This is a genomic window from Pseudomonas sp. NPDC086278 (assembly GCF_050280905.1).
Taxonomy (GTDB): domain Bacteria; phylum Pseudomonadota; class Gammaproteobacteria; order Pseudomonadales; family Pseudomonadaceae; genus Aquipseudomonas.
Genome location: NZ_JBNNWE010000040.1, coordinates 1 through 51,885 on the forward strand (window position 1 = coordinate 1; position 51,885 = coordinate 51,885).

The window sequence follows — 51,885 nt, forward strand, 5'->3', positions numbered from 1 at the left end:
TGTCGGACGGCTCTATAACGTATGTAGGAGCTTTCCGCATTTCAAAATATCGCTGCAACCACTACAAAGCGATCACAGGGGGTGATTGATTAGCCCTGGCTTGAGAAAACACCGGACAGCAAAACGCCCGACCTGCGCAAGTCACAGAGGCCGGGCGTTTGCGTTGAAGCGGGCGGTGTTACTCGGTCGGCGCCTCGCCAACGATTTTGCTCATCACGAAGCTGACAAACTCTTCCACGGTCATTTTCTGGCCATTGAATTCCACCTGATTGTTGGCGTAGTGCAGCTTGGTGACGATGTTGTTGCCGTCAGCCTTGGCGAACTGGGTGCCCACTGCCATTGCGCCGAACATGTCCGCTGTTGCCGTCGCCTGGTCGGCAATGAGTTTGGCATCGGTCTGACCGTCGATCTGCGATTGCACGGTGAACACGTCCACCAACATCGGCTTGGACACTTTCAGATTGAAATCCAGCAGCGCGATCAGTTGCTTGACCAGTTGATCGGGCGGCAGGTCCATGTTTTGCGGTTTGGTCAGGTCGAGCACCAGGTTAGCGGTACTTTCACCGTTGGCAGTGTTGAGCGAGAGGTTCTCCAGCGCCACTTGCGGGCCGGCGGCCAGGAGTTTTTCCAGGCCGGTCTTGACCTGGGCTTCTTCGGCCGGGGTCAGCACCAGCTCCGGTGCAGGCTGACCGGCAGCCGTCGCTTCGGCGGCGGCTTTCTCGTAGGGCTGCAGTTTGGTCTGGTAAATCTGCATCAGCGACATGGTCGCCGGAATGTCGAGGTTCTTCAGGCTCATGGCCAGCTGCGCGGCGCCGATGGTCTTGCCGTTAAAGGACAGCTCGCCGACCTTGTAATCGGCACGCCCGGAGGCGCTGGTGCCGGTTTCTTCGGTCTGGTTCTTCATTTCGAATTTGTTGACGCCCAGCACCGATTGCTTGGCGCCGAAGGTGGTTTTGCTGCTGGTCAGCTCAAGGGTGTTGTCGCCGGTGTAGTAGCCATAGGTGCTTTTGACCAGGTTGCTGGCCATGGTCAGGCCATTTAGCTCGACCTTCACCGGTGTCTGGTCTTCAGCCACCGTGGTTAACACCAGACTGTCCATATAGCCGTCGGCTTTGACTTTCTGCGCCTGGGCGCTGGCGGCAACATCGAGGTTCAGGCCGGAAAATTTCAGGTTGGACTTGTCGTCCAGCGCCACGTCCAGCGGCAGCAATTCGAGCGTGCCGTTGGTGGAGTTGTCGTAGCCGATGTTGACCACGCCGGTCAGCGGCGATTTGTCTTTGGCGGCGGCGAACCACTTCTCGGTGAGAGGCGTTCTTTCCAGTTCGTAGTGACTGGTGGCCATGACTGGCAGCAATTTCAGCGACATCAGGCGCGAGAACGGCAGCGGGCCGTGTTCGATGTGGTCGACGAACAGCAATTCGACCGGGGTTTCGCCAAACATTTCGCCTTCGCCCTTGAGGCGATAGTGCGCGGTGCTGCTGAACACATGACGTTCCAGCGACACCAGTTCCAGCGACGCGGTGCCGTTGGAGCCGACCAGCGCGGCTTGCAGTTCTTTGTTGGCGTCGGCGATCGAGGTGTTCAACACGCCTTCGATTTTGGTGCCGGTGTACCAGGCACCACCGGCGCTGATTGCACCGATGGCAACGACGATTCCAAGAAGCACGCCTGCTGATTTATTCATGAATGACCCGATCAATGTCCGTTGTTTGAGTGTGTCTTCCCTGACCCATGACGGGTTACGGGCACGACTTCGCTGAAAGTGCGATGGAGATTAGCACCGGGCGCACCGGGCGGCCCAATGATTAAAGGTTAAAGAGTGTCTATGGACCGCTGGCGGGGGTTGAGAGTTTCGGCGTTCACGAAAATCGCCATCGCCAGCAGGCTCGCGCGCACCGGGTCTTGTGATCGACACATAACCCATGTGGGAGCGAGCTCGCTCGCGATGGCGACAGTCCTGCAAACGCAGATCAGGAATACTGCACGTCCATCTCATCCAGTTGATGATCGAAACTTTTCAGCCGCGCTGTCCACGTGTACACCAGCACCTCGAAATCGCGATTGATCACCGCCCCGCCCGTCACCTCCGCACGCGGATCGCAGAAGTCCAGTTGATAGCGTTCGCGCGCCATGGCGCACGCGACGTCGGAGAGTTCACGGGCATTGTTGAGCCAGTGCCAGTCCTCATCGGAGACCTGTTTGTCCAGCTCCAGGCATTGTTTTTTAAGGGTCTCGAGGCTTTTTTCCAGCGGGGTGCCGGTGAGTTCGCCCATGACTTCCTGGAACGTGCGCCCCGGTTGCCAGTAGCTGCCCCAGAAATACCGGTCGAACACGGTTTCGACCCGGCGCAGCGCGACCTTGGTGTCCCAGATCAGTACGCGGGTCTTACCTTGTTCGAATTGTCTTTTTTTGATGCGCTGGCCCTGAACGGAAGCCCAGGCCACCACCACGATTGCCATGACGGCAATCAGCGCGGACGCGCTGTCGAGGAACACCAGCGCCTTGTCGATTTGATGCGCCAGCATGATGCCGTAGAAATAAGTGGCCGACAGCAACACCAATGCCGAGATGGCGCACCAGAAGCCGGGAGCATAAGGGTTTTTCATTATTTTTAATCCCCATGACCAACGCGAGCCTTGATCAGTGGACTGGCGTGGCTCGTGGCGCGTCAGCCCAACAGATCAAAGCATAGCAACGGCCTCAGGGTTTGCTGGCGTTCTTGGCTTGCGTTCGTCCGCTTTCCCAGCCGCCGCCCAGTGCGAGGAACAAATCGATCTGGCTCATCGCAACCTGGGTGTTGGCAGAGGCCAGTTGCGCCCGTACGTCGGTGTAGGTGCGGGTGGCTTGCAGGTCGGCGAGAAACGAGGCGCGACCGGCGGTGAAGAAGCGGTGTGTCTGGTCGGCCGCCAGTTGCGCCGATTGTTCGGCGTCGGCCAATGCATCGCGGCGTTGCAGCAGCGCGGAGTATTGGGCGAGGCCGGTCTGGGTCTCGCGGATGGCGTTGAGCACCACGCCATCGAAATGCGCCAGCGCGCCCTGGGTCGTCGCCTCGGCTTCGCGGATGCGGGCGCGAGAGCCGTTGGACGGCACGGTCCAGCTCAGCAACGGGCCGAAGCCCCAGCGATTGGTCGCCGGTTGCCCGAGGTTTTCCAGCAGGCCGACGGTGCCGACGGTCGCGCCAATGCTGATGTCGGGGTACAACTCGCCGGTGGCGATGCCGATGCCAGCGGTGGCGGCGGCTAACCGGCGCTCGGCCTGACGCACGTCCGGCCGGCGTTTGAGCAGCGTCGCACCGTCACCGACCGGCAACAATTGCGCGATCTTCGGCAGCTCGGCGCAGGTCGCGGTGCCGGCAGGCAACTGTTCGACCGGTCTGGCCAGCAGCATCGACAAGCGGAACAACCCGGCCTGACGCGCCGCTTCATAGCGCGGCATGTCGGCGCGCAACGATTTGAATTGGGTTTGCGAACGGGTGACCTGGGTTTCATCGCCACGCCCGGCGTCGCGCAAGCGCTGGATCAGCGTGGTGCCTTGGGCTTGCAGGTCGAGGGAGTGCTGGGCGATTTCCCGCTCTTCGTTGGCCGCGCAGACTTGGGTGTAAGCCCGGACCACATCGGCCACCAGGGTAATGCGCGCGGTGTCGGCGGCGGCTTGAGTGGCGTCGGCATTGGCTTTTGCCGCTTCGATGCCGCGTTGCAAGGTGCCAAACAGGTCGAATTGATAGGAGGTGGTAATGCCGACGTCGCCGACGTTGGCCACCGGCACTTTCTCCGTCAGCAAGAACGCTTCGCCGGATTCCTGCAAACGTTGGGCGCCGAGCTTCACGCCGCCACTCCAGCCGCCAGCGGCTTGCGCCTCATCGACCTGCGCGCGAGCACGGGACAGGCTCGCCGCCGCCACGCGCAAATCGGTGTTGGAAGCCATGGCTTGCTGCACCAACTGGTCCAGACGCGGGTCTTGATACAGTCGCCACCAATCGCCGGGCACCGGCGCCGAGACGACGTCTTTGTCGTTCGCCGCCAGGTTGCCCTGAAAATCGTCACGGTGAACGGCGGCCTCTTCGGGCAAGTGATAATCCGGCCCGACCACCTGACACGCCGACAGCAGCAGGCCTAACCCGGCCACCGCCAAAGCCGAGGCTTTGCTCATTTCGCCGGCTCCTCGGTGGTGTCTTTGTCGTCGATGATCGAGACCGTGGCGGTGCGCCCGGCAATCATGCGGAAATCTTCCGGCACGTCGTCGAAGGCGATCCGCACTGGAATCCGCTGCGCCAGCCGCACCCAGCTGAACGCTGGATTGACGTTAGGCAACAGGTTGCTGCCGCTGCTGCGGTCGCGGTCTTCGATGCCGGCGACGATGCTTTCGACATGGCCACGCAGGCGCGCACGGTCGCCGATCACGCGGATATCGACCGACTGACCGATGTGAATGCCGTCCAGTTTGGTCTCTTCGAAATAGCCATCGATGTGGAAGGAATTGCTGTCCACCACCGCCAACACCGGGCGCCCAGCGGTGACGAACTCCTGCGCGCGCGGCGCCCGGTCGTTGATGTAGCCATCGACCGGGCTGCGGATGGTCGAGCGGTCGAGGTTGAGCTGCGCGCTGTCCACCGCCACTTGTGCTTCCATCAACGCCACTTCGGCGCGGGCCACTTTGGATTGGCTCTCCTCCAGTTGCTCGCCCGGCACCAGATTGCCCAGGCCACGGTTGCGCTTGGCCTCACGTTGGGCCTGCGCCAGGGTTTCCTGACGATCCGCGACCGCCGCCTTGGCTTGGCGCAGGGCCAGTTTGAAACGGTCCTGATCGATGCTGAACAGCACCTGGCCGCGTTTTACCAGTTGGTTGTCGCGCACGTCCACTTGCTGGATCAGCCCGGACACGTCCGGCGCGATCTGCACGATGTCGGCACGGATGTGCCCGTCACGGGTCCAGGGCGCGAACATGTAATACATCACCATGCGCCAGACCACGACCACGGCGAAGGTCACGATCAGCAGCGTCAGGACCACGCGACCGAGGGTCAAAAAAGGTTTTTTCATGTCATCAGGTATCGACTGAGTGAGTCCACGGCGCCGAGCAGCAAGGCGTAGAGAGCCACGTTAAACAATGCCCGGTGCCAGACCAGACGGTAAAAGTGCAGGCGCGTCAGCACCCCGTGCACCAACAGGTAAATCCCATAGGTAATGCCCATCAGCACCAGCAGCGTGGGCAGGAACACCCCGCTGACGTCCAGATCACCGATCATAAAGGCGCTCCATTGGGCAACGGTTCTTCGAGGTCAGCGGTGCCGACAAATTCAACGCCGGGCAGCAAGGCCAGGCGCAGACCGCTCAAGGCGTGCAGCAAATGTAGACGCGCGCCGTCGTCGCACTCGCGGTTCAGCGCGCGGCGCGCGCGGTCCATGGTCATCAACAGCGGGCTCGGCGCCGGCAGACGTTCACCGGCCTTGAGGCAGGCCTTGAAATACTCGCCAACCTCGGCCACCACTTGATGCAGCAACGTTCGCGGCAAACCGACGACGCGCGGCGTGTAAGCGAGCAGGTCGAGCAGATTCAGCGCGACCCGCACTTCGCGCAAGGCGATGCCGGTGTCTTGCCCGGTGATGGCCAGACGCGGCAAATGCTGCATCAGGCGATCAAGCATCTGCACGCCCAACTGCCGGTGCTCGGCCAGCGTTGCCGGTTCGGTGAGGCTGACGATGTCGCGCCAGCTGAAACGGGTCAGGCGCTTGGCCGCCAGTTCCGCACCGAACGGGCGGGCGATCAGGGTCCAGACGAAGGCAAACAACAAGCCGATCGGTCCTGCCAGGTTGGAGTTGGCGAAGCTGAGGAAATCGGCGTCGTAGGCGCCCTGAATGCTGATAAACGACGAGGTGTTCACCAGCGTCAGCAGCATCCCGAGGTAAAACTGCGGCTTGACCGTCAGCGTGCCGATGCAAATAAACGGCACGGCAAACGCCAGCACCAGCATCGGAAAGTCATGCAGGTTGGGCAGCACCAGAAACAGATACAGACTGGCGAACAGCACCGACATCGCCGTCCAGAAAAAGAACCGGAAAATCTGCGGCGCCGGGTCATCCATCGAGGCGAAGAAGCTGCACGCCACCGCCGCCAGAATCACCGCCCCGCCGCCATCGGTCCAGCCGAGCAAAATCCACAGCACCGAGGCGACAATGATCGCGAGGACGGTGGACGCCGCCGAATAGAGCATCAGCCCACGGTCGAGAAACGGTGTCAGCCGACCGAGGCGCCAGTGCCGATACACCGCGCGCCAGTTGTCCTGGCTTTCGCACTGAATCGCGGCTTGCAGGCTGCGACAGTCTTGCCACAAATCGATCCACTCGCCGAGGCGATACAGGGCGTTGGAAAACAGCAACTGCCTGCGATCATCCAGCGCTTCGGCACTTGGCTGCAGGGCTTCGAGCTGAGCTTTCAACGTTTGCCAGCGCTCAAGATCAGCCTCTTTATGCGCCAGCCATTCGGTGGTCGCGGCCAGCAGTGGCGCGAACTTATCCACAAGCTCGGGGGTGCGGCGTTCGAGGGCATACAGCGCGTCGTCGAGGGCATCGATCACCGGCAGCAAGTGGATCATCCGCCCGCGCAATTCCTTGGTGTTGCGCACCGTTTGCGGCCGCGAGCCTTCGTGGGGCAACTGGCCGATCATCAGTTCCAGGCCATTGAACGTCGCGACCATCGTCGACCGCAGGGTGCTGACTTCTTCCGGCTGCACGTTGCGCGTGAGAAAGCGCAGGCTGTAGGTCGAGGCGTCGGCGAACCATTTATTCACCGCATCGTTGAATACCGGCGCCAGCCGCCGAGGCCAGAACATGGCGCCAACCACCGCCGCCACGGCGATGCCGAGGAAGATTTCCTCCGTGCGCGCTTCCGCGATGTCCCACACCGCCAACGGGTTATCCAACACTGGCAAAGCAATCAACGGCAGGGTGTAACCGGCCAGCATCAAGGCGTAACTGTTGGCGGTGCGCAGGTGCAAGGACAGGAACAGCAACGTCCCGGTCCATAACGCGACGATCACCACCAGCACATACGGGCTCTGCACAAACATCGGCACGAAAAAAACCGCCGCCGCCGCACCGAGAAACGTGCCTACCGCGCGGTACAACGCCTTGGAACTGGTGGGGCCGACAAACGGGCTGGAGACGATGTACACCGTGGCCATCGCCCAATAAGGTCGAGGCATTTGCATGAGCATGGCGATGTACAACGCGATCATCGACGCCGCAAACGTGCGCACCCCGTAGAACCAGTCCCGAGCAGGGGGAACACCCGCGAAAAATCCGCTCAAGGGTTCACCACCGAAGGGGCGTTGGCCGCTTCAAACGCTCTGAGAACACGCAGCGTGGCTTCCAGATCACTCCGGTCGATCCCTTCAAGCACTTCATTGCGCAGGCGCACCAACTCGATCTCGACCGCTTGCACCAACTCGCGACCGGTGTCGGTCAGGCTCAGGCATTTGGCGCGGCGGTCATGGGGATCTTCAGTCCGGCGAACGTAGCCGGAATGACAGAGCTGATCGAGCAGACGCACCAACGACGGGCTCTCCATCCCCGCCGCCTGCGCCACCGTCACCTGCCGCACACCCTCGCCCAGGCGCCCGATCATCAACAACGGCACGGCGCAGGCTTCGGAAATCCCATAATTGACCAGCGTCGTCTGGCAGATCTTCCGCCAATGCCGGGCGGCCACCACCATGGCGCTGCTGATGTTCATCTGGAGAAGATCGAGGTTTTTAGGCACGAAGGACAGACACACTGTTAGTTTGCTAACTATCAATATGGCATTCGAGGGGAAAGTTGGTCAAGTTTTGAAACAATTCGATTCGGGCAGCATCGAGTTACGATTTAAGGCAACGCTGGCTCACGCTTGTCAGGATTCAAGCCTATAGGTCCGGTGATGCGTGCCTGCGTGAGCGAGCACCGCGCGTCGCGTCGACATCTGTCGAGTCAATAGTTTGTACTGACGACGTATATACTTCTTCATCACGTCAGCCGAGGATGAAGACCATGTCAAAACAAGCTGTCTTTACGATGAAACTTGAACCGGAATTGCGCGAGCAGTTCATGGCCGAAGCCGAAGCGTCTCATCGCCCTGCTTCCCAAATAGTTCGGGACATGATGCGTCAATTCGTTCAAAAGCAGAGGGAAGCGCGAGAGTACGAAGCGTTCTTACAACGCAAAGTCGACCACGCACGTATTTCTGTGGGCGCTGGCGATGGACTATCAAATGATGAAGTCGAAGCACAATTTGCTGCCAGGCGTGCGCAGGTAATTCAGCAAGGATGAAAATAATCTGGACGCCCGCAGCAGCACAGGATCGTGCAGACATCTGGGATTACCTGCATACCGTCAACCCGAAAGCCGCCCTGGACATGGACAACAGATTCAGCGAAGCGATATCCCGCATTTCCCAATTCCCTGAAATCGGTCCTATCGGTATCACTGCAGGTACTCGCGAACTGATTCCTCATCAAAGTTATCGTCTGGTTTATCAGCTGGAAAGAGATGCGATCTGGGTACTCGCGCTGGTTCACACGTCACGACAATGGCCTCTGGAAAGCTGACTTCTTTACACCCCCCGCCCCTTCCTCAGCAGCACATTCAACTGATCCACCACCTCCGCCCAATCCGCGTCATCCAGAATCTCGTCACGCAAAAATGCCGCCTGGCTCTCGGACCAGAAAAACGCGTCCGCCAAGTGCAGCTCAGGCTTGAGCGGTGAGTGAGTGGCGATGAATTGGTCGATGCTGACCGGGTCGTGATCAAGGCCCAGTTGTTTGAACAGCGACGGCAGGCTGTGGGTTGGGGATTCCATGGTGGCTCCTGGTTGGCTGAAAGATTATTCGCGAGCAAGTCGAGTAGTCGCAGAACTAATGACTCAACTCACACACCTCGGCATGCGGCACCATTTTCAGAAACTCGGGCATGCTCATGTGCAGCAGATTGTGGTGGTTGCCGGCCTCCAGGTAGATGTCTTTCTGCCGGGTCAGCAACGGGTCGATGACCATGTCCAGCCCATAGGATTCGCCCAATGCCGGCACCGCGCCGCGTTCGCAATCATTGAACAGCTGCGCCAGGGTGCTTTCCCGGGTGATTTGCCATTCGCCGCTGCCGCGCACTTTGCTCAGGTCCAGGTGACGGCTCGCCGGCAGCACGGCCATCAGGTAATGACCGTGGTGGTCGTCGAGGATCACCGATTTGGCCACCCGTTCGGCAGGAATGCCCGCGACCCGCGCCGTTTCAAGGCTGCTGGCCGAGTGAGGGTGGGTGACGATGTCATATTCGCAGTGCGCCTTGTCCAGGCTGCTCTGCACGGTTCTCGCCATACGCATGATGCACCTCGGTGTCCGCGCTGACGTGCGGCGGACGTGGTTAAACCTCTTCGCTCCCTTGAAAGTCTAGGCCCGCTGGCGCATTGCGCGCGGGAAATCTGCCCGCCGGAACCGCAGCGCCAATTGATCAAAATTCATACACCCGCAAGCTCAACTAGACTGTACACAGCGCCATCAAGGACGCTTGCGGAGGATCACGTGAACACCCGTTGTTGTGCCGTTGCGCTGCTGTTGCTCATGAGCGGATCAGTTTTCGCAGTGGACTCCGTTGTCCTGCCCGGCCCCAATCCCGCCGGGATCTGGCTGATCACGTTCGGCATCGCGTTCTTGATCGCCGAGGCGGCACTGCCCAATTACGGCGTGATCGGGCTCGGCGGGATTGTGATGTTCGTGATCGGCGCGGTGATTTTGACCAACACTGAGGTGCCGGTGCCGTTGATGATCGGCCTCGGAACGATCAGCGCGCTGTTGCTGATTTTCCTGGTGATCCGCGCCCTGAAAACCCGTCCACGACACACCGTCAGTGGCGATGCCGGGTTGCTAGGCAGCGTGACGCCGGTGATGTCGCTGCTGCCTGGCAATGCCTGCAACGGCTGGGTGCACCTGCAAGGGGAGCGCTGGCAGGTTGTGAGCACGACACCGCTGCACCCCGGCCAACACGTGCGTGTGGTGGCGCGCAAAGGTTTACTGCTGCAAGTAGCCGCGGCTGACGCGGCGCCGGTTGGAGAATAACCATGGGCCTGCAACTGGGTTTTGCCGCACTGCTGCTGTTGGTGATTGCGCTGGCGGGATCGACCTTTCGCATCCTGCGCGAATACGAACGCGGGGTGGTGTTCCAGCTCGGGCGCTTCTGGCAGGTCAAAGGCCCCGGCCTGATCTTGCTGATTCCGGTGGTCCAGCAAATGGTCCGCGTCGATCTGCGCACCATCGTCCTCGACGTGCCGCCACAAGACGTGATCACCCGCGACAACGTCTCGGTCAAGGTCAACGCGGTGTTGTATTTCCGCGTGCTCGACCCGCAGAAGGCAATCATTCAAGTCGAAGATTTCCTCATGGCCACCAGCCAATTGGCGCAAACCACCTTGCGCGCGGTGCTCGGCAAACATGAACTCGATGAACTGCTGGCCGAACGCGAACGGCTGAACATCGACATCCAGCAAGTGCTCGACGCACAGACCGATGCCTGGGGCATCAAAGTCGCCAACGTCGAAATCAAGCACGTCGACCTCAACGAGTCGATGGTTCGCGCCATCGCCAAACAGGCCGAAGCCGAGCGTGAACGTCGGGCCAAGGTGATTCACGCCGAAGGTGAGTTGCAGGCCTCGGAAAAACTCATGCAAGCCGCCGAGATGCTCGGGCGTCAACCGGGCGCCATGCAGTTGCGCTACATGCAGACGCTCAGTTCGATTGCCGGGGATAAAAGTTCGACGATCGTCTTTCCGCTGCCGATCGAATTGCTCAAGGGGATGGCGGATCTGTCGGCGAAGCCGTGAGCACCAGACGCGCTTTGACATTGCCGGCGGTTTTTTCCGCGACCGCCCGCCACGCCTGCGGGAGCGGTGCGAATTCATCGGGCTGGTCCGCCGTGTCGATCAGCCAGAAGCGCCCGGTGCCCGGCGGTAAATCCGTCAGGTGGTCGACGTAAATGTCCGGCGTCACCAACGTGCCGAAACCATAGGCATTGGGCCGGCTGCTGCTACCGTCAGGTCGCGGCGGCGTGTACAGCAACGGCGGCGATCCGGTGCGGTTGTAATAGACGTAACTCAAGTACCAGAGCAAGTCGCTGGTGATGATCCGGTCACCCGCCACGAAATGCTGGTTCACGTAATCGACGGTCACGCTGATCTGGTCGTTGGCATCCACCGTGGCGTTGATTTTCAGGCCGACCACCTCGACTCCGGCGAACAGCAGCAACACGCTCAAGGCCAACGCCCTGGAAGTGTCATAGAGGCGGTCGACGGCCAGCGCCACCACCAGCGGCAGGCCCAAGGCGTACGCGGTGAGATAGCGCTCGATGAACACCGGGGAAATGAACGACACCGCAAACAACAACACCAGCGGCACCACGGTGTAGATCGACAGCAACGCCGCGCCACGACACGCGCTGCGGTCGCGCAGCAACGCCACGATCATCAGCGCCAGCAAGCCCAGCGGCAACGCCACGAACAACGGCCCAGGCACTGTGCCGCCGTCGTCCTGCACCATGAAATTCCAGGTCATCTCCGGCACTGAGCCGAGCGTCACGGCGGGCTCCCAGCCCACATCGCCATTGGCTTTCAATTGATCCATGTGTTGAATCAGCCCGAGCAGGCTGGGCAACCAGGGCAGAAACAACACCACGATGCCGGCATTGGCCAACCACCAGGCGCGATGGTTGATCTGGCGCATTGACGAGCCGGGTTGCAGGCGCAGCAGCAACAGGTACAGCCAATGGCACAGCACGCATAACGCGGTGAAATAGTGGGTATAGAACGCCGCGCTCATCAACAGCGCGTACACCGCCAGATAACGCAGCCGTTGCGGTTGCCGGACCCAATAGACCAGCGCGATCGTCGCGCCCAGCAACCACAGGCCCAGCAGCGAATACATCCGTACTTCCTGGCTGTAGCGCACGGCGGTCGGCAGCAGCGCCAGCAACACGCCGGCTATCCAGGCAGCACGCTGATTGGCCAGCAAACGCACCAGCCACATGCCGAGCCCGACGGCAGCGATGCCGGGTAATGCACTGAGCAGGCGAATAGACAGCAGACCGTCGCCGAACCACTCGATCCAGCCGTGCAGCAGCATGAAGTACAGCGGCGGGTGCACATCGCGGCCGGCATGCAGCCAGATGTCGGCGAGGGAGTACTGGCTCAACAGCAGACTGGAGCCTTCGTCGCCCCAGATCGAGGAAGCGGTCAGGTCATAAAACCGGGTCAGAGCGGCCAGCCCCAGTATCAACAGCCAGCCGTATTTGCCGATCCAGCGCTGTGCCTTTATCACCAACCTCTTCACCTGCGGGATTTGAGTAGTGTGCTAACTGTAGGCCAACGGGTGCCGCGACGTCGACGGCTCAGTCAGCGCTGCGCCGCCAGCGGATACACCGACTCCCATCCGCCGCCGAGCGCCTTGTACAAACCAACCATCGCCAAGGACACCCCGGTCGAACTCTCGACCAGTTGCTCCTGCGTCGCCAACAAAGCGCCTTGCACAGTCAGCACGTTGACGAAGTCCACCACGCCTTCCACGTATTGCTGCTGCGCGGTGCGCAAGGCGATCTGGTTCTGGCGTACGGCTTCGGCGAGGCTGTCGCGGCGCAATTGACTGGCGTTGTAGGCCGTCAGTTGATCGTCGATTTCATGCCAGGCGCGCAACACGGTCTGCTGATAACCGATGGCGGCTTCCTGCTGCTGCGCTTCGCGCAAATTCAACACACCGCGAAGGCGACCACCGTCGAATAGCGGCAAGCTGAATTGCGGGCCGATGCCGAACGAACGCGAGCCCCACGAGCCGAAATCGCTCAGTTGCATGGCTTGCGAGCCGAGGTTGCCCGACAGCGTAATGCGCGGATAGAAATCACCTTTGGCCACGCCGATGTTGGCGGTAGCGGCGTGCAGACGGGCTTCGGCCTGACGGATGTCCGGGCGGCGCTCAGCCAGTTGCGACGGCAGGCCGATGGCGACCTGACGCGGGGTTTGGGGTACCGGCGCGTCGGTGGATAACTCGGCGAACAGCGCTTGCGGCGGTTCGCCCATCAACAGGCTCAAGGCGTTGATCAGTTGCGATTGACGCTGCTCCAGCGCCGGCAGGCGCGACTCGATTGCGGCGACCTGAGCGGCAGCTTCCGCCACGTCCAGGTCGGTGGCGACCCCGTCAGCCAGGCGCAACTGCGACAGCTTCAGGCTGTGGCGCGCGACGTCGAGGTTTTGCTCGGTGACCGCCCGAGTGCTTTGCACGCCGCGCAGTTGAATGTAGTCCTGCGCGGTTTCGGCCTGCACTGAAACCAGCACGCCGCGACGGTCGTTTTCGGCGACTTCAAGGGTCGCGTCGGCGGCTTCGGTTTCGCGGCGCACGCGGCCCCAGAAATCCAGCTCCCAGGAGGCGGAGAAACCGGCATCCCACAGGTTGAACGCGGAGTCGCCGTTTTTCCCGGACGGATCGCTCAGGCCTGCGCCGCTGTTGCGTTCACGCCCATAGCTGCCGGTGGCGGCGGTGTGAGGATAACGGTCGGCGGTAATGACCTGGCGCGAGGCGCGGCTTTGTTGCAGGCGGCTGCTGGCGAGCTTGAGGTCGAGGTTGTCGGTAAGGGCGCGCTGGGTCAGGGCCGAGAGCTTCGGGTCGTTGAACACTTCCCACCAGCGCTCGTTCATTTCGGCGGTGATCGCTTGGCTGGCGGCGGGTTTTACCGGTTTCGACCATTCGGCGACTTGTTCGGCCTGGGGTTTCTGGAAGTCCGGGCCGACGGTGCAGGCGGTGAGGCTCAACACCAGCAATGAACAAAAGGTGAGTTGAGGCCAGCGGCCTCTTCGCGAGCAAGCCCGCTCCCACAGGGGAACACCATGTGGATAAAAACTCTGTTCATCACACCCAGCCACTGTGGGAGCGGGCTTGCTCGCGAAGGCGCCAGCCCGGTCGACAAAACTTTTCATCGCTGAGCCACCTCATGCTTGTCGCCACCAGTGGTATCGATACTCGCCTCCACCGACATCCCCACACGCAACCGCTCGGCCAATGCCTGACCCGGCTCCAGCACGATCTTCACCGGAATCCGCTGCACCACCTTGGTGAAGTTGCCAGTGGCGTTGTCCGGTTTCACCGAGGCAAACGTCACACCGGTGGCTGGCGCGATGCTCTCGACGCGGCCGTACAACGCCTGGCCGCCGAGGCTGTCGACGCGTACTTGCACGCGCTGCCCCGGTTGCACGTCGGTCAGTTGGGTTTCCTGAAAATTGGCGACCACGTAAGCGTTGGCCAGCGGCACCACCGCGAGTATCTTGCTGCCCGGTGTCACGTAAGCGCCGACGCGAACCGCGCGCTCGCCAACCATCCCGTCCTGCGGCGCGACAATGCGCGTGTACGACAACTCGTAGCTGGCGATTTCCAGCGCCGCTTGTGCTCGCTTCAATCCACCTTCAGCCGCGTCACGCTGGGCGGTGAGAATGTCCACTTGCTTGCGCTCCGCCGCCAATACCGCCGTGGCGTTCGCCAGTTTTGCGGTGGCCTGATCGATGCGCGTGCGTGCTTGCTGCGCGTTTTGCACGGTGCCGGCGCCGACCCCGGCGAGATGGTCGTAGCGGTTCAGCTCATGTTCGGCGAACGCCGTTTCAGCCTTGGCCGACACCACCGTGGCTTGCGCCTGAGCGATCACCGACGTCTGACGCTCCAGGGTCGCCCGGGCGTTTTGCAACTGGGCCTTGGCCACCAGGGTTTCGGCGTCGGCCGCCTGAGCGGCGGCGCGCAGGTCACGGTCGTCAATCAACGCCAGCAGTTGCCCGGCCTTGACCTGCTGGTTGTCTTCCACCAGGACGTCCTTGATGAACCCCGCGACACGCGGCACCACCAGGGTGAAGTCCGCCGAGACAAAAGCATCGTTGGTTTTCTGCTGCGTGCGCTTGCCGAAAAGGCCGGGCACCAGCAAGACAATCAGCACGCCGACCGCTACCACCACGGCGACACCGACAGCCACTTTTTGCTTAATTTGAGTCGTCATAAAAAACCTTCAGTTTCAGTCAAGCGTTCAAGTAGGCGCGCGCGGTGGAAACATCCGCGTCGGCAGCCAGAAAATAAGCAGGATCAGCGTCAGGGCGATGCCGGCCATGCACAGATAAAGATCCGAGGCAGTCAGCACCACCGCCTGCTCATGCAGGCGATGGGCGAGACCCGCGCTGTCGCTGTCGGCCAGCGGCGAGTTACCCAGGCTGTCCACCAGCATCGTCGAGTGGAAATGCAGGCGCGCCGTGGTCAACGCCTCGATCACCCCGGTGGCGATCACCGCTGACAGGCCTTTCACCGTGTTGAACCAGGCCGAGGCGAACGGGCCTTCCATCGGCGAAATGCTGCCGGTCGCCAGCATCAACAGCGGCAACACCGCCATCGGTTGCCCGAAGATTTGCAGCAGTTGAAAGCCGTAGAAATCGTCGCGAATCCACGCCGAGGTCAGTTGCGAACCGCCGAGGCAGGACAGCGCCAACAGGCCCAGGCCAATGCCCAGCACCCAGCGGCAATCGACCCAACGCAAGTTGCACAACGCGGCCACCAACGGCAGCGCGATCAACTGCGGCAACGCCGCGAGCAACGTGATCGGCGCGGTTTGCACGGGACGATAGCCCTGCACCTGCGCCAGATAACTCGATGGAATGATGATCACCGCCAGCAAGATCACCAGCACCCCGGCGAGAGTCAGCAACGCGAACGATAGATTGCGGATGCCGAGCATCTGCATCTTGAAAAACGGAATCGGCTGCGACCATTCGTTGATCAAAAACAGCACCAGCAACAGCAGCCCGCCGCCGAGCAATCCGCAGATCAGGTCGGACTCGAACCAGTCCAGCCGATTGCCCTGCAGGATGCCGATCACCAACATGCAGATCGCCGGGAACCCCAGCAGCAGCCCGCGCCAATTGAATTGCTTGAAGCGCTCCAGGCGCACCGGGTCCTGGGGCAAACCGTAGGCCACGGCCACCAGGGCAATCAGGCACGGGCCGATGATTTGCCAGAAGGTCCACTGCCAGCCGACGTACTCCGTCCACAACCCGGCCAATGGCGTGCCAAGCCCCGGGCCGAACGTGGCGGTCAGCGCGTAACCGGCCAGGCCGTAGAGTTTGACGTTGGCGGGCAGGAAACGCAGGGCGACGGTCATCAGCATCGGCGGCAACGCGCCGCCGGCGAGGCCTTGCAGCGTACGCATCACCAGCAAGCTTTCGTAAGTCGGGGCGAACGGGCACAGCACGCCGAGCAGGGTGAACAGGCTGATGGCGTACAGCGTGAAGCGCCGCAGGGAAAACGTCACCGAGCACCACGGCGCGAACGCCGCGGCCGCCACCGACGTCGCGGCGTAACTGGCGACCAGCCAGGTGCCTTCGTCGTAGCCGATGGCGAACGCGCCGCGAATGTCGGCGAGCGCGACTTTGGTCACCATCTCGTTGAGGCCCGACACCAGCACGGCGAGCAACACGCCCACCAGACCGATGATGATCCGTGGGCCGAAGACCGGTGGCGTGACGGCGGCTGGGCTGAGCACGGCGAGCGGCGCCGTGACCGTGAGGGAAGTCATTACTGCTTGCTCCGGGGTTTAGATTCCGAAGCAGTTTAAGAAGGATGATGGCTGACGAAAATCAACTTATTGGCAGCTTATAAGTGCGCCAGACGCAGCAATGCAAACCATTTGGACACGCACCACCTTGTGGGAGCGGGCTTGCTGGCGAAGGCGGTGTGTCAGGCAACGCATGTGGTGAATGTCAGTCCGCCTTCGCGAGCAAGCCCGCTCCCACAGGGGGTTGGGGGGGGCGGCGGGGTCAGGTGGGTTGTGCGGCCTGCCAGGTTTCGTCGCAACACGCCTTGAGCGTTTCACGCAGCCAGCGGTGGGCCGGGTCGTTGTCGTAACGCGGGTGCCAGGCTTGCGTCAGCATCAGCGTCGGCAACGGGATCGGCAGCGTAAACGAGCGCAGCTTCAGCCCCAGGCGTCGCACGCTCAGCAGCGTTTCCTTGGGCACCGGCAAAATCAGGTTGGAATCGGGCAGCGCAAACATCGCGGCGTGGAAACTCGGCGCAATCACCGCGACGCGACGCTCCAGACCTAGCGCATTGAGCGCCGTGTCGATGGGGCCGCGCGCGATACCCCGACGGGACATGCTGATATGGGAAAAACCGGCGTAACGTTCAGCGGTAATCTCCTGCTCGAACAGCGGATGATCCTCGCGGACCAGACCGACGAAATGCGTGGAGAACAGGTTCTGCACCTTCACTTCAGGCATTGAAGGTCGATTGTTGCTGACGCTTAAATCGATGCGCCCTTCACGCAGCGCTTCGTCATCGCCATCACCCTCCGGCACAAAGCGCAACTCACAGTGCGGGGCCTGGCGCTCCATCGAGTCGAACAGCTTGCCGCCGTAAACGCCGACAAAAAAGTCATTGGCGCGGATGCTGAAGCGGCGGCGCAGCGAACCGAGGTCTACCGCGTCGGCCGAGCGAAACAGCAACGCCGCCTGCTCCACCACATCGCGCACCTGTTCGCGCAGCGCCAGTGCCTTAGGGGTCGGGACCAGTCCACGGCCCGCGCGAACCAAGATCGGATCGCCGATGGCCTCGCGAATCCGCGTCAACGTCCGGCTCATCGCCGCCGGGCTCAGATGCATCCGCCGCGCGGCACCGACCACACTGCCCTCGTCGAGCAAGGCGTCGAGGGCGACCAACAGGTTCATGTCCGGGAGCTGCATAGTGTGCACTCGTGTCTGATGGGGGTTGAGTCAGACGCAATGCTAGCAAACATTTCCTCAGGTGATGGGGTGGCTGTTGCGGCCCCTTCGCGAGCAAGCCCGCTCCCACAGGGGATCTTCAGTGAATGAAGATTTGTGCACCACCCGAAACCCTGTGGGAGCGGGCTTGCTCGCGAAGAGGCCAGCCGAAACACCACAGCACTTACCGCTGCATCCCCCAACGCTTCACGGTGACCCGCTCCAGCGTGTCAAACACCAGGTTCTCCACCAGCAACCCGATCAAAATCACCACCGCCAACCCGGCGAACACTTTATCGGTGTACAGCTCATTGCGGTTCTGGAAGATGTACCAGCCCAGTCCGCCCTTGCCGCTGGTCGCGCCAAACACCAACTCCGCTGCGATCAAGGTGCGCCAGGCAAACGCCCAGCCGATTTTCAGGCCGGCGAGAATCGACGGCAGCGCCGCCGGGATCAGGATGAACAGCACAAAGCGCATGCCCTTCAAGCCGTAATTGCGCCCGGCCATGCGCAGGGTTTCCGAGACCCCGAGAAACCCGGCGTAGGTATTGAGCGCCAGCGCCCACAGCACCGAATGCACCAGCACGAAAATCAGGCTGTTCTGACCCAGGCCAAACCACAGCAGCGCCAGCGGCAAAAGCGCAATGGCCGGCAGCGGGTTGAACATCGAGGTCAAGGTGCTCAACAGATCGCGACCGAACTGCGTCGAGACCGCCAGGGTGGTCAGGGCAAACGCCAGCACAATGCCGATCAAATAGCCCTTGAGCAGCACCACCAGCGAAATCCACACCTTGCCGAGCAATTCGCCGCTGAGCAGACCGTCATACAGAGCGATGCTGGTCTGGAAAAAACTCGGCAGCAGCAGGTCGTTGTTTTGAATTCGGGCGACCACCTCCCACAGCACCGCCAGCAGAATCAGGATCAGGCTTTTACGCAGCCAGGCCTGTTGCCACAGGCGCTGACCCAAGGGTAATTCCCGCTCCAGCGGCACGCTGGTCAACGGTTGCAGGACGGTTTCGAATTCTTCACGGGCGGATGATAACTGGCTCATCGGGCTCTCCTCTCAATGGCTCAATAAGCGATGCGAATGTCGGCGAAATCCAGCTCGCGCTCGGTTTCGGGCGACTGCCCTTCATCGAACAACAACCGGTGAATCCGCCGCGCCGACTCCTGGAACGCCACACCGCCGAGGCTGTGCAAATCGTATTGGTGGCTGTGGACTTCCGCCCGCACACGCCCTGGATGCGGCGACAGCAGCAGGATGCGATTGCCGACCACCAGCGCCTCTTCAATGGAGTGGGTGACGAACAGCAGCGTGAAGCGCACCTCCTCCCACAGCAGCAGCAATTCTTCCTGCATCTTGCGTCGGGTCAGGGCGTCGAGGGCGGCGAAGGGTTCGTCCATCAAGAGGATTTTCGGCTGCATCGCCAGCGCCCGGGCAATCGCCACCCGCGCCTTCATCCCGCCAGACAACGTGTGCGGGTACGCATCGGCAAACGCCGCCAGCCCGACCTTGTCCAGATAGTGCAGCGCGCGCTCTTCAGCCTCTTTGCGCTTGAGGGTTTTCGATGCCAGCAGCGGAAACATCACGTTCTGTTTGACGGTTTTCCACGGCGGCAGTTGATCGAATTCCTGGAACACCACGATCCGGTCCGGCCCTGGCGCATCAACCGTTTGCCCTTGCAGGCGAATCTCGCCTTCGACGGGCTGGATGAACCCGGCGACGGCCTTGAGCAACGTCGATTTGCCGCAACCGGACGGGCCGAGCAAGACGAAACGGTCCGCCGGATCGATTTCAAAGCTGACTTGATGGGTGGCCCGCACTACTCGCTGCGGCGTGCGGTATTCGAGGCTGACGTTGTCGACCGAGAGCAGCGCCTGGGCAGTCTCGCTTGGTTTGCTGGCCGTGTGGCCTTGCAAGGGGGCATTCATGTCGGTCAGCTCCCTTGCAGCGGCGTGGCGTCCTGGAAGAAGTAGTCCTTCCACGATTCCGGTTTGTTTTTGATCGCGCCGACGCGGTAGAGGAATTCCGCCAGCGGGTAGGTGTTTTTTGGCGTGACGCTGAATTCGAACTGCGGGTTGTCGATGATTTTCAGCAACTCGGCGCGGTCGATTTTCGCTTTGGTGACGCGAATGTAGGTATCGGCGGCAGCGCCTTTATCGTTCTGCGCAAACTGCGCCGCTTCGGTCAGCGCGTCGACGAAGGCCTTGTAGGTTTTCGGGTTTTCGTCGCGGAATTTTTCGGTGGCGAACAGCACCGTCGGCGAGTTCGGGCCGAGCAGGTCATAAGTGTTCAGCACCACGTGCACGTTGGGGTTTTGCAGCGCCTGCTCCTGGAACGGCGGGTTGGAGAAATGCCCGGTCAGTTCGGTGCCACCGGCAATCAGCGCGGCGGTCGCGTCCGGGTGCGGCAGGGCGATGGTGTACTTGTCGAGGCGATTGAATTCCTTGTCGCCCCACTGCTTGGCGGCCGCGTATTGCAGGAAGCGCGACTGCACCGACACGCCCACCGCCGGCACCGCGATGCGGTCCTTGTCGGTGAAGTCGGCGATGGTCTTGACCTTGGGATTGTTGCTCACCAGGTAGTACGGAAAGTTGCCGAGGGAGGCCACGGCTTTGACGTTCTGCTTGCCGTGCGTGCGGTCCCAGATGGTCAGCAGCGGCCCGACGCCCGCGCCGGCGATATCGATGGAACCGGAGAGCAATGCGTCGTTGACCGCCGCGCCGCCGGACAGCTGCGTCCAGTCGACTTTGATGTCGAGGCCTTCCTGTTTGCCGTACTTCTCGATCAGGTTCTGATCGCGCACCACGTTGAGCAACAGATACACAATGCCGAACTGCTCGGCGATGCGGATTTCACCTTCGGCGTGCGCCACGGTCGGCGCCACCAGGCTGCCGGCGATCAAGCTGAAACCCAGCCCGATGGCCGCCGCCAGCGGTGCAAATGGAAGACGTTTGGACATGGTGGTTCTCCGACAAATCAGAAAGGCGCGTCGCCCTGAATGGTGGTGCGATACAGCTTGCGGCGCAGATGGCTTGGGCAGCCGGCGGCAAGGTGGATCAGCGAGCGGTTGTCCCAGAACACCAGGTCGTGGGGCTGCCACTGATGGCGGTAGATGTTTTGCGGCAGCACGCTGTGGGCGTAGAGCTCGTCGAGCAGTTGCTTGCTCTCGTCTTCGGGCAAGCCGACGATGCGCGTGGTGAAGCCTTCGCTGACGAACAACGCCTTGCGGCCGTTTTCCGGGTGCGTGCGCACGATCGGGTGAACCACTTCGGCGACCTGCGCCAGTTGCTCGGGCGTCAGCGTCGGGCGCCAGTTGCCTTCGAATTTGGTTTCGCTGTAGCGCGCGGTGTACGAATGCGCGGCGCAGCGGCCTTCAACGGCCTTGCGCAAGGCGTCGGGCAGGTTGTCCCAAGCTTTGTGCATGTCGGCGAACAACGTGTCGCCGCCCTCGGACGGCAACTCCTGGGCGTGCAGCATCGAGCCCAGGCTCGGCAGCTCTTTATAGGACAGGTCGGAATGCCAGAACTTGCCGGCGTCACCGAGGCCGATGGATTGGCCGTTTTCGATGATGTTGGAAACGATGAGGATTTCCGGATGCCCGGCCAGCAGGAATTGCTTGAGCACGTGGATCTGCAACACGCCGAAGCGGCGGCTGAAGGCGATTTGTTGTTCGGGGGTGATGCGCTGGTCGCGGAACACCACGACGTGATGATCAAGGTGCGCGCGGTGGATGCGGCTGAAGTCTTGATCATTGATCGGACGAGACAGGTCCAGGCCGATGATTTCGGCACCGACGGCGCCGCTGAACGGGCGAACTTCAAAGGTTTGAGGCGCGAGGCTTTGAGATGCAGAGACAGCTGACATGAAAATCACTCCCACACACGGCGCGCTCGAGGGCGCCCGTCGATCAGAAACTCACGGAGGTCCCGTGTTCGTTCGTTTCGTGCGGCGCGCCGATTGGTCAGCGGGTACGCAGGAGAGTGACTTTATAGTCATAAGAATTGAAATTTAAATACCGTTAGTGAATAACGATATGGCTTTTGAGTTGCAGTGCTTTTGAGGCCGCCTTCGCGAGCAAGCCCGCTCCCACATTGGAGTTGTGTCGAGCACACAGCCCCTGTGGGAGCGGGCTTGCTCGCGAAGAGGCCATCAGCCCCGGCGAGCACTACCGCTCGTGCAATGCCTCGGCCCGCGCCCGGATTATCGGCTTGAGCAGATAGCTCAGCACGGTCTTCTTGCCGGTGATGATGTCCACCGACGCCACCATCCCCGGAATGATCAGCAGCGGCTTGTCGTCCGTGCCGAGGTGGCTGCGATCGGTGCGCAGCTTGATGATGTAGTAGGTGGTTTTCTTGTCTTCATCGGTGATGGTGTCGGCGCCGATCTGCTCCAGCTTCGCCTTGAGCCCGCCATAAATGGTGTAGTCGTACGCGGTGAATTTCACCGTCGCCTCTTGCCCTGGGTGCAGGAATGCAATGTCTTGCGGGCGAATCTTCGCTTCCACCAGCAAGGTGTCGTCCAGCGGCACGATTTCCACCAGGTCGCTGCCCGGCTGGATCACGCCGCCGATGGTGTTCACCAGCAACTTGTTGACGATGCCGCGCACCGGCGATGTCACCAGTGTCCGGCTGACCCGGTCTTCCAGCGCTTTGCCGGTGGCCTGGGCCTTGTTCAGGTCGGTGCGGGCTTCGTTGAGCTGGGTCAGCGCTTCGCTGCGGAATTTGCCACGGGTTTCGTCAATCTTGCGTTGCACTTCCTTGATCGCCGATTCGGCACGCGGAATGGCCAGCGTGGTCGCGTCCAGTTGCCCACGGGTTTCGACTTCGGCCCTTTTGAGTCGCAGCACTTCAACCGGCGACACCGCGCCCTGCGCCACCAGCGGCTCGGACATGTTGATTTCCTGACGTTGCAACGCCAGGCCATTGCGGTATTGCGATTGCTTGGAGCTGAACTCGCGCAGCTCTTGCTGACGCTGGATCAACTGCTCCTGCAACCCGCCGATTTCATCGTGCAGTTGCTGACGGCGGCTGGTGTACAGCGACTCTTCGCTGGCCGCCTGACGCGGTACGGCTTTGAGCACGTCAGCCGGGAAATTCAGCGGACGGTCGTCGACTTCCGCGCTCAAGCGCTCGACACGCAGCAGCATCGACTGGCGATCGGCTTCGGTTTCGCCAACGTTAGAAGCAAACCGGGTGTCATCGAGACGAATCAGCGGTGCGCCGGCCTCAACGATCTGCCCTTCCTTGACGAACAGCTCGGTGACGATGCCGCCCTCCAGGTTCTGGATTTTCTGGATCTTCGATGACGGAATCGCCTTGCCGTCGCCCTTGGTCACTTCGTCGATCACCGCAAAGTTTGCCCAGAGCATCAGGAACACGAAGAAGCCGATGATCGCCCAGATTGTCAGCCGCACCACGCGCGGGGCGTCTTCGATCAGGGCTTTGTTGACCTCCGGCAGTGGCTGGCCGTGCAGCGACTCGGAGCCTTTGAAATAGCGGCGAATCGAATTTTTAATCCCGGAATCAAGCAACACTGATCTGCCCCTTTTTCAACGCTTCCATCACGGCGGCTTTCGGGCCATCGGCGAGAATTTGTCCACGGTCGATGACGATCAGGCGATCGACCAGCGACAGCAGCGATGCCCGGTGCGTCACCAGCACCATGGTCTTGTTTTCAATCACTGCCGCGAGGCGTTGCTTGAGGCGTTCTTCGCCGGTGTTGTCCATGGCGCTGGTCGGTTCGTCGAGCAGCAGGATCGGCGGGTTGAGCAACAGCGCGCGGGCCAGGGCGACGTTTTGGCGCTGGCCGCCGGAGAGGTTTTGCCCGCGCTCGCCGACTTGCAGCTCATAACCTTGCGGGTGCAGCCGGGCAAACTCGTGCACGCCCGCCAGTTCGGCGGCTTGCAGGACCATTTCGTCTTCGACGTACCGCGCGCCCGACACCAGGTTGTCGCGCAGGGTGCCGGCCAGCAACTGGATGTCCTGCGCGACGTAGCCGATGTTGTGGCGCAACTCGCTGACGTCGATCTGGCGAATGTCGACGCCATCGACCAGCAGCGCACCGTCGTCCGGCTGATAGAGCCCCACCAGCAGCTTGGCCAGCGAGCTTTTGCCCGAACCGCTGCGCCCGATGATGCCGATTTTCTCGCCGGGCTTGATTATCAGGTTGATGTTCTTCAGCGCCTGGTTTTGCTGGGTCGGGTAGGTGAAGTTCAGTTGCCGGCACTCGATGGCGCCCTGCAACACCTTGCGGCTCAGTGGGCGTTCGTCGTAGTTGCGCTCTTGCGGCAGCTCCATCATTTGATCGACCGAGGTCATGGTGACGCGGGCCTGCTGGTAGCGGGTCAGCAAACCGGACAGCGACGCCAGCGGGCTCAGCGCGCGGCCGCTGAGCATGTAGCAGGCAATCAGACCGCCCATGCTCAGGTTGCCGGCGATGATCTGGTACACACCGAAGACGATCATGATCACCCCGGCCAGTTGCTGGATCAGCAAGGTGATGTTCATCGCCAGGCCGGAGAGCATTTTGACGCGCAGTTCCAGGCGACTGAGGGTGCCGATGGTCTGCTCCCACTGATACTGGCGCTCGCTTTCGGCGTTATTGACCTTGACCGCGTCGAGGCCGGCCAGGGTTTCGATCAGGCTCGACTGACGCTCGGCGCCCAGCGCCATGGTCCGTTCCATGGTCGCCACCAGCGGCTTTTGCAGCGCATAGCCGATCAGCAGCGCAATCGGGAACGCCAGCACCGGAATCCACACCAGGTGCCCGCCGAGGATCGCGATGACCATGAAAATCAGCAGGGTAAAGGGCAGATCGATCAGGCTGGTCAGGGTCAGCGAGGCGAGGAAGTCGCGCAGGCTCTGAAACTCATGAATGTTCTGGGCGAAGCTGCCGACCCGGGCCGGGCGATACTTCATGGCCATGCCGACGATGCGTTCGAACAGCGTGGCCGAGATGATCAGGTCGGTTTTCTTGCCGGCCAGGTCCAGACACAGGCTGCGCAGGCTTTTCAGGATCAGGTCGAACAGGTAGGCGCCAGTGATGCCGATAGCCAGCACCCACAGAGTCGATTCGGCCTGGTTTGGCACCACGCGGTCGTAGACGTTCATTACGAACAGTGGCGCGGCCATGGCGATGATGTTGATCAGGAAACTGGCGGCGATGGCGTCGGCGTACAACCAGCGCGAACGCTTGAGGGTGTCGCGAAACCACGAGCGCGCGCGCGGGATCAGCGTGCCGTGGTTGACATCGAATTTGTGCTGCGGTTGCGCAAAAAACACTTTGCCAATGTAGTCGTCGGCCAACAGCTCGCGGCTGACGATGCTTTCGCCGCCGTCGCTTTCGTTGGTCAGGATGCGCGCCTGGTCTTCACCGAGCCAACCCAGCAGGACGGCACTGCGACCGTCCTTGAGCAGCAACATCGCCGGCATCGCAATCGCCGGGATCTGCTCGAGTTTGCGCACCAGCACCCGCCCTTGCAGGCCGGCGCGAGCGGCGGCGCGGGGCAGCAGCTCGATGCTCAGGCGTTGCTTGGGCAATGGCAGGCCGGTCGTCAACATCGCGGCGCTGGCCGGTTTTTGATGCAGCGTGCACAGCGCCAGCAGGCCGTCCAGTAACGGATCGTCGTGCAGCGCGCGTGGATCATGAATGAGTTGAACTCGACTGACTTCTGATTCCACGCTCGACACTCTTGGCTAACGATTAATAAGGGACGCTCAATTCATCCCGGGGAGTTGAACCTGAGGTTTCACGTCGTACTGCACAACGGATGCCATCGGTGCGGCCAGTCCCTGGCGCTTGAGCAACGGGCCCATGGTCGCCTTGATTCGGTATTGAGTAAATAACTGAAGTGACTATTAACGGTGGCTCGTTGACGTTGGGTTTGACTGGACGCCGCAAACTTGACTCCTGCCGCTCGGGCTTCGCGCGTGAACGCTGTCGACTCAGAAAAAGCCCACTCGGTCTCGGTGCATTTGCGGCATAACCGCCCGGCAGATCGAACCCCGAGGGTGTCCCGTTTTTGCAGCCTTTAGCCGATAATCCGCGCCCCATCCAGCGAGGGACGCCACATCCACCTGCTTGCCCTGAATCACATTGACACTCATCGCCGGGCGCTGAAGGCGACGCGCTGGATTACCGTATGTCGGAAAGTCAAAAGCGCTGGCCAGATCACGCCATCCGGCACGGTTCCTCAGCCAAATATCAATGTGACATTACGCAAGCGAGTGATTAGGATGAACGTGCAAGGTCAATAGTTTGGCATATAGTTAATCGCAAAATAGCATAGACATTTTATTGACGAATAGCTGCGTCAAAGTTTGCGCTTATTACATTTTGAAAGTACGTCCAGACTGATCGGCGAGTGCGCCAATCAGGTCCATGGAAGTCAACTGAACGGACATCCGGAGAGTCTTCAATGAGCAGTGTTGTGGCCATCGTCAAAAGCATTGTGGGTCAGGTTTTCGCGGTGTCCCCAGAGGGCATCCGCCGCGTACTCGTTGAAGGCGACCGGTTGTTTGTCGGCGATCAGGTCGACACCGGCGCTGCCGGCGCGGTGACGCTGGAACTGGCTGACGGCCGGACCCTGGACCTGGGCCGCGACACTCAATGGAGTGGCACCGCGCCGGATTCGAGTACCGACCTCGCCGAAGCGACCGCGCAAGCCGCGCCATCGGTTGAAGAATTACAGCAGGCCATCGTTGCCGGTGCCGACCCGACCAAAGACCTCGAAGCAACCGCCGCAGGCCCGACAGCAGCCGGAAACGGCGGTGCAGCGGGTGGCGGTCACAGCTTTGTGATGCTGGATGCGACCGCTGGCCGCGTCGACCCGACCGTTGGTTTCCCGACCGCAGGCTTCGGCTCGGCCGCGCAGAGCGCGCTGGAAACCCCCGGCGGCCAGAACACCAACAACCCGATCGTACAACGCGATTCGACCCTGAGCCTGAGCGCCACGCCGACCATCACCGAGGCCGGTGGCGTATTGGTGTACACCGCGACCCTGACCCAGGCGCCGCTGACCGACCTGACCATCACCTTGTCCAATGGCTCGGTGATCGTGATCCAGGCCGGCCAGTTGACTGGCACGGTCAACGTCCCGCTCGCGCCGAACGACACCGTTTATAACGACCCGACCCAGATCAGCGTGACCGTCACCGGCACCTCGGGCGGCAGTGGCATCATCGTCACCGCGCCAACCACGCCCGCCGTGACTCAGGTCACCGACACCGTCGACACCACCACCGTTACCCTGACCGCCGGCGCGAGCGTCACCGAAGGTGGCGAGATCACCTACACCGCGACCCTGACCAGCGCCGCCCAGACGCCGGTGACCATCACCTTGTCCAACGGCGCCACGATCACTATCGCCGCCGGCAACACCAGCGGCAGCGTGAACGTGCCGACGCCGGCCGACGATGTCTACAAAAACGGCAGCACCGTCACCGCGACCATTACCGGCGCCAGCGGCGGCAACTTTGAAAACCTGGTGCCGAATCCAGCCCCGGTCGTGACCACCATCACTGACTCGGTCAATGACACCACCCTGAGTCTGTCGGCGTCGCCTGAAGTGGCCGAAGGCGGGCAGATCGTCTACACCGCGACCCTGTCCAACCCGGCCGGCACGCCGGTCGTCGTGACCTTGAGCAACGGCGCGGTGATTACCATCGCGGCGGGCGCCACCAGCGGTTCGGTGAGCTTCGATGCGCCCAAGGATGACGTCTACAAAGACGCCGGCAAAGTTGAAGCGACCATCAAGGACGCCAGCGGCGGCAACTTCGAAAACCTGGTCACCAGCCCGGTCGCGGCGGTCACTGACGTCAAGGACACCATCGATACGTCGACCGTCAGCCTGACCGCAACGCCGAGCGCTGCCGAAGGCGGCAACGTGGTGTACACCGTTTCGGTGACCGCGCCGGTCACTGGCAAAGACGTGGTCGTCAGTCTGGCCAACGGTGAAAAAATCACCATTGCCGTCGGTGAAAGCCATGCCTCGATCACGGTCAAGGCACCGAACGACGTCTTGGTCGGCCACGAACCGTTGACCAACTCGATCAAGGAAGTGACCGGCGGCAACTACGAAAATCTGGTGGCCGACAAGACGCCAACGACGACCGCCATCAGCGACACCGTCGACACCACCAAAGTGACCATGACCGCCAGCGACTACGTGCTCGAAGGCGGCACCATCACCTACACCGTCAACCTCAGCAACGCTGCAGGCACGGACATGACGGTGAAGCTGAGCAACGGCGAGAGCGTGGTGATCAAGGCCGGCGACAAGTCGAGCTCCATCACCGTCGCGGCCCCGTCCGATGACGTCTACAAGGACGGCAGCAAGATCACCGTCGGCATCGCCAGCACCAGCGGCGGCGACTTCGAGAAGCTCGACGTCAGCAAAACCACGCACACCACCACCGTCAACGACACCATCGACACCACCACGCTGAAACTCAGCGCCGATGTCAGCACCGTCGGCGAAGGCGGCCAGATCACTTACACCGCCACGTTGAGCCACCCGGCCGACACCGCGATGACCGTGACCCTGAACAATGGCCTGGTGATCAACATCAAGGCCGGCGAATCCAGCGGTTCCGCGCCGTACACCGTGCCCAACGATGTCTACACCGGCGCATCGCCAGTGCGGGCAGCGATTGCCACCAGCACCGGCGGCAACTTCGAGAAACTCGACACCGACCGCTCGGCCGTCGTCACCAAAGTGACCGACACCGCCGACACCACCAGCCTGACCTTGAGCGCTACCGGCTCGGTTCAGGAAGGCGGCCATATCGTCTACACCGCGACCCTGTCCCATGCCGCGGGCAGCGACATGACCGTGAAGCTCAGCGACGGCTCGACCATCACCATCCTCAAAGACACGTTCTCGGGGCAGGTCAGCGTGGATGCGCCGAAAAATGACGTCTACATCGACGCCGGCAAGGTCACCGCCAGCATTGACCAGGTCAGCGGCGGCAATTTCGAAAACCTGGTGCCGAACAAGGCGCTGGTGTCGACGAACATTACTGATTCCATCAATGACGTGGTCGCCAAACTGACGGTCGACAATGCCAGCGTCACTGAGGGCGGCAAGGTCACCTACACCGTAACCCTGACCAACGCCGATGGTCTGCCGGTCAATAACCACGGTGCCCTGACTTTTACGCTGACCGACGGCACCGTGATCAACGTCGCCGCCAACCAAACCAGCGGCAGCACCGTGGTCACCACGCAAGACAACCACTACGTGAATCAGCCGGTGACGGTGGTTAATCAACTGACTGGCGTCTCGGGGACCAATACCTACGAAAACCTGGTCCTGAGCACCGACAAGACCAGCGTCACCGTCCTCGACAATGACCACGCGCCCGTGTCTGTCGGCGGTGCTGTCACCGGTCTCGAAGATTCGACCATCACCCTGAGCTGGAACGATTTCAAGGTCACCGACGCCGATAACGACAGCCCGTTGGGCATCACCATCACCCAGGTATCGGGCGGTGGCACCTTGCTGTTCAACGGTGTGCCGGTCACGTTGGGCCAGACCATCAGCCAAGCCGATATCACCCTGGGCAAACTGACCTTCGTGCCCGCCGCCAATGAATCAGGCGCCGATGGTTATGGGGGTACCGGGGTTGGCAACAAGGCGTCGGACTATGCCCAGATCCAGTTCAAGCCTACCGACGGTTTCAACCAGGGCACTGAAGCGACCTTGAAAGTCGACATCACCCCGGTGGCAGATACGCCGACGCTGAACGTCGCGGGCAACAACGTAACCTCGACAGGCTTGATCAAGGAAGTCTGGACCGGCTTGGCCGGTTTGGGCACGAGCGGCAGCGGCGCGCCCACCAATACGCTGAAATCGGTGATCGATGCCGCTGGCCCCCCAAAAAGCAGCACTATCGTCAGCAACGTGCAATCGGGTGGCGATATTGCCGAAGGCACGGCGTCGAAAACTTCCGGCCTGATTTACCTCGAAGCCGGCAAGACCTACACCTTCAGCGGCACCGGCGATGACAGCCTGCTGGTGACGATTGGTGGCAAGAACGTGGCGGCCGCTACCTGGGGCGCGGGTGCCAAGTTGAACGGTTCGTTCACACCGAGCACCAGTGGCTACTACACCCTGGACATCTACCACCACAACCAGGACGGTCCGGGCAACTATGACGTCAACCTGTCGGTCAACGGCGGCCCGGCGATCGACCTGAGCAGTGCGGGTGTGCCGTTGTACACCGGCGTGGCGGACCTGGCCGCCTCTGGCGTGACGGTTTCCGACTTGCACGGCAGCAAGGGCGAAGGCTATTACGACGGCTACAAGCTCAACGAAGGTGCCCAAGGCACCAGCGTTCACCTGTCCGCGATCAATACGGCGCTGACCGACCGCGACGGTTCCGAAAGCCTGAGCGTGAAGATCAGCGGCATCCCGGCAGGCTCGGTGCTCACCGATGGCGCCGGCCACACCTTCACCGCGACGGCGACCTCCGGCGAAGCCAACGTCACTGGCTGGAACCTCGGCACCCTGACCGTGACGCCGCCTGCGAACTACAACGGCCAGTTCAACCTGACCGTCACCTCGACAGCCACCGAGACCCTCGGCGGTTCGGCAGCCAGTGTTGCGACGATTCCAGTCACGGTTTACCCGCCGGCCAGCGTCAGTGACGTCGTCGCGACCCTCACGGTGGATAAAACCACCGTAGCGGAAGGTGGCCAGATCACTTACACCGTGACCCTGTCCAACAAGGACGGGATCGCGATCAGCGGCCACGACGAGCTGACCTTCAAGCTGTCCGATGGCACCCTGATCAAAGTGCCGGCCAACGCGACGTCCGGTTCGCTCACCATCACCGCCCCGGACGACATCCTGATGGGCGGTCAGCCGGCCATCGTCAACAAACTTGAAAGCGTCAACGGTGCGGATCACTTCCCACAACTGACCCTGGCTCAGAATTCGTTGCAAACCACGGTCACGGACGAGTCAGGTTCGGGTACCTCCACCAACAACCTGGGCGACAAGGTCGGCATCACCGTCGTCGGCAACGGCGCGGTGCTGGAAAACCAGGCGCCGAGTTTCACCATCAAGCTCGACAAGGCCCAGAATGTTGCCATCACCGTAAAGTTGAGCGACGGCCAGACCGTGACTTTTGCCGCAGGCGAAACGCAAAAAGTCCACACCCTGGCACCTCAAGGCGAAGACGTCTACAAAGACGGCGGCACCGCGACGCTGGGCGTCAGCGGCGCGACTTCCGGTGGCACTGCGCTGGAAAATCTGGTGATCGGTAACCCGGCGTCGGTGGTCGTCACCGACACCGTCAGCGAAGTCATCGCCAGGCTGACCGTGGACAAAACCACCGTCATCGAAGGCGGATCGGTCACCTACACGGTGACCCTGACCAACAAAGACGGGATCGCTATCGGCAATCACGACCCGCTGACCTTCAAGCTGACCGACGGCACAATCGTCACCGTACCGGCCAACAGCACCAGCGGTACCGCGACCGTAGTCACCCATAACGATGTGTACGCTGGCGGCCAGCCGTCGCTGGTCAACAAACTGGAATCGGTGACCGGCAGCAGCAACTTCGAAAAACTGACGCTGAACGACGCAAAACTGACCACCACCGTGACCGACCAACCTTCGGGCCAGGGTGAGCAGACCACGCTTGGCATCAGCGGCGCTACGACGGTGAACGAAGGCCAGGCTGCGCATTACACGCTGACCCTGAGCAATACCGCTCAGACCGAAATGACGGTCACCCTGAAATACAGCGGCACCGCAACCAATGGCGTGGACTACACCGGTGTGGTGACCGTCAAGATTCCAGCCAACAGCAATAGTGTTGGTTTCGACATCAACACCATTCATGACAAGTTGGTCGAAGGTACCGAGAACTTCAAGATCGCCATCGATTCGGTCAGCGGCGGTAATTTCGAGAACCTGGTGATCGACTCGGCCAACAAAGATGTCACCACCAACATCATCGACAACGACCACGCGCCGGTGGCCATTGGCGGTGCGGTGGCCGGTCTCGAAGATTCGACCATCACCCTGGGCTGGAACGATTTCAAGGTCACCGACGTCGATAACGACAGCCCGTTGGGCATCACCATCACCCAGGTTTCGGGCGGCGGCACCCTGCTGTTCAACGGTGTACCGGTCACCTTGGGCCAGACCATCAGCCAGGCCGATATTACGCTGGGCAAACTGACCTTTGTGCCCGCCACCAACGAGTCGGGCGCCGACGGTTATGGCGGTTCGGGCATCGGCAACAAGGCGGCTGACTACGCGCAGATCAAGTACACGCCTACCGACGGTTTCAACAAGGGCACTGAAGCGACCTTGAAAGTCGACATCACCCCGGTAGCTGACGCACCGACGCTGAACGTCGCCGGCAACAACGTCACCTCAACGGGCTTGATCAAAGAGGTCTGGACCGGTCTTTCCGGCCTCGGCACCGATGGCAGCGGCGTGGCCACGGGTACGCTGAAAAGCGTGATCGACGGCGCCGGTGCGCCGAACTCCAGCAGCACCGTGACCAACGTGCAATCCGGCAGCGACGTGGCCGCAGGCACCGCCTCGAAAACCTCCGGCCTGATTTACCTCGAAGCCGGCAAGACGTACACCTTCAGCGGCACTGGCGATGACAGCCTGCTCGTGACCATCGGCGGCAAGAACGTCGCGGCGATCACCTGGGGTGCGGGCGGCAACCTGAATGGTTCGTTCGTGCCGACCACCAGCGGCTATTACACCCTCGACATCTACCACCATAACCAGAACGGCCCGGGCAACTACGACGTCAACCTGTCGGTTAACGGCGGCCCGGCGGTCGATCTGAGCAGCGCGGGCGTGCCGCTGTACACCGGCGTGGCGGATCTCGCCGCGTCCGGCGTGACCGTTTCCGACCTGCACGGCACCAATGGCGAAGGCTACTACGACGGCTACAAACTCAATGAAGCCGCCGAAGGCACCAGCGTTCATCTGTCCGCGATCAACACGGCGCTGACCGACCGCGACGGCTCCGAAAGCCTGAGCGTGAAGATCAGCGGCATCCCGGCCGGCTCGGTGCTCACCGATGGCGCCGGCCACACCTTCACCGCCACCGCGACGTCCGGCGAAGCCAACGTCACCGGCTGGAACCTCGGCACCCTGAGCGTGACCCCGCCGCCGTACTACAACGGCCAGTTCAACCTGACCGTGACCTCGACTTCCACCGAAGTCCTGGGTGGGTCGGCCATCAGCACCGCGACGATCCCGGTCACCGTTTACCCGGCGGTCTACAACGCCGTGACCGCCACGTCCGGCGATGACACCGTCACCGGCACGACCGGCAACGACATCGTCGTCGCCGACATCGGCGGGCTGACCGTGGTGCCGGGCACCAACTACAACATCGCGTTCATGGTCGACAGTTCGGGCAGCATGAGCTCGACCTCGATCAACGCGGCCAAGGACTCGCTGACGGCGGTGTTCAACACGCTCAAGCAGAGCATGGGCGGCAACTCGGGCACCGTGAACATCTTCCTGGTGGACTTCGATACCCAGGTCAACAAATCGGTATCGGTCAACCTCAACGACCCGAACGCACTGACCTTGCTCAAAGCCGTGCTGACGTCCATGTCGTCCGGCGGCGTGACCAACTACGAAGACGTGTTCAAAACCACGGCCAACTGGTTCCAGAGCGCCGACGCGGTGGCCAACACCGGGGCGAAAAACCTCACGTACTTCATCACCGACGGCCAGCCGAACTACTACCAGACCGGCGAACAGGGCAACCCGACGCTGTACGGCAGCGTGAAGCTCGACGATGTGGTGAAAACCAGCAACTACAAGCCGGGTGACGCCTTCTCGACGACCATCGACAGCACGCACACCCTGAGCATCAACAGCGCCGGCACTGTGACGCTGAGAACCTACGGCAATGGCGGCTGGAGCTCCAGCAACCTGGGCACCATTCACGCTCAGGGCGATGGCACCTACGAAATATCCAGCCTGGCCGGCAACAGCAGCTACACGACCCAGACCGCGCTCGACAACTCGAACAGCAGCTTTACGCTGTTGAGCAACCTGTCGAACGTCGAGGCCATCGGCCTGAACAAAGGCGTGACCCTGGCCGACCTGAAACCGTACGACTCCGACCACGCGCCGCAAACCAACATCGATCCGAAAGACCTGGCCAACTCGATCATCGGTCACACCGAAGCGACGTTGCCGGGGGCCGACACGGTCAATGGCGGCGAAGGCAACGACATCATCTTCGGCGACCTGGTGAGCTTCAACGGCGTGGCCGGCGAGGGTTATCAGGCGATGCAGGCGTTCGTCGCCCAGCAGACCGGCGTGGACGTCAGCAAAGTCACCACCAGCAACGTGCATCAATTCATTACCGAGCACTACACCCTGTTCGATGTGTCCGGTGCGCATGACGGCAATGACACGCTGCTGGGCGGCGCGGGCAACGACATTCTCTTCGGCCAGGGCGGCAACGACAGCCTCGATGGCGGCAAGGGCAATGACATCCTGCTCGGCGGCAGCGGTAACGACACGCTGATGGGCGGTCAGGGCAACGACATCCTGATTGGCGGTTCGGGCGCGGATACGTTCGTCTGGAAGTCCGGCGACACCGGCAACGATGTCATCAAGGACTTCAAGGCCAGCGAAGGTGACCGCATCGACCTGCGCGACCTGTTGCAGGGCGAAAGCGGCAGCACCATCGACAACTTCCTGAAAATCAGCACCGTGGATGGCGTGTCGTCGCTGCAAGTCAGCTCCGGCGGCAAGTTCAACTCGGGCGACGCGGCAGCCGCCACGCCGGACGTGACGATCAAACTGGAAGGCAACAACTGGTCCACCGCCAATCTTCACTCGTTGATTGCCGGCAGCGACCCGACCATCAAAGTCGACCACAACAACAGCTGATCAAACGAAAAACGGCCGCCCTTATGGGGCGGCCGTCACGTTTGGGTCTATCAGCCCGGTGACGATTTCGTCGCCGCACCGCATACTCGCGTCCAGTTGGCCTATGCTGCTGACAGCATGACGCTGGTTCATTTCCGAGGGATGCTCAATGTTTTACGTGCAACGCGATGCGCAAGGCCAGTTAGTGCGCGTGGAAGCCGCGGCCTATGCCGAGGCCACGGAAACGCTGCCGGCCGATCACCATGAAATCCAGGCCTGGTACGCCAACGAAGTCATGGAAACCAGCCTCAAACAGCTCAAGCAGAGCGACCTGGAAATGATCCGGGTACTCGACGACCTGATCCAGGTGCTGACCAGCAAAGGCGTGATCCGCGTCACCGACCTGCCAGCGGCCGCACAAGCCAAATTGATGGACCGGACCCAGGCGCGTGAGGCGTTGGGTGGGTTGAGTCATTTGATTGATGATGAAGAGACGGGGTTGATCTAGGCCCCGCTTTTATCGGTGTCTTGGCTGACGCCTTCGCGGGCAAGCCCGCTCCCACAGGGTTTTGGGTGAATCCGAATTCAGCGGTCAACACCAATCCACTGTGGGAGCGGGCTTGCTCGCGAAGGCGTCATCAGCCCTACTCCCAAGGCTTGGGCTCACCCAATAATTGCCCCTGAACCCCATACACCCCCATCTCGCGAATCACCCGCAACTCGCCTTCCGTCTCCACCCGCTCGGCAATCAACGGCAGGTCGATGCTGTGCGCCGCGCGCTGGATCGCTTCGATGAACAGGCGCTTGTCGCTCTCCTGGTCAATCGCCCGAATGTAGCTGCCATCGATTTTCAGGTACGCCAGCCCGAGCCGCGCCAGGTTGCCGATCATGCTGAAGCGCCCGCCAAACCGTTGCAGGCTCAACGAGAAACCCAGCTCGCGCAGACGTCGCGTCAGCGCTTCCAGCATCGCTTGCTCGGGCACTTGTTCTTCGCCGATTTCCAGCGTCAACCGTGGACCGAGATTGGAATGGGCGCGCAGGATGTCGAAGACTTTATTCAGCGCCTGCGGATCGCCCAGCGTCGCCGAGGACAGGTTCAACGCCAGCGACTCTTCGTGGCCGGCCATTTGCTCAAGCACCCGCTCCAACATCAGCCTGTCCAGCCGCGCGGTCCAGCCGAAGCGCTCCAGCCACGGCAGAAAACGCCCGGCGGGGATGGTCTGGCCCTGATCGTCGATCAAGCGCGACAGCACTTTGTAATGCAGCACCAGTTGCGTGTCCTGGCTGGCGACTACCGGTTGGAAATACAGCTGGAACCGGCGCTGATTCAACGCCTGATCGAGCAAATTGTTCCAGGCATGGTGGTCATCGCCGACATTGGCCGAGGCGCTGTGATCCAGGCACGCCCAGCTCTGATCGCCCTGCCCCTCGGCCTGCGCCAACGCCTGATCGCCCAGCCCGAGCACCGCTTGCGGTGAGTCGCCATACACAAACGGCGCCAAGCCGATCGACGCCACCGAGGCGACGTCGGTGGCGCCGGTCGCATGCAGGCTGGCCAAGGCGCTGTCGAGGTTCTGCGCCAGTTGCAGCGCTTCTTCGCGCACCAGCCCTGGCGCCAGCACGGCGAATTCTCCGCCGCGAATCCGCGTGACCAGGTTCTGCGTTTCCGGGTACTTGGCGCACTCGCGGGACAATTGCTCGCCCACCGCCTTGAGCAATTGATCGGTGCGCTGGCCGCCCAGGCGCTGGTTCAATCCCGCCAGGTCCTTGACCCGCAACAGCAGCAGATAGCCCGAACTCGCTTGCTCCGGATTGCTCACCCGGGCGTTCAATTGCATTTCGAAATAGCGCCGGTTGGCCAGGCCCGTCAGGTTGTCCTGATACGACTCGACCCGCAGCTTTTCGCTGCGCTCGGCCTGTTCCTGAAACAGGGCCTTGAGCTTCTCGACCATTTGGTTCATCGCCTGCACCACGCGGCGCAGTTCAGGCGTGCGCGGCAGCTCGGGCAGGCTGAGGAATTCACGGCGGGCGATGGCGTGGGATTGCTTGACCATGTAGTCCAGCGGCTTCAATTGTCGACGCAGCAACAGCGCACCGAGGATCGCGCTCACCGCCCCGCAGATCAACAGCCAGCCGAGGCTGCCCAGCGCGCTCTGCCACAATTTGGCCACGGCAAACATCGGGTGGCTGACCACCTCGACCCGCGCGGCCTGCTCCCAGCCACGGCTGACAATCGCATCGCCACCGGCCGGCTCCAGGCCAATCATTTTGACGAACCAGTCCGGCACGTTATTCACCGCCGGAATGCCACTGCGCTCGACGATGGTTTTGTCGTTAGCCAGGTCGACCACACGGATGCTCGCGTAATAACCGCTGTCGAAGATCGAGCTGACCAGCAACTCGACCATCGCCGGGTCGTCGATATTCGGCGTCAACGACAGCGCCAGCGCGGTGGCCGCGTCCTGGGCGTGGGAGCGCAACTGGTTGACGTACTGGGTGCGCGAGCTTTCCAGGCTGACCATGAAGCTGCCGGTGAAGGCGACCACCAGGAACAGACAGATAGCGATCAACAGCTGTTTGAACAAAGACATCTGAGCGCGTGCTCCTAGTTAGTCGTCTCGACCGGGAAACCTTCGGCCTGCATTTTCTTCAGCACATCCTGCCAGCGGGACAGGCGTTTGGTGTCACCGACCTTCTTGTTGCCTTTCGCACCGGGGATATACAAACCTTCGGCATTAAAAGAGTAGACCGGCAGCAAGTCAGTTCGTTGGCTGGCGGGCTTGATCTCGTTGATCAGGCTGTCGAGCACCAGTGGCATCGCCTCGGGGCTGGAATAGTAAGTCAGCACCATGTGCGCGCGGTTCTGGCGCAACGCCTTGACATAAGTAATGCGCAGCTTGTCACTGGAAACGCCGAGATGGCGCAGGCTGAAATACTTGGCGATGGCGTAATCTTCACAGTCGCCGGCGCCTTTCCACAGGGCTTCGATGGGTGTTTCCCAGTAATCGACTTCATGCCAAAGGTCGATGTCCTCGACGTAGCGCATCTGTGAATTGAAGAAGCGGTTGACCACATTGAGCTGTTCCAGCTCGCCGACCTGCTTTTGCGTGGCCAATAAATGCTGCCAGGCATCGATTCGCTGCTGCCCCTCGCCCAATGGCCCGTACAATGCCTGCGCTTTGCGGCTGATCAGCGAAAAATCCCAATCGGCATGCAGCCCGCCCAGCATGACGCCGGCCAGCAGCAGCGCGCAGCACAGCCAGCGCAAAGTCCGAGGGATCGCGAAACGTAGCGCCAAGGCGAGGCATCCAGGTCAGGCAGGTGGGGAATCGGCTGATGGTGAAGGTTAGCCAGCTAAAAAACAATGGCACGGTGAGATCACCGACACCGGACTAAACTTCAGATTGAGCGCGACATAACAGGTCGTGGGGCAGGTTCTGCTGTCCGTTTGACAAGCTCCGACACAGTCTCTAGTGTCATTTGGATCCAAATATTTCAGTCATTCAGGGTGCGTAGTCGTGATACAGAAGCCCAACCCGCTCAACAGCATCAAGGTCAACGCGCCAATTCCGGCGCACATGGCACGTTCGGTGATCGAAGAAACCCTGCGTTCAGCCATTCTCGACGGGCGCATTCCGTGCGGTACTGCCCTGCGTCAGCAGGATTTGGCCGATCTGTTCGGCGTCAGTCGAATGCCGGTGCGCGAAGCCCTGCGCCAGCTCGAAGCCCAGTCGCTGCTTAACGTCGTCGCGCATAAAGGCGCGGTGGTGGCGGCGCTGGTCCAGGGCGACGCGGCGGAAACCTATGCCCTGCGGATTTTGCTGGAGTCCGAGGCGCTGCGCCTGTCGATTCCCTTGCTCGACAAGGCAGACTTCGAACAGGCCGCGCGCTATATCGAGGAACTGGAAACGGAACACGATTACGCCGAAATCGGCCGGCTTAATCGCCTGTTCCACATGACGCTGTACAGCAAGACCACAAATGGCCGGCTGTTAAGGTTGATCGGTGACGGGTTGAACGAAGAAGAGCGCTTCCTGCGCTTCAATCTGGAGGCCATGGGCTTGGGCAAGTTGTCTCAGGACGACCACCGCGCACTGTTAAGGGCCGCCGAAGACCGCGACACCGAGCGCGCCGTGAAACTGTTGGAGCATCACCTCAATCGCGGTGTCGAGGTCATTACGCGTTACCTCGCCAGTCCTGCCGCGCTGAGTAAAAAACCCTCCCGATAAATACTCCGACAAGCCGTTGTGCGCAGCCCGAACTGCGCGCGACGCTTGCTGTGAATAATCCCCTTACACATCCCCTGCGGCTGAACCGGATCGGTGCAGCGCGCGCACTTCTCTTCCCATCGATCTGCCGTCCTCAAGTTCAATAACGACGCTCGCAAAGATCACGCCCTCGGCGATAGCGGCGGCCGTGATTTACGCTCACTCTTGGGCGGCCAACAACTAATGAACGGGAGACGCACCGCCTCGGCGGGGCCGTCCTCGCACCAAGAACCTACGGAAGGAGTCTTGTCACGGGAAAGGAAGAACCGGCGTCGATCCCAGCCAACTTCCACCCCTTTAAATCACGTCAACGAAACAACTGGAAAGTTGCTTTGAGTGAGGCATTCACTCTTTACTTAAAATTTTGACGTTACTCGGTCGAAAGGAGCAACTACGCCCAAATAAAACAATTAACAATTGTTTTATCGGGGCATGTCGCGCGCAAGAAAGTTGAACTTTCAAATAAGTTAAAAATAACTTGCCCGACACTTTATTCGTGGTTTAGTTTTTCATCGCCGCCATTGAACATGGGGCGAAACGCCGTTATCTGGCGCCTTGTTCTGCATCCAAACTTATCAATCAACTTGAGGCCTTCGCTCGCCAATAGAAAACTTGAAACGACTTCCCTTAACGCTGGCAGTCCTCCTGTCGACACTTCAGATTACTTATAGGCACGCCGATGAATACTAATAAAGAACGCCTCAACCAGAAGAAAGCCGAACTTAGTGCGCACCCCATTTTTTCTGAAATACATTCGCTGTCGGTACTTCAGCGCTTTATGGAAACCCATGTGTTTGCCGTCTGGGATTTCATGTCGCTGACCAAACGCCTGCAACAGGAACTCACCTGCGTGCAACTGCCCTGGTTGCCGCCGCGCGACCCGCAAGCGGCGCGGCTGATCAATGAAATTGTGCTGGGCGAAGAATCCGATGATCGTCCGGCCCAGGGTCATTACAGCCATTTCGAGTTGTACCTGGATGCGATGCGAGAAGTGGGCGCCAGCACGGCGGTGGTCGAGCGTTTTGTCGCGTTGCAACAGGAAGGCGTGAGTTACGACGTGGCGCTGCAAAGCGTGGACGTCGATCCGGCGGCGGCGCAGTTCGTGCGCAACACCTTGCACACTGCGCTGCATGCGCCGGGGCACAGTGTGGCGGCGGCGTTTCTGCACGGTCGCGAGAGCGTGATTCCGCAGATGTTCCAGCGAATTCTCGACGACTGGGGCATCGGCATCGAGCAGGCGCCGACCTTTCGCTACTACCTCGAACGCCACATCGAAGTCGACTCCGAAGACCATGGCCCCGCCGCTGAAAAACTGCTCGCACGGCTGGTCGATGGCGATCCGCAACGCGAAGCGGACGTGTACGCCAGCGCCCTCGCCGCCGTGGAAAGTCGCATCGCGTTGTGGGATGGCTTGCGCCTGAGCATGGGTGAACGGGTTGCCGAGGTGAACGCATGAACGCCGCCGACTACCAATCCTTCGCCGACGCCTGGGAGCGCCGCGCGACCATTCGCACGCGCCCCCGGCGCGTACTGGAGAACGATGACAAGCTGATCTACCCGCTGAGCCGCCAGCCGCTGGTGCTGAGCGAAACCTTCCTGCGCGAATGCCCCGGGCAACGGGACTTTGCGCTGGTGCAGACGCTCTACAAGTTCATCAACGACGTGGTGATTTTCGAGACCGAAATCGTCGACAAGACCGCGCGCAGCATCGCCAAAAATCGCTTTGCGGTGGCGTTCCCGTTTGCCTGTCGTTATGACGCCATGACCGTGGTCATCGACGAGGATTACCACGCCCTGGTGGCGATGGATTTCATGCAACAAACCGTCGCCATGACCGGCATCACGCCCATCGAATTGCCGGATGAAATCGAACTCAGCCGAGCCATTCCCGCCGCGGTCGCACTCGCCCCGGAACACTTGCGAAGCGCGATGGAGCTGATCTGCGTGGCCATCGCCGAAAACACCGTGACCGGCGATGTCGCGGCGTTCGCCAAGGACGACACGGTCAAGCAATCGATCAAGGGCCTGATGGCCGATCACTTGCTGGACGAGGGCCGTCATTCAGGGTTCTGGTCGCGGATGGTGCGCATCTACTGGCACACCGCGAGCGAGGACGACCGCCAGTGCATCGCGCAGATCCTGCCGGTGTTCATCGGCCATTACCTGACCAACGACATTCAGAAAACGTTCGACTTTCGCCTGATCGAGTCCTTGCAGATCAGCGACGCGGCACGCCAGGCACTCAAGAGCGAAGTCTCGGGGCTGGCCTTCCCGATCAATCGCCACCACCCGCTGGTCGCCAACATCGTGCGGTTTTTCCACAGCAGTTCGCTGCTGGATTCGCCGTGCGTGCAAGACGCCCTCAGCGACTACCTGGCTTAACGAGGAGAACATCATGAGACGTCTCGACATTCTGCTCATTGGGCAAAGCCAGGCCTTGACCGACCTGGCGCTGGAACTCGAACAACACGGTCATGCGCTGGCGCGGGCCGGGGCGGTCACCTCGTTCGATTTGCTGATCGACGACGCGACGCTGCCGTGTGCAGACCTCGGTGCAACGCCGCGACTGACGCTGCAACTGGGTGTCGCGGGATCGCCGGGCACTGGTTTACCGCCGTTGGCGCTGTTGTGCAGCTGCAACTCAACGCTGTTCAGTCGCGTGCCGATTGCCGAAGAATCGTCGGGCAACGGCCAGGCATTGCGCTTGCGAGCGGTGGCGGAACTGGTGGATCACGTCGCGCTGCTGGTCAGCCGCTTTTCTCGTGACAGCGAGTATTTTCTGCACGCCGAACCGGCAGCGACGGCCCACGCCGAGCGGGTGGAAAGCCTGCAGTTGCTGGAGCGCCTGGCGTTCGTCCATCGACTCAACAACACCGCGCAGCCGTGGCTGTCGCAAGCGGCTCAAGTCCCGATGATCGAGCGTCTGGAACAGCGCCTCATCCAATGCGCCGAGCGCCCGGCGCTGACCATCGACGGCACCTCGCTGAGCTACCGGCAATTGCACGCTCACAGTCGCGCGATCCAGCAGCGATTGCTGCCGTTGCTCGCGCAACACCCAGGGCCGTGGGTGGTCGGGATCTGCCTGCGCAAATGCAACGCTCTGTATGCGGGGATTCTGGCGATCCTGGGCAGCGGCGCGGTGTATTTGCCACTGGAGCCGAGCCACCCGCTGCAACGTCAGCAGTACATCCTGGCGAATGCCGGGGCCGTGTTGTTGCTGCACGACGGCGACCACCCGCTGGCCGACGAAGTGCCGGGGCTGGACATCAGCCGAATCGACATCAACAACGTCGACCTCGGCCAACCGTTGATGCGCCAGCGCCCCGCGCTCGACGCGCCGTGCATGGCGCTGTACACCTCGGGCACTACCGGGCATCCCAAAGGCGTGTTGCTCAGCCAGGCCAACCTCGCGCACTTCACGGCGTGGTACGCCGACTATGTGCAACTGACCGAACAGAGCCGGGTGTTGCAGTTTTCGTCGTTGAGTTTCGACTCGTCACTGATCGATATTTTCCCGACGCTGCTGCAAGGCGCCGAGCTGATCGTGCCCAGCGACGATCAGCGGCGCGACCCGCTGCAACTGGTCGAGCTGATCCGTCATCAACACCTCAGCCACGCGTTTTTGCCGCCGGCGCTGTTGAGCATTTTGCCGCTGGATCAGTTGCAGGTCCTGGACCATGTGATGACCGGCGGCGATGTCTGCGAACCCTATGTCATCGAGCAACTGACCCGCCAGGGCAACCTCTACAACCTCTATGGCCCGACCGAGGCCACGGTGCTGATTACCGCGCGGCAGCTGCGCCCCGGCGACAACAACCGCACCCTCGGCGCGCCGATCGCCAACAGCCAGGTGCTGATTCTCGACGAGGATTTGCAACCGGTGGCCGAGCAAAGCGTCGGCGAGTTGTACATCGTCGGGCCGGGAGTGTGCCTGGGTTACCTGAACAACCCGCAGCAGACCGCCGAACGTTATCTGCACCTGAGCCTGCCCAACGGCGAGCGCTTGCGCGCCTATCGCACGGGCGACATGGCGAAGTGGACCGCGGCGGGTATCGAGCTGTGCGGGCGGCGGGACAACCAAGTGAAAATTCGCGGCTTTCGGGTCGAGCCGGAAGAGATTGAACGTTGCCTGCGCGACAGTCAGTTGTACCGCCAGGTGGCGGTGGTCATCGACAGTCAGCGACGGATCCTGGCATTTCTCGCGCAACCGCAGGAGCAACAGCCGGGCGCCGCTCGCGAAGCCTTGAAGGCCCACGCCACGCAGTTTTTGCCGGACTACATGCAGCCCATCGCCTGGACCGAACTGCCGAGCATGCCGTACGCCAGCAACGGCAAGGTCGACCGCAAGGCGTTGTCGGCACTGCCCGTGAGCGTTGCCGAAAACACCTCGCGGCGCCTGCCGGCCAGCGTCGATGAAGCGCTGTTGCTGGAGATCTGGGCCGAGTTGCTGGAGCTGCCGCCCAGCGACATTTCTACCGACGAAAGCTTCTTCAACCTGGGCGGGCATTCGATTCTGTTGTCGCGAATGCTGCTGCGCTTGCGCGAGGAATTCGGCCGCAGCATCTCGATCAACCGCTTCATCGAATTGCCGACCATTGCGAAGCTGGCGACCTTGGTGCGCGGCACCGGCACCGAGGAAGTGCTGAGCACCCAAGCCATGGCAGACGCGTTCCGTGAGCTGGATATCCGGCCGCTGCCGGTCAGCCGCATGGGCGATGTGCACAAGGTGATCGTCACCGGCGCCAACAGTTTTGTCGGTGTGCACATCGTCGAGGCGTTGCTGGCCTGGGGCGTGACGGAAGTGGCGTGCCTGGTGCGCGAGGGAGGCGGGCAATCGGCGGCGCAGCGCTTCGCCCACGCGTTGCAGGAAAACCGCCTGGAGCATCTGGACCTGAGTCGGGTGCAGGTTTACGCGGCGGACATTACCCGCCCTTTACTGGGCCTCGATGCGCAGGTTTACGAACGGCTGGATCGGGAGTTCGGTGCGCTGGTGCACAACGCGGCCAACGTCAATCACGTGCTCGATTACGAGTCGCTGGCGCGGGATAACGTCGAGCCGATTTTCGAGTGCCTGCGGCTGTGCGAGGGGCGCAGCAAAAAGATCTTCAACTTCGTCTCCACGCTCTCGGCGTCGAGCACGATTGCCGACGATGGCCGGGTGCTGGAATTGCCCGCTGCGCAGACCCCGCCGATCTACATCAAGAACGGCTACAACCTGTCGAAGTGGGTTGGCGAGCGGATTCTGGAGCGCGCGCGCGAGCGTGGGGTGCGGGTCAATCTGTATCGCCCCGGCAACATCAGTTTCAACAGCCTGACCGGCGTCTGCCAGCCGCATAAAAATCGTTTGATGTTGATGCTCAAAGGCTCGATCCAGCTCGGCCAGGTGCCGGCGTTCACGTTGAACTTCGACCTGATGCCCGTGGATTTTCTCGCGCGGTTTATCGCCTTCCACGCCAGCCGTTATTCAGCGGAAAAAGCGGTGTTCAACCTGCACAACCCGGAGCCCTTGAGTTGGGACGATTACGTCGCCTCCTTCCGTGAGGCCGGCCGCGAATTTGCCATGGTCAGCGTCGCGCACTGGCAGCAGCAACTGGGCCGCGTCGACAGCGACAACGCGCTGTTCGGCGTCCTCGGTTTCTACCTCAACGGCTTTGAAGAAGACATCGGCGACATCTCGATGATCGGCCATGACAACGCCGAGGCCGGCATCCGGCAAATGGGCGCGCACTACCCGGAAAAATCGCCGGCGCTGCTGCGGCGCGGTTGCGACTACCTCAAACAAATCAATTTCATCTGATGCACCCAACCAATGGAGCAAGACCATGAGCACTCTGCAACCCGATACCCTGATCAAAAACCCTCAAGGCTGCCACGTCGTGTCTGCGGTCGAGATACCGGCCGAGGCCGCAAACGTGTGGGCGGTGGTCGGTAACTTTGCCGGCTTCGACCGGTTCATTCCGGCGCTGTCGCACATCGAGACGACGGGCGAAGGCGTGTCGTCGCTGCGCAAGAAATTTTTCAAGGACGGCAACCTGGTGGTCGAGCAACTCAACTCGCGGGATGACCAGGCACTGAACATGACCTGGACCACGATCTACAACACGTTGGGCGTGGCCAATTTGTGGGCGGCGATGAGTGTCGAGCCGCTAGGCGCGGGCAAGTCGCGGGCGACCTGGACCATCATTGCCGAACCGGCTCAGGGCGGCGCCGATGCGTTGCCGGGGTTCAAGGATTTTGTGCAGGGGTTTGCCGATGATGCGATGAACAATGTGCTGAAGCTGTTTGCGTAGGGCGTTGGTTTAGCGGCGATTCGTTTACCGCATTCGCGAGCAAGCCCGCTCCCACAGGTTGACCGCGTTTCTCCATACCAAACGCGGTCAACCTGTGGGAGCGGGCTTGCTCGCGCATGAACGATGACGCGGTCCGACTGGCCCGAATCAGATCTTGAAGCTGTCCACCAACTGCTTCAACCGGTTCGCCTGCACCGACAGCGCATCACAATCCTTCAACGTTTCATTGAGGTTGGCCACGCTCTGCTGGTTCAGCAGATTGATCTGGTTAACGTCGACGTTGAGGGTTTCCACCACCGCCGTCTGCTCTTCCGTCGCCGCCGCCACCGACTGGTTCATGCCGTCGATTTCACCGATACGCTTGGTCACGCTGACCAATCGCAGGCCGGCCTGATTCGCCACTTCAACGCTCTGCTCGCTGGACACCTGGCTGGCGTTCATGGTGGTCACCGCCTCGCGCGAACCGATTTGCAGCGAGCTGATCATCTTGTGGATTTCTTCCGCCGATTCCTGGGTGCGATGCGCCAGGTTGCGCACCTCGTCCGCCACCACCGCAAAACCACGACCGGCCTCACCGGCACGCGCGGCTTCGATGGCCGCATTGAGCGCGAGCAAATTGGTCTGCTGCGAGATGCCTTTGATCACGTCCAGAATGTGCCCGATGTTGTCGGTGCTGGCATTCAACGTTTCGATCTGGGTGCAAGACAGGCTGATTTTCTGCGACAGCTCGGTCATGGCCAGGATGGTTTTTTCCACCACCTGCCGACCGTCATCGGCCTGCTCACTCGCGCCGCTCGCGTGCTGGGAAGCATCGGCCGCGTTGCGCGCGATTTCCTGGGTGGCGGCGCCCAGTTCGTTGATCGCCGCCGCCACACTGTTGGTGCGCGCGCTTTGTTCGTCGGAGCCGATGATCGAAGCGTTGGACGACGCCATCACCCGTTGCGACAGGTCATGCACCTGACGGGTGGCCGAGGACACTTCGCAAATCGAAGCGTGAATCCGCTCCACGAACTGGTTGAACGAACCGCCCAGTTCGCCGAACTCGTCTTGGCTTTCGACCGCCAGGCGGCGGGTCAGGTCGCCTTCGCCTTGCGCGATGTCCTGCATGGCGCGGCCCATGGTGGTCAGCGGACGCATCAGCACGTTGATCAGCAGGCTCAACAGCACGGCAATCACGCTCACGGCGATGAACATGGCGATCAGCGCCGAGGTGCGGAACTGGCTCAATGGCGCGTAGGCCTTGTCCTTGTCGATCGACAGACCGATGTACCACTGAGCGTTCGGCAAACCGCTGACCGGCGTGAACGAGAGGATGCGTTGCTGTTTGTTCAAAGTGACTTGCTGATTGCCCTTCTCAATGCGCACGCCGGCATTCGGGTAGATGTCCTTCAGGTTTTTCATCACCTGGTCTTTGTCCGGGCTGACGATCACTTGACCGTCGGCGCTGACCAGGAACGCGTGACCGATGCCACCGAAGTCAACCGAGTTGATGATTTTCACCAGGGTTTCCAGGCTCAGGTCGCCGCCGACCACGCCGAGTAATTCGCCATTGTTCTTCACCGGCAGGGCGATGGTCACCACCAGGCCACCGACGGCGGCCATGTAGGGCGGGGTCAACATGGTCTTGTCGGCCGCGACGGCTTGTTTGTACCAGGGACGCTGACGCGGATCGTAACCGTCGGGCATCTTGGCGTCCGGGCGCTGGGTAAATACGCCATTGGTCTGGCCGACGTAGGTGAACTGGAAGTTCGAGGTGAGGGCGGGTTGGTCGAGCAGCCCCGCGAGGTCGGCGCTGGCGCCTTGATGGGCGACGTTCTGCGCGAGGTTCTCGAGCACCAGCACCCGGCCGCTTATCCAGTTCTGCACGCTACTGGCAGTCAGATCGCCAGCTTGCTGAACGGAGGACTCGAGGTTTTGCCGGATGGTATTTCGTTGCAGATAGTCGTTGTACAAAGTGAACAACGCGAAAGCCAGCACCACGACGCCAGAGGCGGCCAGCAGAATTTTGTGGCTGAACTTGAGATTCATTTCATGGGGCTTCTTATGCAAAAAGTGGGGATGCGTTCCGTGTTGCAACATTCCATGTAACAGCGCAGGCGGTACTCTGCGGCCGCTCTGCTTTGGTGCACGCATGTCTCGCCAGTCTGTCGGCAGCAAGTCTGGAAACCTTGAGCAGATGTACCAAATGCCCAGCCTTTCCCGTCGAACGGCCGCCAGGGCAATTGATTAGTGTTTTTGTAACGGCGCTTGTACGGCTGGCAGTTGCAAATTACCCGGCCCTTGATAACAATGCGACTAATTATCATTTGTGACCTGCCGGGCTGTTGCGTTCATGTCCTCACCTGAGTTTGCAGTACAAGCGCTTTACAGCAGCCATCACGGTTGGCTTGATACGTGGCTGCGTGCGCGGCTGGGCAACGCGGCCGATGCGGCGGACCTGGCTCAGGACACCTTCGTCCGCCTGCTGCAACGAACCGAACGCCTTGAACTGAAAGCGCCCCGCGCATTTCTGCGCACAATTGCGCGCGGCCTGGTGATCGATCACTGGCGCCGCGAAGAAATCGAGCGCGCGTATCTCGACACCATCGCGCATTTGCCGGAAGCACAAACTCCGACCGCCGAAGCGCGAGCACTGGTGCTTGAGTTGCTGGAGAGCATCGCCCGCCTGCTTGAAGGACTGAAGCCGAAAGTGCGTCAGGCTTTTCTGCTGGCGCAGTGCGAAGGATTGACTCACAAACAGGTCGCCGCGCAGATGGGCCTGTCCCTGCGCTCGGTGGAGCGCTACGTCGCGGACGCGCTCTTTCACTGTTATGTGTTGCGGTATGAGGCGTGATCTCTGTGGATAACTCATCACTGAGCCGGCGCGGCGAGCCCCATCAGCAAGTGGTCAAACAGGCCATCCATTGGTTGCTGCGACTGCGCAATAACGCGAGCAATCCAAAGCTGCGCCAGCAATGCGAAGTCTGGCGGGCAGAGCATTTCGAGCATGAACTGGCGTGGCAGCGCGTACAGTCGCTGCAAAACGAGCTGAGCAGCAATTTGCGCGCAGTCCCCGGCGCACAGGTGGCTTTCAACACCCTGGAAAACAGTGCTCAGGGATTGGGGCGACGCCAGGCGCTGAAACTGCTGTCGGGTGCATTGTTGATGGGTTCGGCGGCGTGGTTGGGCAAGGACGTGGTCGGCTGGCAGCAGTGGACCGCCGACTTCGCGACGGCCACCGGTGAGCGACGCGGTTTTCAGTTACCGGACGGAACGCGCCTGGAGCTCAACACGGCGAGTGCGGTGGACCTCGACTACACCGCCGCGCAGCGGCTGATCAACCTCACTCGCGGCGAGATCATCGTGACCTGCGGCGGAATTGATGAAGCATCTCCGTTTGATCGACCACTGCGTGTGCAGAGCCGGCAGGGTGTCTACGAAGGCATCGGGGCGCGTTTCATTTTGCGTCAGGACGCCGACTGCACACGGCTCAGCGTTACCAGTGGCTTGGTTTTGATCCACTCTCCACTGGGTGCGGGTGGTGTGCCGACTCAAGTGCATCCGGGACAAAGCTATCGCGTTGATCACCTTCGAGCGACGTTGTTGCCGCCGTTGGACATGGATGTCGGGGCTTGGGTTGATGGTTTGATCGTCACGCGCAACATGCGTCTGGGCGACTTCCTCAGCGAAGTCGGCCGTTACCGCCACGGTTATCTCAGTTGTGCGGCCGACATTGCCGACTTGCGCCTGTCGGGTGTCTTCCGTCTGGAAAACACCGATCAGTTGCTGGCCATCCTGCCGCAGACGTTGCCGGTGCAATTGCGCTATCGCACCCGATGGTGGGTGACGCTGGAGCGACAGGTCTGAATTATTTTTGGCGGGTTTTCCGTGTGAGCCCGGCTTAGTCAGTAAGCACACTGACTTCGACGACTTCCTACGGAAACCTACAATGACTGCGCGTACCACCAGTAAGAACTTTCCTCAATTCACTGCGGATTCGGGCCTGTTGCGCCATGCCGTTCGCGCGGCGTTGTTTTCGACGGCGCTGGGTGTCGGCCTGCTGCCGACGCTGGGTGCTGCCGCCGAGGGCAACGCCGTCAGCCTTCACCGCTACAACGTCGGCGCCGGCCCGTTGAGTGATGTGCTCAATCAATTCGCGCGTCAGGCGGGCATCACCTTAGCGATGACGCCTGCGCAGACGGCGGACCTGCAGTCTCCCGGTGTGCAAGGCGAATATTCGGCGGACCAGGCGTTGAGCCAATTGCTCAGCGGCTCGGGGCTGGCCGCGGTCAGCCAGGATGGCCGCAGCTATGTGTTGCGCCAGGCTGCCGACACCGAAGCGCTGGCGCTGCCCGCGACCGACATCCGAGGGTTCGCGCTCGGTAACGCGCTGGGCAGCATGGACGGCTACAACGCCACGCACAGCCAGGTCGCCACCAAGACCAGCACGGCGTTGCTGGAAACCTCGCAAAGTGTGTCCGTGGTCACGCGCGAGCAAATGGATGATCAAGGCTCGCAAACCGTGTCTCAGGCCATGCGCTACACCCCCGGCGTGCTGACCAATCCGTATGGCGCGACTCACCGATACGACTACGTGGCGATGCGCGGTTTCAACGATGGCTCGGTGGATAACATCTATCTCGATGGCTTGAAATCCATGGGTGACAGCGGGACCTACAGCACCATGCAGGTCGACCCGTACTTCCTGGAGCGGATAGATATCCTCAAAGGCCCATCCTCGGTGCTGTACGGGCGCAGCTCGCCGGGTGGCCTGGTGGCGTTGACCAGTAAAAAGCCGCTGTATGAGGCCTATCATCAGGTTCAAGCGACTGTCGGCACCCAAGGCCAGCGCGGCATGGGATTCGACTTCAGCGGCCCGGTGGATGACGACAAGCGCATCGCCTATCGTCTGACAGGACTGACGGATCAATCCGACACACAGTTCGACCACAATCGGGAAAAGCGCTTCGCCCTGGCGCCGACGGTGAGCATCGACTTCACCGAAGATACGTCGCTGACGCTGCAGGCCTATCTACAAAACGACCCCGATGGCGGCTATCACGCCGGCGTGCCGGCCGACGGCACACTCCATCAGCGCAATGGCAACCGGATCTCGCCGCACTTCTTCGAAGGTGAGCCCGGCATTGATGGCTATCAACGTGACCAGCAGTCGTTTGGCTACCAGTTTGAGCATCGTTTCAATGATGTCTTTACCGCGCGGCAGAACTTTCGTTACCTCGATTCCAAGGTGAAGCTGGATCAGGTTTACGCCTATGGCTGGACCACTGCGACGAGCAATGAGTTGAACCGTTATTACACGGGTGGCGACGAGAAACTGCATGCGTTTATCGTCGATAACATGCTGCAAGCGGATTTCTTCACCGGGGCCACCAAGCACACCGTGCTGATGGGCGCCGATTATCAGCGACGCAAAACCGTGGTCGACTGGGCAGCCGGGGCAGTTGCGCCGATTGATGCGTTCAACCCGGTGTATGGCAACTCGACGATCGACTTCTACGGTGAGACCAGTTACTTGCGGCGCCTGGAGCAGACCGGCGTCTATTTGCAGGACCTGATCGAGCTGGATAAGTGGCGCTTTTCTCTCGGGATGCGCCAGGACTGGGTCGAAACCTCCGATGAGAATCGACTGGCAGAAACCGGTCGGCCAGTGGGCACTGAAATCAGTGACAAACGCACCAAGCTGACAGGTCGCGCGGGGGCGCTGTATCTGTTTGATAGCGGGTTGGCGCCGTATATCAGCTATTCCGAGTCCTTCAACCCGAACTCTTACGCGGACAGTGCCGGTAACCCTTTGGCACCGACCGATGGCACTCAATGGGAGGTCGGCTTGAAGTATCAGCCGCCGGGCACCGATAACTTGTTTACCGCGTCGCTGTTCCGTATTGATCAGGAAAACCTGGCGACCAAGCTGCCACAGGAAGTCTTCTACCGGGCCGTTGGCGCTGTGCGTTCCCAGGGACTTGAACTGGAAGCGCACATGCAATTGACTGACAACCTGAAAGTACTCGGCAGCTATACGTTTACTGACATTGAATATTCGAAGTCGATGATTAGCACGTTGAGCACGCCCAGCGATGCGATCGAGAACAAGGGTAATTCGCCAACTCAGGCACCACGGCATATGGCGTCGGTGTGGGCAGACTACAAGTTCGACAGCGCGGCACTGGATGGGCTTCGTTTAGGCGGTGGTGTGCGATATGTCGGCTACAGTTGGGCAGATGCGGAAAACACCATGAAGGTGCCTTCTTACACGCTGTTTGACGCCTCTATTGGCTATGACTTGGGCAAGGTGGGCTTGAAAGGCGTTGACGTACGCCTGAACGCGAACAACCTGACAAACGAATCCTATGTGGCGTCCTGTGCCAGTCTGAACTACTGCTACCTGGGTGAGGAGCGCAACGTCGCTGCCACGGTGAGTTATCAGTTCTAAATAGTGGGCCTGTAAAAAAACCAGCCCCTGATCATTAGGGGCTGGCTTTTTTGTTTTTGTGGTATGGCCAACGGACTTTTTATCTGGGCCTAAACGACAAAACCCCTGTCTGCATACGCAGACAGGGGTTTCGGAATTCAATCTTGACGATGACCTACTCTCACATGGGGAAACCCCACACTACCATCGGCGATGCATCGTTTCACTGCTGAGTTCGGGATGGGATCAGGTGGT

Annotated in this window: 37 protein-coding genes, 1 rRNA gene and 4 pseudogenes; 17 read left to right on the forward strand and 25 right to left on the reverse strand. The window is 61.1% G+C overall.

Annotation, left to right across the window (positions count from 1 at the left end; translation table 11 throughout):
- Positions 1 to 178: 178 nt before the first annotated feature.
- The 7 genes from ACQKP4_RS14495 to ACQKP4_RS14525 form a co-directional block, all read right to left on the reverse strand.
- Complete coding sequence (locus tag ACQKP4_RS14495; protein WP_427634143.1) at positions 179 to 1,684, reverse strand: YdgA family protein; 1,506 nt, start codon at positions 1,682 to 1,684, stop codon at positions 179 to 181.
- A gap of 286 nt (positions 1,685 to 1,970) precedes the next feature.
- Positions 1,971 to 2,606: an NADH:ubiquinone oxidoreductase subunit N gene (locus ACQKP4_RS14500; protein ID WP_427634145.1), complete on the reverse strand. Its 636-nt coding sequence runs from the start codon at positions 2,604 to 2,606 to the stop codon at positions 1,971 to 1,973.
- Positions 2,607 to 2,700: 94 nt separating this feature from the next.
- Complete coding sequence (locus ACQKP4_RS14505; RefSeq protein WP_427634147.1) at positions 2,701 to 4,149, reverse strand: efflux transporter outer membrane subunit; 1,449 nt, start codon at positions 4,147 to 4,149, stop codon at positions 2,701 to 2,703.
- Positions 4,146 to 5,039, reverse strand: coding sequence for an efflux RND transporter periplasmic adaptor subunit (locus ACQKP4_RS14510; RefSeq protein ID WP_427634148.1), 894 nt, complete (start codon positions 5,037 to 5,039; stop codon positions 4,146 to 4,148). Before ACQKP4_RS14510 ends, ACQKP4_RS14505 begins: the two co-directional genes overlap by 4 nt.
- Positions 5,036 to 5,245, reverse strand: a complete 210-nt coding sequence (locus tag ACQKP4_RS14515; protein WP_427634150.1) for a DUF1656 domain-containing protein — start codon at positions 5,243 to 5,245, stop codon at positions 5,036 to 5,038. The genes ACQKP4_RS14510 and ACQKP4_RS14515 overlap by 4 nt, the downstream gene beginning before the upstream one ends.
- On the reverse strand, positions 5,242 to 7,305 hold the full coding sequence (locus ACQKP4_RS14520) for an FUSC family protein (protein WP_427634152.1): 2,064 nt from the start codon (positions 7,303 to 7,305) through the stop codon (positions 5,242 to 5,244). The genes ACQKP4_RS14515 and ACQKP4_RS14520 overlap by 4 nt, the downstream gene beginning before the upstream one ends.
- A complete protein-coding gene (locus ACQKP4_RS14525) occupies positions 7,302 to 7,730 on the reverse strand; it encodes a MarR family winged helix-turn-helix transcriptional regulator (RefSeq protein WP_427634154.1) in 429 nt (142 codons plus the stop codon). The genes ACQKP4_RS14520 and ACQKP4_RS14525 overlap by 4 nt, the downstream gene beginning before the upstream one ends.
- Before the next feature lie 293 nt (positions 7,731 to 8,023).
- Between ACQKP4_RS14525 and ACQKP4_RS14530 the strand changes: the two genes are divergently transcribed.
- Together ACQKP4_RS14530 and ACQKP4_RS14535 are read left to right on the forward strand one after the other, a co-directional pair.
- Entirely contained in the window at positions 8,024 to 8,302 is a 279-nt protein-coding gene (locus ACQKP4_RS14530; RefSeq protein ID WP_427634155.1) for an antitoxin of toxin-antitoxin stability system, read from the forward strand.
- Positions 8,299 to 8,580 carry a type II toxin-antitoxin system RelE/ParE family toxin gene (locus tag ACQKP4_RS14535; protein WP_427634157.1) on the forward strand — a complete coding sequence of 94 codons (282 nt, stop codon included), beginning with the start codon at positions 8,299 to 8,301 and terminating at the stop codon, positions 8,578 to 8,580. Before ACQKP4_RS14530 ends, ACQKP4_RS14535 begins: the two co-directional genes overlap by 4 nt.
- A gap of 5 nt (positions 8,581 to 8,585) precedes the next feature.
- On the opposite strand, the gene ACQKP4_RS14540 is transcribed toward ACQKP4_RS14535, so the two are convergent.
- Positions 8,586 to 8,831 (reverse strand): DUF2789 domain-containing protein, encoded by a 246-nt coding sequence (locus ACQKP4_RS14540; RefSeq protein WP_427634158.1) that lies wholly within the window; start codon positions 8,829 to 8,831, stop codon positions 8,586 to 8,588.
- Positions 8,832 to 8,886: 55 nt separating this feature from the next.
- Positions 8,887 to 9,348 (reverse strand): aminoacyl-tRNA deacylase, encoded by a 462-nt coding sequence (locus ACQKP4_RS14545; protein ID WP_427634160.1) that lies wholly within the window; start codon positions 9,346 to 9,348, stop codon positions 8,887 to 8,889.
- Positions 9,349 to 9,546: 198 nt separating this feature from the next.
- Here ACQKP4_RS14545 and ACQKP4_RS14550 point away from each other — a divergent pair, with 198 nt between their 5' ends.
- Complete coding sequence (locus ACQKP4_RS14550; RefSeq protein ID WP_427634162.1) at positions 9,547 to 10,080, forward strand: NfeD family protein; 534 nt, start codon at positions 9,547 to 9,549, stop codon at positions 10,078 to 10,080.
- Positions 10,081 to 10,082: 2 nt separating this feature from the next.
- The gene (locus tag ACQKP4_RS14555; RefSeq protein ID WP_427634164.1) at positions 10,083 to 10,841 is read left to right on the forward strand and encodes a slipin family protein; all 759 of its coding nucleotides are present in this window, start codon (positions 10,083 to 10,085) and stop codon (positions 10,839 to 10,841) included.
- Here ACQKP4_RS14555 and ACQKP4_RS14560 read toward each other — a convergent pair.
- The 12 genes and pseudogenes from ACQKP4_RS14560 to ACQKP4_RS14615 form a co-directional block, all read right to left on the reverse strand.
- Positions 10,807 to 12,351: a glycosyltransferase family 39 protein gene (locus ACQKP4_RS14560; protein ID WP_427634203.1), complete on the reverse strand. Its 1,545-nt coding sequence runs from the start codon at positions 12,349 to 12,351 to the stop codon at positions 10,807 to 10,809. The genes ACQKP4_RS14555 and ACQKP4_RS14560 overlap by 35 nt on opposite strands.
- 53 nt (positions 12,352 to 12,404) lie before the next feature.
- Positions 12,405 to 13,976, reverse strand: coding sequence for an efflux transporter outer membrane subunit (locus ACQKP4_RS14565; protein WP_427634165.1), 1,572 nt, complete (start codon positions 13,974 to 13,976; stop codon positions 12,405 to 12,407).
- The gene (locus ACQKP4_RS14570; protein WP_427634166.1) at positions 13,973 to 15,037 is read right to left on the reverse strand and encodes an HlyD family secretion protein; all 1,065 of its coding nucleotides are present in this window, start codon (positions 15,035 to 15,037) and stop codon (positions 13,973 to 13,975) included. Before ACQKP4_RS14570 ends, ACQKP4_RS14565 begins: the two co-directional genes overlap by 4 nt.
- Positions 15,038 to 15,064: 27 nt before the next feature.
- Positions 15,065 to 16,600 carry an MFS transporter gene (locus ACQKP4_RS14575; RefSeq protein WP_427634168.1) on the reverse strand — a complete coding sequence of 512 codons (1,536 nt, stop codon included), beginning with the start codon at positions 16,598 to 16,600 and terminating at the stop codon, positions 15,065 to 15,067.
- Positions 16,601 to 16,841: 241 nt separating this feature from the next.
- A complete protein-coding gene (locus ACQKP4_RS14580; RefSeq protein WP_427634170.1) occupies positions 16,842 to 17,762 on the reverse strand; it encodes a LysR family transcriptional regulator in 921 nt (306 codons plus the stop codon).
- A gap of 202 nt (positions 17,763 to 17,964) precedes the next feature.
- The gene (locus tag ACQKP4_RS14585; RefSeq protein ID WP_427634172.1) at positions 17,965 to 18,831 is read right to left on the reverse strand and encodes an ABC transporter permease; all 867 of its coding nucleotides are present in this window, start codon (positions 18,829 to 18,831) and stop codon (positions 17,965 to 17,967) included.
- A 20-nt stretch (positions 18,832 to 18,851) separates the two neighbouring features.
- The gene (locus tag ACQKP4_RS14590) at positions 18,852 to 19,712 is read right to left on the reverse strand and encodes an ABC transporter ATP-binding protein (protein WP_427634173.1); all 861 of its coding nucleotides are present in this window, start codon (positions 19,710 to 19,712) and stop codon (positions 18,852 to 18,854) included.
- A gap of 5 nt (positions 19,713 to 19,717) precedes the next feature.
- Positions 19,718 to 20,743, reverse strand: a complete 1,026-nt coding sequence (locus ACQKP4_RS14595) for an ABC transporter substrate-binding protein (protein ID WP_427634175.1) — start codon at positions 20,741 to 20,743, stop codon at positions 19,718 to 19,720.
- A 17-nt stretch (positions 20,744 to 20,760) separates the two neighbouring features.
- Positions 20,761 to 21,648, reverse strand: coding sequence for a TauD/TfdA dioxygenase family protein (locus tag ACQKP4_RS14600; protein ID WP_427634177.1), 888 nt, complete (start codon positions 21,646 to 21,648; stop codon positions 20,761 to 20,763).
- A 301-nt stretch (positions 21,649 to 21,949) separates the two neighbouring features.
- Positions 21,950 to 23,317 (reverse strand): HlyD family type I secretion periplasmic adaptor subunit, encoded by a 1,368-nt coding sequence (locus ACQKP4_RS14605; RefSeq protein WP_427634179.1) that lies wholly within the window; start codon positions 23,315 to 23,317, stop codon positions 21,950 to 21,952.
- Positions 23,307 to 25,463: a type I secretion system permease/ATPase gene (locus ACQKP4_RS14610; protein WP_427634181.1), complete on the reverse strand. Its 2,157-nt coding sequence runs from the start codon at positions 25,461 to 25,463 to the stop codon at positions 23,307 to 23,309. The genes ACQKP4_RS14605 and ACQKP4_RS14610 overlap by 11 nt, the downstream gene beginning before the upstream one ends.
- Positions 25,464 to 25,499: 36 nt before the next feature.
- Positions 25,500 to 25,637 (reverse strand): annotated as a pseudogene (locus ACQKP4_RS14615) (TolC family outer membrane protein); the annotation flags it as partial.
- A gap of 563 nt (positions 25,638 to 26,200) precedes the next feature.
- On the opposite strand from ACQKP4_RS14615, the pseudogene ACQKP4_RS14620 reads away from it, so the two are divergent.
- The 5 genes and pseudogenes from ACQKP4_RS14620 to ACQKP4_RS14640 all read left to right on the forward strand — a co-directional run.
- Positions 26,201 to 29,119: pseudogene (locus tag ACQKP4_RS14620) on the forward strand (retention module-containing protein); the annotation flags it as partial.
- Positions 29,120 to 29,314: 195 nt separating this feature from the next.
- A pseudogene (locus ACQKP4_RS14625) lies at positions 29,315 to 30,733 on the forward strand (immunoglobulin-like domain-containing protein); the annotation flags it as partial.
- A gap of 60 nt (positions 30,734 to 30,793) precedes the next feature.
- Positions 30,794 to 31,069, forward strand: a pseudogene (locus tag ACQKP4_RS14630) (immunoglobulin-like domain-containing protein); the annotation flags it as partial.
- Positions 31,070 to 31,108: 39 nt separating this feature from the next.
- Positions 31,109 to 34,684 carry an immunoglobulin-like domain-containing protein gene (locus tag ACQKP4_RS14635; protein WP_427634204.1) on the forward strand — a complete coding sequence of 1,192 codons (3,576 nt, stop codon included), beginning with the start codon at positions 31,109 to 31,111 and terminating at the stop codon, positions 34,682 to 34,684.
- A gap of 148 nt (positions 34,685 to 34,832) precedes the next feature.
- Entirely contained in the window at positions 34,833 to 35,171 is a 339-nt protein-coding gene (locus ACQKP4_RS14640; protein WP_150782567.1) for a tryptophan synthase subunit beta, read from the forward strand.
- Between the two features lie 136 nt (positions 35,172 to 35,307).
- Here ACQKP4_RS14640 and lapD read toward each other — a convergent pair whose 3' ends face one another.
- Positions 35,308 to 37,254, reverse strand: a complete 1,947-nt coding sequence (gene lapD / locus ACQKP4_RS14645; RefSeq protein WP_427634183.1) for a cyclic di-GMP receptor LapD — start codon at positions 37,252 to 37,254, stop codon at positions 35,308 to 35,310.
- 14 nt (positions 37,255 to 37,268) lie between these two features.
- A complete protein-coding gene (gene lapG, locus ACQKP4_RS14650) occupies positions 37,269 to 37,961 on the reverse strand; it encodes a cysteine protease LapG (RefSeq protein ID WP_427634185.1) in 693 nt (230 codons plus the stop codon).
- A gap of 220 nt (positions 37,962 to 38,181) precedes the next feature.
- On the opposite strand from lapG, the gene ACQKP4_RS14655 reads away from it, so the two are divergent.
- The 5 genes from ACQKP4_RS14655 to ACQKP4_RS14675 all read left to right on the forward strand — a co-directional run bounded on the left by ACQKP4_RS14655 (position 38,182) and on the right by ACQKP4_RS14675 (position 45,221).
- Entirely contained in the window at positions 38,182 to 38,892 is a 711-nt protein-coding gene (locus ACQKP4_RS14655) for a GntR family transcriptional regulator (protein WP_427634187.1), read from the forward strand.
- 718 nt (positions 38,893 to 39,610) lie between these two features.
- Entirely contained in the window at positions 39,611 to 40,387 is a 777-nt protein-coding gene (locus ACQKP4_RS14660) for a DUF3050 domain-containing protein (RefSeq protein ID WP_427634189.1), read from the forward strand.
- Positions 40,384 to 41,313: a diiron oxygenase gene (locus tag ACQKP4_RS14665; RefSeq protein ID WP_427634191.1), complete on the forward strand. Its 930-nt coding sequence runs from the start codon at positions 40,384 to 40,386 to the stop codon at positions 41,311 to 41,313. The genes ACQKP4_RS14660 and ACQKP4_RS14665 overlap by 4 nt, the downstream gene beginning before the upstream one ends.
- 13 nt (positions 41,314 to 41,326) lie before the next feature.
- Complete coding sequence (locus tag ACQKP4_RS14670) at positions 41,327 to 44,728, forward strand: amino acid adenylation domain-containing protein (RefSeq protein WP_427634193.1); 3,402 nt, start codon at positions 41,327 to 41,329, stop codon at positions 44,726 to 44,728.
- Between the two features lie 25 nt (positions 44,729 to 44,753).
- A complete protein-coding gene (locus ACQKP4_RS14675; RefSeq protein WP_427634195.1) occupies positions 44,754 to 45,221 on the forward strand; it encodes an SRPBCC family protein in 468 nt (155 codons plus the stop codon).
- Between the two features lie 147 nt (positions 45,222 to 45,368).
- On the opposite strand, the gene ACQKP4_RS14680 is transcribed toward ACQKP4_RS14675, so the two are convergent.
- A complete protein-coding gene (locus ACQKP4_RS14680; protein ID WP_427634197.1) occupies positions 45,369 to 47,249 on the reverse strand; it encodes a methyl-accepting chemotaxis protein in 1,881 nt (626 codons plus the stop codon).
- A gap of 304 nt (positions 47,250 to 47,553) precedes the next feature.
- On the opposite strand from ACQKP4_RS14680, the gene ACQKP4_RS14685 reads away from it, so the two are divergent.
- The 3 genes from ACQKP4_RS14685 (at position 47,554) to ACQKP4_RS14695 (ending at position 51,651) form a co-directional block, all read left to right on the forward strand.
- Entirely contained in the window at positions 47,554 to 48,054 is a 501-nt protein-coding gene (locus ACQKP4_RS14685; RefSeq protein ID WP_427634199.1) for a sigma-70 family RNA polymerase sigma factor, read from the forward strand.
- The gene (locus ACQKP4_RS14690; RefSeq protein WP_427634206.1) at positions 48,054 to 49,067 is read left to right on the forward strand and encodes a FecR domain-containing protein; all 1,014 of its coding nucleotides are present in this window, start codon (positions 48,054 to 48,056) and stop codon (positions 49,065 to 49,067) included. The genes ACQKP4_RS14685 and ACQKP4_RS14690 overlap by 1 nt, the downstream gene beginning before the upstream one ends.
- Before the next feature lie 82 nt (positions 49,068 to 49,149).
- Positions 49,150 to 51,651, forward strand: coding sequence for a TonB-dependent siderophore receptor (locus ACQKP4_RS14695; RefSeq protein ID WP_427634201.1), 2,502 nt, complete (start codon positions 49,150 to 49,152; stop codon positions 51,649 to 51,651).
- A 141-nt stretch (positions 51,652 to 51,792) separates the two neighbouring features.
- Here the strand turns inward: ACQKP4_RS14695 and rrf are convergent.
- Positions 51,793 to 51,885, reverse strand: a 5S ribosomal RNA gene (gene rrf / locus ACQKP4_RS14700); the annotation flags it as partial.

What these genes read in the sequence shown, in the direction of transcription:
- ACQKP4_RS14495 (WP_427634143.1), bottom strand. Translation starts at nt 1,684, where the DNA reads ATGAATAAATCAGCAGGCGTGCTTCTTGGAATCGTCGTTGCCATCGGT.
- ACQKP4_RS14555 (WP_427634164.1), top strand. Translation starts at nt 10,083, where the DNA reads ATGGGCCTGCAACTGGGTTTTGCCGCACTGCTGCTGTTGGTGATTGCG.
- ACQKP4_RS14565 (WP_427634165.1), bottom strand. Translation starts at nt 13,976, where the DNA reads ATGAAAAGTTTTGTCGACCGGGCTGGCGCCTTCGCGAGCAAGCCCGCT.
- ACQKP4_RS14545 (WP_427634160.1), bottom strand. Translation starts at nt 9,348, where the DNA reads ATGCGTATGGCGAGAACCGTGCAGAGCAGCCTGGACAAGGCGCACTGC.
- ACQKP4_RS14595 (WP_427634175.1), bottom strand. Translation starts at nt 20,743, where the DNA reads ATGTCCAAACGTCTTCCATTTGCACCGCTGGCGGCGGCCATCGGGCTG.
- ACQKP4_RS14600 (WP_427634177.1), bottom strand. Translation starts at nt 21,648, where the DNA reads ATGTCAGCTGTCTCTGCATCTCAAAGCCTCGCGCCTCAAACCTTTGAA.
- ACQKP4_RS14575 (WP_427634168.1), bottom strand. Translation starts at nt 16,600, where the DNA reads ATGACTTCCCTCACGGTCACGGCGCCGCTCGCCGTGCTCAGCCCAGCC.
- ACQKP4_RS14695 (WP_427634201.1), top strand. Translation starts at nt 49,150, where the DNA reads ATGACTGCGCGTACCACCAGTAAGAACTTTCCTCAATTCACTGCGGAT.
- ACQKP4_RS14680 (WP_427634197.1), bottom strand. Translation starts at nt 47,249, where the DNA reads ATGAATCTCAAGTTCAGCCACAAAATTCTGCTGGCCGCCTCTGGCGTC.
- ACQKP4_RS14515 (WP_427634150.1), bottom strand. Translation starts at nt 5,245, where the DNA reads ATGATCGGTGATCTGGACGTCAGCGGGGTGTTCCTGCCCACGCTGCTG.
- ACQKP4_RS14640 (WP_150782567.1), top strand. Translation starts at nt 34,833, where the DNA reads ATGTTTTACGTGCAACGCGATGCGCAAGGCCAGTTAGTGCGCGTGGAA.
- ACQKP4_RS14570 (WP_427634166.1), bottom strand. Translation starts at nt 15,037, where the DNA reads ATGACGACTCAAATTAAGCAAAAAGTGGCTGTCGGTGTCGCCGTGGTG.
- ACQKP4_RS14675 (WP_427634195.1), top strand. Translation starts at nt 44,754, where the DNA reads ATGAGCACTCTGCAACCCGATACCCTGATCAAAAACCCTCAAGGCTGC.
- ACQKP4_RS14585 (WP_427634172.1), bottom strand. Translation starts at nt 18,831, where the DNA reads ATGAGCCAGTTATCATCCGCCCGTGAAGAATTCGAAACCGTCCTGCAA.
- ACQKP4_RS14510 (WP_427634148.1), bottom strand. Translation starts at nt 5,039, where the DNA reads ATGAAAAAACCTTTTTTGACCCTCGGTCGCGTGGTCCTGACGCTGCTG.
- ACQKP4_RS14670 (WP_427634193.1), top strand. Translation starts at nt 41,327, where the DNA reads ATGAGACGTCTCGACATTCTGCTCATTGGGCAAAGCCAGGCCTTGACC.
- ACQKP4_RS14540 (WP_427634158.1), bottom strand. Translation starts at nt 8,831, where the DNA reads ATGGAATCCCCAACCCACAGCCTGCCGTCGCTGTTCAAACAACTGGGC.
- lapD (WP_427634183.1), bottom strand. Translation starts at nt 37,254, where the DNA reads ATGTCTTTGTTCAAACAGCTGTTGATCGCTATCTGTCTGTTCCTGGTG.
- ACQKP4_RS14660 (WP_427634189.1), top strand. Translation starts at nt 39,611, where the DNA reads ATGAATACTAATAAAGAACGCCTCAACCAGAAGAAAGCCGAACTTAGT.
- ACQKP4_RS14535 (WP_427634157.1), top strand. Translation starts at nt 8,299, where the DNA reads ATGAAAATAATCTGGACGCCCGCAGCAGCACAGGATCGTGCAGACATC.
- ACQKP4_RS14500 (WP_427634145.1), bottom strand. Translation starts at nt 2,606, where the DNA reads ATGAAAAACCCTTATGCTCCCGGCTTCTGGTGCGCCATCTCGGCATTG.
- ACQKP4_RS14505 (WP_427634147.1), bottom strand. Translation starts at nt 4,149, where the DNA reads ATGAGCAAAGCCTCGGCTTTGGCGGTGGCCGGGTTAGGCCTGCTGCTG.
- ACQKP4_RS14685 (WP_427634199.1), top strand. Translation starts at nt 47,554, where the DNA reads ATGTCCTCACCTGAGTTTGCAGTACAAGCGCTTTACAGCAGCCATCAC.
- ACQKP4_RS14580 (WP_427634170.1), bottom strand. Translation starts at nt 17,762, where the DNA reads ATGCAGCTCCCGGACATGAACCTGTTGGTCGCCCTCGACGCCTTGCTC.
- ACQKP4_RS14525 (WP_427634154.1), bottom strand. Translation starts at nt 7,730, where the DNA reads ATGAACATCAGCAGCGCCATGGTGGTGGCCGCCCGGCATTGGCGGAAG.
- ACQKP4_RS14530 (WP_427634155.1), top strand. Translation starts at nt 8,024, where the DNA reads ATGTCAAAACAAGCTGTCTTTACGATGAAACTTGAACCGGAATTGCGC.
- ACQKP4_RS14665 (WP_427634191.1), top strand. Translation starts at nt 40,384, where the DNA reads ATGAACGCCGCCGACTACCAATCCTTCGCCGACGCCTGGGAGCGCCGC.
- ACQKP4_RS14590 (WP_427634173.1), bottom strand. Translation starts at nt 19,712, where the DNA reads ATGAATGCCCCCTTGCAAGGCCACACGGCCAGCAAACCAAGCGAGACT.